The 57,435-nt window shown below is 58.3% G+C and carries 50 protein-coding genes (1 of these 50 cut by a window edge); 22 read left to right on the top strand and 28 right to left on the bottom strand.

What is annotated here, in order from left to right:
- Positions 1 to 175: the final stretch of an extracellular solute-binding protein gene (locus AAHA41_RS14355; protein WP_323070214.1), read on the top strand. 893 nt of this gene lie to the left of the window's left edge; 175 of the gene's 1,068 nt are visible here — the last part of the coding sequence; the start codon falls outside the window, past its left edge; its stop codon occupies positions 173 to 175.
- Between the two features lie 154 nt (positions 176 to 329).
- Here AAHA41_RS14355 and AAHA41_RS14360 read toward each other — a convergent pair whose 3' ends face one another.
- Entirely contained in the window at positions 330 to 1,823 is a 1,494-nt protein-coding gene (locus AAHA41_RS14360; protein WP_323070215.1) for a caspase family protein, read from the bottom strand.
- A 497-nt stretch (positions 1,824 to 2,320) separates the two neighbouring features.
- Here AAHA41_RS14360 and AAHA41_RS14365 point away from each other — a divergent pair, with 497 nt between their 5' ends.
- The 7 genes from AAHA41_RS14365 (at position 2,321) to AAHA41_RS14395 (ending at position 9,049) form a co-directional block, all read left to right on the top strand.
- Positions 2,321 to 2,938, top strand: coding sequence for a glutathione S-transferase family protein (locus tag AAHA41_RS14365; protein WP_323070216.1), 618 nt, complete (start codon positions 2,321 to 2,323; stop codon positions 2,936 to 2,938).
- A gap of 207 nt (positions 2,939 to 3,145) precedes the next feature.
- A complete protein-coding gene (rbsD, locus tag AAHA41_RS14370; protein WP_323070218.1) occupies positions 3,146 to 3,565 on the top strand; it encodes a D-ribose pyranase in 420 nt (139 codons plus the stop codon).
- 21 nt (positions 3,566 to 3,586) lie between these two features.
- Entirely contained in the window at positions 3,587 to 5,116 is a 1,530-nt protein-coding gene (rbsA, locus tag AAHA41_RS14375) for a ribose ABC transporter ATP-binding protein RbsA (RefSeq protein WP_323070219.1), read from the top strand.
- Positions 5,113 to 6,081, top strand: coding sequence for a ribose ABC transporter permease (rbsC, locus tag AAHA41_RS14380; protein WP_041207818.1), 969 nt, complete (start codon positions 5,113 to 5,115; stop codon positions 6,079 to 6,081). The genes rbsA and rbsC overlap by 4 nt, the downstream gene beginning before the upstream one ends.
- A 35-nt stretch (positions 6,082 to 6,116) precedes the next feature.
- On the top strand, positions 6,117 to 6,992 hold the full coding sequence (rbsB, locus tag AAHA41_RS14385) for a ribose ABC transporter substrate-binding protein RbsB (RefSeq protein ID WP_041207819.1): 876 nt from the start codon (positions 6,117 to 6,119) through the stop codon (positions 6,990 to 6,992).
- Between the two features lie 108 nt (positions 6,993 to 7,100).
- Entirely contained in the window at positions 7,101 to 8,033 is a 933-nt protein-coding gene (gene rbsK / locus AAHA41_RS14390) for a ribokinase (protein WP_043820134.1), read from the top strand.
- Positions 8,033 to 9,049: a substrate-binding domain-containing protein gene (locus tag AAHA41_RS14395; RefSeq protein WP_043851105.1), complete on the top strand. Its 1,017-nt coding sequence runs from the start codon at positions 8,033 to 8,035 to the stop codon at positions 9,047 to 9,049. Before rbsK ends, AAHA41_RS14395 begins: the two co-directional genes overlap by 1 nt.
- 50 nt (positions 9,050 to 9,099) lie before the next feature.
- Here the strand turns inward: AAHA41_RS14395 and cobB are convergent, their stop codons facing one another.
- The 13 genes from cobB to AAHA41_RS14460 form a co-directional block, all read right to left on the bottom strand.
- The gene (cobB, locus tag AAHA41_RS14400; RefSeq protein WP_323070220.1) at positions 9,100 to 9,873 is read right to left on the bottom strand and encodes a Sir2 family NAD+-dependent deacetylase; all 774 of its coding nucleotides are present in this window, start codon (positions 9,871 to 9,873) and stop codon (positions 9,100 to 9,102) included.
- 60 nt (positions 9,874 to 9,933) lie between these two features.
- Complete coding sequence (locus AAHA41_RS14405) at positions 9,934 to 10,578, bottom strand: GNAT family N-acetyltransferase (RefSeq protein ID WP_323070221.1); 645 nt, start codon at positions 10,576 to 10,578, stop codon at positions 9,934 to 9,936.
- Between the two features lie 3 nt (positions 10,579 to 10,581).
- Positions 10,582 to 11,826 carry a response regulator gene (locus AAHA41_RS14410; protein WP_201931232.1) on the bottom strand — a complete coding sequence of 415 codons (1,245 nt, stop codon included), beginning with the start codon at positions 11,824 to 11,826 and terminating at the stop codon, positions 10,582 to 10,584.
- Complete coding sequence (locus AAHA41_RS14415) at positions 11,813 to 15,784, bottom strand: transporter substrate-binding domain-containing protein (RefSeq protein WP_323070222.1); 3,972 nt, start codon at positions 15,782 to 15,784, stop codon at positions 11,813 to 11,815. Before AAHA41_RS14415 ends, AAHA41_RS14410 begins: the two co-directional genes overlap by 14 nt.
- 15 nt (positions 15,785 to 15,799) lie before the next feature.
- Positions 15,800 to 16,096 (bottom strand): integration host factor subunit alpha, encoded by a 297-nt coding sequence (gene ihfA / locus AAHA41_RS14420; RefSeq protein ID WP_005300715.1) that lies wholly within the window; start codon positions 16,094 to 16,096, stop codon positions 15,800 to 15,802.
- A gap of 3 nt (positions 16,097 to 16,099) precedes the next feature.
- Entirely contained in the window at positions 16,100 to 18,487 is a 2,388-nt protein-coding gene (pheT, locus tag AAHA41_RS14425) for a phenylalanine--tRNA ligase subunit beta (protein WP_323070223.1), read from the bottom strand.
- A gap of 12 nt (positions 18,488 to 18,499) precedes the next feature.
- Positions 18,500 to 19,483, bottom strand: a complete 984-nt coding sequence (gene pheS / locus AAHA41_RS14430) for a phenylalanine--tRNA ligase subunit alpha (RefSeq protein WP_011706167.1) — start codon at positions 19,481 to 19,483, stop codon at positions 18,500 to 18,502.
- A gap of 689 nt (positions 19,484 to 20,172) precedes the next feature.
- On the bottom strand, positions 20,173 to 20,781 hold the full coding sequence (locus AAHA41_RS14435) for a thiol:disulfide interchange protein DsbA/DsbL (protein WP_323071692.1): 609 nt from the start codon (positions 20,779 to 20,781) through the stop codon (positions 20,173 to 20,175).
- A gap of 528 nt (positions 20,782 to 21,309) precedes the next feature.
- Positions 21,310 to 21,666, bottom strand: a complete 357-nt coding sequence (rplT, locus tag AAHA41_RS14440) for a 50S ribosomal protein L20 (RefSeq protein WP_005300683.1) — start codon at positions 21,664 to 21,666, stop codon at positions 21,310 to 21,312.
- 15 nt (positions 21,667 to 21,681) lie between these two features.
- Complete coding sequence (rpmI, locus tag AAHA41_RS14445) at positions 21,682 to 21,879, bottom strand: 50S ribosomal protein L35 (RefSeq protein WP_005300673.1); 198 nt, start codon at positions 21,877 to 21,879, stop codon at positions 21,682 to 21,684.
- A gap of 86 nt (positions 21,880 to 21,965) precedes the next feature.
- The gene (gene infC / locus AAHA41_RS14450; protein WP_156852818.1) at positions 21,966 to 22,496 is read right to left on the bottom strand and encodes a translation initiation factor IF-3; all 531 of its coding nucleotides are present in this window, start codon (positions 22,494 to 22,496) and stop codon (positions 21,966 to 21,968) included.
- A gap of 21 nt (positions 22,497 to 22,517) precedes the next feature.
- Positions 22,518 to 24,446: a threonine--tRNA ligase gene (gene thrS, locus AAHA41_RS14455; protein ID WP_033112468.1), complete on the bottom strand. Its 1,929-nt coding sequence runs from the start codon at positions 24,444 to 24,446 to the stop codon at positions 22,518 to 22,520.
- A gap of 232 nt (positions 24,447 to 24,678) precedes the next feature.
- Positions 24,679 to 25,266, bottom strand: coding sequence for a tetratricopeptide repeat protein (locus AAHA41_RS14460; protein ID WP_203976158.1), 588 nt, complete (start codon positions 25,264 to 25,266; stop codon positions 24,679 to 24,681).
- 174 nt (positions 25,267 to 25,440) lie between these two features.
- Between AAHA41_RS14460 and AAHA41_RS14465 the strand changes: the two genes are divergently transcribed.
- Positions 25,441 to 26,496 (top strand): PA0069 family radical SAM protein, encoded by a 1,056-nt coding sequence (locus AAHA41_RS14465; protein ID WP_323070677.1) that lies wholly within the window; start codon positions 25,441 to 25,443, stop codon positions 26,494 to 26,496.
- Between the two features lie 33 nt (positions 26,497 to 26,529).
- Here the strand turns inward: AAHA41_RS14465 and AAHA41_RS14470 are convergent, their stop codons facing one another.
- A complete protein-coding gene (locus AAHA41_RS14470) occupies positions 26,530 to 26,685 on the bottom strand; it encodes a hypothetical protein (protein WP_201966499.1) in 156 nt (51 codons plus the stop codon).
- 297 nt (positions 26,686 to 26,982) lie between these two features.
- Here AAHA41_RS14470 and AAHA41_RS14475 point away from each other — a divergent pair, with 297 nt between their 5' ends.
- Positions 26,983 to 28,380 carry an alpha-amylase family protein gene (locus AAHA41_RS14475; protein ID WP_323070676.1) on the top strand — a complete coding sequence of 466 codons (1,398 nt, stop codon included), beginning with the start codon at positions 26,983 to 26,985 and terminating at the stop codon, positions 28,378 to 28,380.
- Positions 28,381 to 28,486: 106 nt separating this feature from the next.
- On the opposite strand, the gene gyrA is transcribed toward AAHA41_RS14475, so the two are convergent.
- Positions 28,487 to 31,234, bottom strand: coding sequence for a DNA topoisomerase (ATP-hydrolyzing) subunit A (gene gyrA / locus AAHA41_RS14480; RefSeq protein WP_323070675.1), 2,748 nt, complete (start codon positions 31,232 to 31,234; stop codon positions 28,487 to 28,489).
- 198 nt (positions 31,235 to 31,432) lie between these two features.
- On the opposite strand from gyrA, the gene ubiG reads away from it, so the two are divergent.
- The 5 genes from ubiG to yfaE all read left to right on the top strand — a co-directional run bounded on the left by ubiG (position 31,433) and on the right by yfaE (position 37,259).
- On the top strand, positions 31,433 to 32,149 hold the full coding sequence (gene ubiG, locus AAHA41_RS14485) for a bifunctional 2-polyprenyl-6-hydroxyphenol methylase/3-demethylubiquinol 3-O-methyltransferase UbiG (protein ID WP_323070674.1): 717 nt from the start codon (positions 31,433 to 31,435) through the stop codon (positions 32,147 to 32,149).
- Entirely contained in the window at positions 32,149 to 32,835 is a 687-nt protein-coding gene (locus AAHA41_RS14490; RefSeq protein WP_323070673.1) for an HAD-IA family hydrolase, read from the top strand. The genes ubiG and AAHA41_RS14490 overlap by 1 nt, the downstream gene beginning before the upstream one ends.
- A gap of 625 nt (positions 32,836 to 33,460) precedes the next feature.
- Complete coding sequence (nrdA, locus tag AAHA41_RS14495; protein ID WP_041207840.1) at positions 33,461 to 35,728, top strand: class 1a ribonucleoside-diphosphate reductase subunit alpha; 2,268 nt, start codon at positions 33,461 to 33,463, stop codon at positions 35,726 to 35,728.
- An 80-nt stretch (positions 35,729 to 35,808) separates the two neighbouring features.
- The gene (nrdB, locus tag AAHA41_RS14500; RefSeq protein WP_019445145.1) at positions 35,809 to 36,942 is read left to right on the top strand and encodes a class Ia ribonucleoside-diphosphate reductase subunit beta; all 1,134 of its coding nucleotides are present in this window, start codon (positions 35,809 to 35,811) and stop codon (positions 36,940 to 36,942) included.
- Positions 36,939 to 37,259, top strand: a complete 321-nt coding sequence (gene yfaE / locus AAHA41_RS14505) for a class I ribonucleotide reductase maintenance protein YfaE (RefSeq protein WP_201909640.1) — start codon at positions 36,939 to 36,941, stop codon at positions 37,257 to 37,259. The genes nrdB and yfaE overlap by 4 nt, the downstream gene beginning before the upstream one ends.
- 144 nt (positions 37,260 to 37,403) lie before the next feature.
- Here yfaE and mltA read toward each other — a convergent pair whose 3' ends face one another.
- Positions 37,404 to 38,555, bottom strand: coding sequence for a murein transglycosylase A (mltA, locus tag AAHA41_RS14510; protein ID WP_033112478.1), 1,152 nt, complete (start codon positions 38,553 to 38,555; stop codon positions 37,404 to 37,406).
- 149 nt (positions 38,556 to 38,704) lie between these two features.
- Between mltA and AAHA41_RS14515 the strand changes: the two genes are divergently transcribed.
- The gene (locus tag AAHA41_RS14515; protein ID WP_323070672.1) at positions 38,705 to 38,956 is read left to right on the top strand and encodes a DUF1289 domain-containing protein; all 252 of its coding nucleotides are present in this window, start codon (positions 38,705 to 38,707) and stop codon (positions 38,954 to 38,956) included.
- Between the two features lie 15 nt (positions 38,957 to 38,971).
- On the opposite strand, the gene AAHA41_RS14520 is transcribed toward AAHA41_RS14515, so the two are convergent.
- From AAHA41_RS14520 to AAHA41_RS14545, 6 genes are all read right to left on the bottom strand, one after another.
- Positions 38,972 to 40,138, bottom strand: coding sequence for an AGE family epimerase/isomerase (locus AAHA41_RS14520; protein WP_323070671.1), 1,167 nt, complete (start codon positions 40,136 to 40,138; stop codon positions 38,972 to 38,974).
- Between the two features lie 94 nt (positions 40,139 to 40,232).
- Positions 40,233 to 41,081, bottom strand: a complete 849-nt coding sequence (locus AAHA41_RS14525; protein WP_323070670.1) for a PTS system mannose/fructose/sorbose family transporter subunit IID — start codon at positions 41,079 to 41,081, stop codon at positions 40,233 to 40,235.
- Positions 41,081 to 41,884, bottom strand: coding sequence for a PTS sugar transporter subunit IIC (locus tag AAHA41_RS14530; RefSeq protein WP_029303083.1), 804 nt, complete (start codon positions 41,882 to 41,884; stop codon positions 41,081 to 41,083). The genes AAHA41_RS14525 and AAHA41_RS14530 overlap by 1 nt, the downstream gene beginning before the upstream one ends.
- A gap of 12 nt (positions 41,885 to 41,896) precedes the next feature.
- Complete coding sequence (locus AAHA41_RS14535; RefSeq protein WP_323070669.1) at positions 41,897 to 42,391, bottom strand: PTS sugar transporter subunit IIB; 495 nt, start codon at positions 42,389 to 42,391, stop codon at positions 41,897 to 41,899.
- A gap of 9 nt (positions 42,392 to 42,400) precedes the next feature.
- Positions 42,401 to 42,829, bottom strand: a complete 429-nt coding sequence (locus AAHA41_RS14540) for a PTS sugar transporter subunit IIA (protein ID WP_156852830.1) — start codon at positions 42,827 to 42,829, stop codon at positions 42,401 to 42,403.
- A gap of 5 nt (positions 42,830 to 42,834) precedes the next feature.
- Complete coding sequence (locus AAHA41_RS14545) at positions 42,835 to 44,601, bottom strand: class I mannose-6-phosphate isomerase (RefSeq protein ID WP_323070668.1); 1,767 nt, start codon at positions 44,599 to 44,601, stop codon at positions 42,835 to 42,837.
- Positions 44,602 to 44,812: 211 nt separating this feature from the next.
- On the opposite strand from AAHA41_RS14545, the gene AAHA41_RS14550 reads away from it, so the two are divergent.
- A complete protein-coding gene (locus AAHA41_RS14550; protein ID WP_041207849.1) occupies positions 44,813 to 45,820 on the top strand; it encodes a LacI family DNA-binding transcriptional regulator in 1,008 nt (335 codons plus the stop codon).
- 21 nt (positions 45,821 to 45,841) lie between these two features.
- Here AAHA41_RS14550 and AAHA41_RS14555 read toward each other — a convergent pair whose 3' ends face one another.
- From AAHA41_RS14555 to fruB, 4 genes are all read right to left on the bottom strand, one after another.
- The gene (locus tag AAHA41_RS14555; RefSeq protein WP_323070667.1) at positions 45,842 to 46,414 is read right to left on the bottom strand and encodes a glucose-6-phosphate isomerase family protein; all 573 of its coding nucleotides are present in this window, start codon (positions 46,412 to 46,414) and stop codon (positions 45,842 to 45,844) included.
- A gap of 173 nt (positions 46,415 to 46,587) precedes the next feature.
- Entirely contained in the window at positions 46,588 to 48,324 is a 1,737-nt protein-coding gene (fruA, locus tag AAHA41_RS14560; RefSeq protein ID WP_323070666.1) for a PTS fructose transporter subunit IIBC, read from the bottom strand.
- Complete coding sequence (pfkB, locus tag AAHA41_RS14565) at positions 48,321 to 49,310, bottom strand: 1-phosphofructokinase (protein ID WP_323070665.1); 990 nt, start codon at positions 49,308 to 49,310, stop codon at positions 48,321 to 48,323. Before pfkB ends, fruA begins: the two co-directional genes overlap by 4 nt.
- A complete protein-coding gene (gene fruB / locus AAHA41_RS14570; RefSeq protein WP_182925438.1) occupies positions 49,310 to 50,425 on the bottom strand; it encodes a fused PTS fructose transporter subunit IIA/HPr protein in 1,116 nt (371 codons plus the stop codon). Before fruB ends, pfkB begins: the two co-directional genes overlap by 1 nt.
- A 307-nt stretch (positions 50,426 to 50,732) precedes the next feature.
- On the opposite strand from fruB, the gene cra reads away from it, so the two are divergent.
- The 5 genes from cra (at position 50,733) to AAHA41_RS14595 (ending at position 55,673) form a co-directional block, all read left to right on the top strand.
- Complete coding sequence (gene cra, locus AAHA41_RS14575; RefSeq protein WP_323070664.1) at positions 50,733 to 51,719, top strand: catabolite repressor/activator; 987 nt, start codon at positions 50,733 to 50,735, stop codon at positions 51,717 to 51,719.
- Positions 51,720 to 52,360: 641 nt separating this feature from the next.
- Positions 52,361 to 53,554, top strand: a complete 1,194-nt coding sequence (locus tag AAHA41_RS14580) for an aromatic amino acid transport family protein (protein ID WP_323070663.1) — start codon at positions 52,361 to 52,363, stop codon at positions 53,552 to 53,554.
- Positions 53,555 to 53,724: 170 nt separating this feature from the next.
- Positions 53,725 to 54,390, top strand: coding sequence for a hypothetical protein (locus tag AAHA41_RS14585; RefSeq protein WP_323070662.1), 666 nt, complete (start codon positions 53,725 to 53,727; stop codon positions 54,388 to 54,390).
- Between the two features lie 144 nt (positions 54,391 to 54,534).
- Positions 54,535 to 55,092: a hypothetical protein gene (locus AAHA41_RS14590; protein WP_255933631.1), complete on the top strand. Its 558-nt coding sequence runs from the start codon at positions 54,535 to 54,537 to the stop codon at positions 55,090 to 55,092.
- A 194-nt stretch (positions 55,093 to 55,286) separates the two neighbouring features.
- A complete protein-coding gene (locus AAHA41_RS14595) occupies positions 55,287 to 55,673 on the top strand; it encodes an MAPEG family protein (protein ID WP_208736430.1) in 387 nt (128 codons plus the stop codon).
- A gap of 113 nt (positions 55,674 to 55,786) precedes the next feature.
- Here the strand turns inward: AAHA41_RS14595 and AAHA41_RS14600 are convergent, their stop codons facing one another.
- Positions 55,787 to 57,190, bottom strand: a complete 1,404-nt coding sequence (locus AAHA41_RS14600; protein ID WP_323070661.1) for a DEAD/DEAH box helicase — start codon at positions 57,188 to 57,190, stop codon at positions 55,787 to 55,789.
- Between the last annotated feature and the right edge of the window lie 245 nt (positions 57,191 to 57,435).

Consider the following 57,435-nt stretch of genomic DNA (forward strand, 5'->3'; position numbering starts at 1 on the left):
TCCGGTCAAGGATGCCATTCCCCTGCTCACCCCGGCATTTCGCAACAACCCCATGGTCTTCCCGAGCGACGAAATCAAACGCAAGGGGGAGTTCCAGTCCGATGTGGGGGATGCCTCCCGCCTCTACGAGCAGTACTTCCTGCAGTTGAAAGCCATGGTGGCTAAGGCGGGTTAAGTCGGCTGTTAATCTGCCCTTATGGGCTTAATGGATAAAGGGGGCAATTGCCCCCTTTTACTTTTCTCGCGTCTTTTACACCTAAATACTATCTCCCTTCGATCACGAAAATACTCTTCAACTTAAAGTACATGCTAGAGATAGGAAATTTTTACTACAAATCCTCTATATGAACCCCCACTCGCTCAATTATCCAAGAGCTGGTTTCATGAATAATATTATTAGCTGCATCCTTGATGCCAGTTGCAGATTTTAGGGGGGTAAGTATGTTCTTCCAATTATTGCATTGGGGAGGTGGAATTACATCCCAATGAGTTGCATGTAAAACTTCATAGGAAAAATGAATCGACAGTTTACTCTTTGAATACATCAGTACTGTAGTGAGATTAAAGTAAGGTATTGATTCAAATTTTGGTTTAAAAGAAATGCTTATTATATTTTTATCATATTCATCGTTATTAGAATATTCAACGCCATCAATTACATCTTTTGTCACCATAACATTTTCAAGTTTGTACTGGTCATCACTCTCAAAGCCAGCCAATAAACTAGTTAAGGCATTTTGATAACGCGATGGTTTCTTTGGTAGTTTTTTGTACTCCTGTATTTCGTATTTAACTTGGGTATATGATGGTTTAGCAAACAACCCTAGCTTACTATTTTTATCTAGCCATTCGCCTAACAACTTTCCATTGGGCAATTCAAACTTTGAGAGATTTTGTGCATTAACTTCAAATATATCGGTAATATCAGATGGCCAGTGCTCTTCTAAGAGACTCTTATTGAAACTATCCAAATTGGCAAGAGCCTCTTCTTTCGTACAACAAAGATCGCTAGATTTGGTTTGGATCAAAGATAGCAATGTCGAAGCTGAATTCGATTTTTCGATTACTGAATCATCAGCATTCTTTTGCAATCCCATATATTGGTTTATCAAATTGTGTGTTGATTCTTTTATTTCACCAAAATCTTCTAGCAATGTTGCCTGAGAAATGAATATAGGTGTTGGCGCCCCTCTTCGTTCAAGATCATCTGCGACATATGCCATTAGCTCATGGTACTTAAGCTCATGTTCGCGTTCTAAAATACAAGTAAAGATACTTTCCGAAAAATAGCTAAGTTCAGGCCCTGCTGTAGACTCCGTATCTCCTCGTGACGAAAAGAAAAAATATATATTATTTAGGTGATTACTTGCTGCAGAATTTTTGAAATCCCGTTCATAGTTCGATTCACTTTTTATATACTGAGTGCCACTGTAGCATGCATCAACAAATTTTACGTATAACTTAGGGGATAGATTCCTAATAATCCCATCAAGATAGGTGTTACTTATTCCTGTTGTACCCTTTTTTGTCTGAATAAAATCAGAGCAAAGATAATAAAACTCGTTATCAATCCTTTCGCCATGACCTGAAAAATAAAAAACCAACTCGTTTACATTCTTGTCCTTATGATCATTAACAAAACTAGTTATGGCCTTATTTATCAGATGGTATTCTTGGTTATCATTGAGATAAAGAATATCATCAAATGCTTTCACATCAGACAATACACTCTTGAATAATTCTGCATCATTTTTACAAGCAGGTAGATCGCTATAGGTATCATATTTATATTTAGATACCCCAATTATTATCGCTAAATTCAAAATGCCTCCCTAATTTTATAATGATTAGCACCACGTTCCATGTATGAGCTAGCATGCCTTGATAGCCCTAACTTTGATAAGATATCAAATGAGAATCATCTTGTTGAGTATAAAGTTATTTATCGTGCTGATTTTTTTTACTTCTTGATGAAGATCTACAAAATAGTGGTGCTTGAGATTAAAAAATGTCTTATTGGCTAGCGTAATTCAAAAAAGATGGGGCGATTCTGCACCAGACCTTTCAGTAACAACTGCTTTCTCTCTGCATAAGCGCCACCAAGATCCACATGCCCCCCAGTTGGCCAATACTCGAAGGGTTATGCTGACAACAAAGTGGCCAAAGCCGATTAATTCTGCGCTTTTTCATTACCCCTTAGGGGTGTAGATTGGTTGGGGGGCAAGCGTTGCCCCCTCTCTTTTTTCATGACTGCCCGTGGTGCTGTGCGAAACAATCTTTCGCCGATATCGCGGGTGGCCTGAGCCAATCAGGAGTATTCATGTCCGATCTGACCCTCTTCTTCGCCCCCGACTCCTGCGCCATGGCGGTCCAAATCGCACTGCTGGAAACCGGCGCCCCGTTTACTGCCCGCCAGCTCAATCTGGCTGCCGGTGAGCAGCGTTCGCCCGAATACCTCGCCATCAACCCCAAAGGGCGAGTACCAGCCCTGCTCACCGAGCAGGGCACCCTGACCGAGACCCCGGCCCTGCTGCTCTATGTGGCGCAGCGCTTCCCCACAGCCAAGCTGGCGCCGCTGGACAACCCGTTCCTGCTGGCCCGCATGCAGGAGGTCAACAGCTTCCTCGCCTCCACCGTGCATGTCTCCCACGCCCACGGTCGCCGTGGCAGCCGCTGGGCCGATGACGAACAGGCCATTTTCGCCATGCAGCAGAAAGTCGCCAGCAATATGCGCGATGGCTTTGCCCAGATTGAGCAGCACTATCTGGCAGGCCCCTGGGTACTCGGCGAGCAGTTCAGCGTGGCGGACATCTATCTGTTCGTGGTCGCTGGCTGGCTGAAAAGCGATGGGGTCGAGATCAGTGAATTTCCCAAAGTGGCTGATCATTATCGGCGTATGCTGACCCGTCCGGCGGTCAACAAAGTCCTCTCCAACTAAGTAAAAAATCAATAGAAAGGGTGCCGAGGCTCTGCTGGCACCCTTCTTTCTCTTTCCTCCCCCGCCTTTGAGATCGTTTTCACATTTCCGTGGTTTTGCCGTGGCCCTTCCATCCTAAAAAGCCTATCTTTGCGCCATAACGCAACCGGTTGCGTAACCGGTTGCCTGATAAGAAACTGCGATGGCGAAAGCCTGATGAGGTGCTGTATGAAACGAGGCGTACTGCTCAATGCTCCCCTGAGTGCTCTGGTGGCACAGATGGGCCACACCGACGAGATCACCGTCTGCGATGCGGGGCTGCCCATTCCGGCAGGGCCGGAGCGGATCGATCTGGCGTTGATGGCGGGCACCCCCAGCCTCGAAACCGTGCTGACCGCTCTGCTCACCGATCTGGTGGTGGAGAAGGTGATCATGGCGACCGAGATCAAGCAGATCAGCCCCGCCGCCCATCAGGCGCTGTTCGATCAGCTTGAGGCCCACGCAGCCGCCCAGGGCAAACCCATCTCCATCGAATACTGCCTGCACGAGGAGTTCAAGACCCGCACTCGCCAGAGCAAGGCAATCGTGCGCAGCGGCGAGGTGACTCCCTACGCCAACCTGATCCTCTGCGCCGGTGTGGCGTTTTAAGCCTCTTCAAGGAAGCTGCAAATGAGCACAACCTCCCCCCTCTCACCCATTCTGGAGCTGACCGGGATCGTCAAGACCTTCCCCGGTGTACGCGCCCTCGATGAAGCGGGTCTGCGGGTCTATCCGGGCCAGGTGATGGCCCTGCTCGGTGAAAATGGCGCCGGCAAATCCACCCTGATGAAAGTGCTGACCGGCATCTATCAGGCCGATGCGGGCAGCGTCAGCTACCGCGATCAGCCGGTCCACTTCAAGGGCCCCCGCGACTCTCAGGATCAGGGGATCAGCATCATCCATCAGGAGCTGAACCTGCTGCCGGAGTTGTCGATCGCCGCCAACATCTTCCTCGGTCGCGAGCCCCGTACCCGTTTTGGCAGCATCGACCACAAACAGCTGCGTGAACGGGCAAGCGGCCTGTTGGCGCGACTTGGCGTCAAGCATGGCCCGGATACCCGACTCGGAGATCTCTCCATCGGCGAACAGCAGATGGTGGAGATCGCCAAGGCGCTGTCGTTCGATGCCAGCGTCATCATCATGGATGAACCGACCGATGCGTTGACCGACACCGAGACCGAGCAGCTGTTCAAGGTTATCCGCGAGCTGCGTGAGCAGGGTTGCGGCATCGTCTATATCTCCCACCGCCTCAAGGAGATCTTCGAGATCTGCGATCGGGTCACCGTGCTGCGCGATGGCAAGTGGATCGGCGAGAAGGCGGTGAGCGATCTGGATGAAGACAGGATCATCGAAATGATGGTGGGCCGTCGGCTGGAAGAGCAGTACCCGCGCCTTGAGCGCGAGCTTGGCCCCGTCAGCCTGCAGGTGAAGGGTCTGGCAGGCCCCGGCGTGCGCGGGGTGAGCTTCTCCCTGCGTCAGGGGGAAATTCTGGGCTTTAGCGGCCTGATGGGCTCCGGCCGCACCGAGCTGATGAAGCTTATCTACGGTGCCAGCCCTGTCAGCAGCGGTGAAATCACTGTCGATGGCCACGCGCTGGTGCCAACCAGTCCGGCCGATGGCCTGGCCGCTGGCATCGCCTATATCTCCGAAGATCGCAAAGGTGATGGCCTGGTGCTGGAGCTGTCGGTGCGCGAAAACATGAGTCTCTGCGCCCTCGACGAGTTCATCAGCAACGGCAAGATCGACGGCAAGGCCGAACGGCAGGCGGTGAGCGACTATGTGCGCCTCTTCAACATCAAGACCCCGAGTCAGGATCAGCTGATCAAGCTGCTCTCCGGCGGCAACCAGCAGAAGGTGGCCATCGCCAAGGGGCTGTTGACCCGGCCCAAGGTGCTGATCCTCGACGAGCCGACCCGCGGCGTCGACGTGGGGGCGAAAAAGGAAATTTATCAGCTGATCAACCAGTTCAAGAAGGAGGGGATGAGCATCATTCTGGTCTCCTCCGAGATGCCGGAAGTGCTCGGCATGAGCGATCGCATCATGGTGATGCACGAAGGGCGCATCAGCGCAGAGTTCAACACCCGCGATGCCAATCAGGAGAAGCTGATGGCGGCGGCAGTCGGTAAACAGTGGCAAGCAGAGCAAGAGGCAGCACAATGACAACCCAAACCCTTCCCCGCCGCGGCATCATGAACAAGGCCTGGTGGATCGAGAACAAATCCCTGGTCGCCCTGCTGGTGCTGATTGGTGTCGTCTCCGCGCTCAATCCCAACTTCTTCAGCGTCGACAACCTGCTCAACATCCTGCGCCAGACCTCGGTCAACGCCATCATGGCGGTCGGCATGACGCTGGTTATCCTCACAGCCGGCATCGATCTGTCGGTTGGCTCTGTGCTGGCCCTGTGCGGTGCGCTGGCGGCGACTATGGTAGCGATGGAGCTGCCCATCTGGCTGGTGGTGCCCCTCACCCTGGGTGCCGGCGCCCTGCTTGGCGGCGTCAGCGGCCTCATCATTGCCAAGGGCAAGGTGCAGGCATTTATCGCCACCCTGGTCACCATGACCGCTCTGCGCGGCATCACCATGGTCTATACCGAGGGTCGCCCCATCTCCACCGGTTTCAGTGACGGCGCCGATCACTTTGCCTGGCTCGGTACCGGCTATCTGCTCGGTCTGCCGGTGCCCATCTGGCTGATGGCCATCGTCTTCCTGCTCGCCTGGTTCATGCTCAACCACACCCGTCTCGGTCGCTACATCTACGCCCTGGGCGGCAACGAATCGGCCACCCGCCTCTCGGGTATCAATGTGGATCGGGTGAAGCTGGCGGTGTATGGTCTGTGCGGCGCGCTCTCGGCACTGGCAGGGCTTATCGTCACCTCCCGTCTCTCCTCTGCCCAACCGACCGCCGGTATGGGTTACGAGCTGGATGCCATCGCCGCCGTAGTGCTGGGTGGTACCAGCCTGATGGGGGGCAAGGGCCGCATCATGGGCACCCTGATCGGTGCGCTGATCATCGGCTTCCTGAACAACGCCCTCAACCTGCTCGATGTCAGCTCCTATTACCAGATGATCGCCAAGGCCAGCGTGATCTTGCTTGCCGTGATGGTCGACAACAAAAGTACCCGATAACAACGTAAAACACGCCACACACAAGGAATGAAATGATGAAAAAGCTCAATACCCTGCTCGCTGCCGCCATCATGTCCGTGCTGGGCACCGCCCAGGCTGCTGACCATACCCTGGCGATGGTGGTCTCCACCCTCAACAACCCTTTCTTCGTCACTATGAAGGAGGGGGCCGAAGCCAAGGCCAAGGAGCTTGGCTACGAGCTGGTGGTGCTGGACTCCCAGAATGACCCGGCCAAAGAGCTCTCCAACATGGAAGATCTTACCGTGCGCAAGGTCAACGCTATCCTGATCAACCCGACCGACTCCGAAGCGGTGGGCAACGCCATCCGTCTGGCCAACCGCGCCAACATCCCGGTACTGACTCTGGACCGCGGTGCTGCGCAGGGTGAGGTCAAGGCTCACATCGCCTCCGACAACGTGGCAGGCGGCAAGCTGGCCGGTGACTTCATCACCGAAAAACTGGGTACCGGCGCCAAGGTCATTCAGCTGGAAGGGATTGCCGGTACCTCCGCCGCCCGAGACCGTGGCGAAGGTTTTGCCCTAGCCGTGGCGGCCAACAAGCTGCAGGTACTGGCTTCCCAGCCGGCCGACTTTGACCGCACCAAGGGTCTGAACGTCATGGAAAACCTGCTGGCGGCCCACCCGACCGTTCAAGCTGTGTTCGCCCAGAACGACGAGATGGCACTGGGCGCCATCCGCGCGGTGCAGGCAGCCGGTAAAGAGGTGATGATCGTCGGTTTCGACGGCACTGACGATGGCAAAGCCGCCGTGGCCAAGGGTAAACTGGCCGCCACCGTGGCCCAGCAGCCCGCGCTGATCGGTGCCATCGGCGTCGAGACTGCCGACAAGGTGCTCAAGGGTCAGCCGGTAGAGAAATCCATTCCGGTACCGCTGCAAGTGGTCAGCAAGTAAGTTCTCGAGGGGAGGTTCGCCTCCCCTTTTCCCTCTCGTTCAGGTGCCTCCCGGCTTGGGCTCACTCAGTCACAGTGTTCAAGCCAAGATGCATCAGGAGTAGTCAACATGAATCGTCTCGTCGTTCTGGGCAGTGTCAATGCAGACCACGTGCTGCGCGTTCCCCACTTTCCTCGCCCGGGTGAAACCCTGACCGGCCACAGCTATCAGGTGGTGCCCGGTGGCAAGGGGGCTAATCAGGCAGTCGCTGCCGCCCGCCTTGGCGCTCCCGTCTCCTTTATCGCCCGCATCGGTGATGACGCCATCGGCCACCAGATGAAGAGTGGATTTGCCAAAGATGGCATCGACGTCAGTGCCGTCGAGCTCGATCCCAAGCTCCCGACCGGTATCGCCATCATCTATGTGAGCGATGAGGGGGAGAACAGCATAGGTATCTCCGCCGAAGCGAACGGTGCCATCACCCCTGCCGTGGTGAAAAACCATGAAGCGATGATCGCCGATGCCCACACCCTGCTGTTGCAGCTGGAAGTGCCGCTGGAGAGCGTCCACGAAGCTGCCCGCCTGGCCCGCGCCCATGGCACCCGGGTGGTGCTCAACCCCGCCCCTGCCCGTCCGCTCTCAAGCGAACTGCTGGCGCTGGTCGACCTTATCACCCCCAACCAGACCGAGGCCGAGCTGTTGACCGGCGTCAAAGTCACCGACGAAGCGAGCGCCCGCGAGGCGGCTGCCCGTTTCCACCAGATGGGCATTGCGGACGTGATGATCACCCTGGGGTCGCAGGGGGTCTATTGCAGCAACGCCCAGCAACAACAGTTGATCCCGGGCTTTCGGGTCAAGGCGGTGGATACCACTGCCGCGGGCGATACCTTCAACGGCGCCCTGCTGGCGGCGGAACTGGCCGGTGCCGATTTCCACAGCGCGGTGCGCTTTGCCCACGGGGCGGCGGCACTCTCCGTCACCCGGTTCGGCGCCCAGAGCTCCATCCCGAGCAAGCAGGAGGTCGACACCTTCCTGCTTGAGCAGACTGCGCAGGGGCACTGATGGCCAATATCAAGGAGGTGGCGGCGCTTGCGGGGGTATCGACCACCACCGTCTCCCACGTCATCAACGAGACCCGCTTCGTCGCCGAGGAGACCCGCGAGCGGGTCTTTGCGGCCATGCGCGAGCTCAACTATGCCCCGAGTCTGGTGGCACGCAGCCTCAAGGTGAAGGAGACCAACAGTATCGGCATGCTGGTCACCACCTCCAGCAACCCCTTCTTTGCCGAAGTGGTGCGCGGGGTGGAGCGTTACTGCTTCGAGCAGGGCTACAACCTGATGCTGGGCAACACCGAAGGGCAGGCCGAGACGGCCCTCTCCTACCTCAAGATGATGCTGCGCAAGCGGGTCGATGGCCTGCTCATCATGTGCAGCGAAGGCCAACAAGAGGTGTTCAATCAGCTCGACTGGCTCAAGAGCCTGCCGGTGGTTGTGATGGATTGGGGGCTGGTCAGCGAGGATGTCGATCTTATCGCCGACAACTCCTTCCACGGCGGTTATCTCGCAACCCGCCATCTGATTGAACTGGGCCACACCGCCATTGGTTGCATCACAGGCCCTCACAGCCGCGCCCCCGCCAACCAGCGCCAAGCTGGCTTTGAGCAAGCGCTGCAGGAGGCTGGGCTCACTGTCAATCCCGACTGGATTCAGGAGGGGGACTTTGACTGCGCCAGCGGCCATCAGGCGATGACCCGCCTGCTGGCGCTGCCCGAACGCCCCACCGCCCTCTTTGTCTGCAACGACATGATGGCGATGGGAGCAATCAGTGCCGCTCATCAGGCGGGTCTGGTGATCCCGCGCGACCTCTCCATTGTCGGATACGACAATGTGGCGCTGGCCGAATTCATGTCGCCGCCACTCACTACCATCAACCAGCCCAAAGAGGAGCTGGGACGCCTCGCCGTCACCCGTCTGTTGGCTCGCATAAACGGCGAAGCGGTGGCTGACCACCTGATCACGGTTGACCCGGATTTAGTGATCAGGCAATCCTGCGCCCCCCGGCCGTCGGCGCAAAAGTAGATAGCAACAAAAAAGGCGACTCACAGTCGCCTTTCTCTTTGCCACCGCCTCTAGCGGTCGCGCATCTCCATCCAGTTGTGCCCCTCGATCTGCTTGGGCTGATGGATGCCGCACACTTCAAGCAACTCATCCACGTAGGCCGGCACCAGCAGAGAGGCAGGCCCGTAGCGTTTTTCATCAAACTGGCTGCCCACCTCGCTCGGCTCGAGATTGAGCTCTATGGTGTGAGCACCATTCAACCCCGCCTCGTGCACAAAACCGGCAGCCGGATAGACAGCGCCCGAAGTGCCGATGGAGATAAAGAGATCACACTGAGCCAGCGCACTATAAATGCGATCAAGCCCGATCGGCATCTCGCCAAACCAGACCACGTGGGGGCGCAGCGGCTGGGGAAACTGACAGCAGGAGCAGAACTCCTCCTGATGAAGATCGCCACGCCACTCGATCACCTGACCGGACTCGGGACAGCGGGCCTTGAGCAGTTCGCCATGCATGTGGATAAGGTTCTTGCTCCCTGCACTCTCGTGCAGATTGTCGATATTCTGGGTCACCAGGGTCACGCTGCCGGGAAAAAGACGCTCGAGGCGAGCCAGCGCATAGTGGGCGGGATTGGGATGTACCTGAGGTTGCTGGAGCTGTTTGCGGCGGGAGTTGTAGAAGCGCTGCACCAGCTCCGGATCTCTGGCATACCCTTCCGGTGTTGCCACATCCTCGACGCGGTGCTCCTCCCACAAACCGTCGCAGGCGCGGAAGGTTTTGATCCCCGACTCGGCAGAGATCCCCGCTCCGGTGAGGATCACGATATTTTTGATTGTCTGCCCCATAACATGCTCCGTCTCTCCCTGCGCATTAGGTGTGACCTTAGCACAGGGTAAAAAGTGGCTCTATTCGCCCTTGGTCTTAGTAATGGCGTGGACAACCTCTGCAGGCAGCCACTCGTCCAGCACGCTCAAATCGAGGCGCGCAAAAACCATCTCGCGACCAGTCACCAGAGTCAGCGGCAGCCCCAACCGCTTGAGCATCAGCAACATGGGGCGGTTCTGGGCCAGCACTTCGGCCGTCCACTCGGCAATCCCCCCGGCTCTGGCCAGCAGCGCCAATGCCAGCAAGATCCGCCGTCCCGCACCACGATGCTGAAAGTGATCCGCCACGATACAGGAAAACTCAGCCCGATCAGGATGAAGGCGGCGACGAATGGATTGGGCCTGTGCCAGCGGACGTCCCGCCATATCCGTCAGCAACAGGGCAATCTGCTGCTCCGGGTTGTAGTCGAGAAAGTGTGATACCAGCTCTGGCGAGGGGGTTCTCTTGGCCCGCATGAAACGCAGATAGATACTCTGGGCGCTGAGATCCTCATAGGCGGCCAGCATCTGGGCCGGCTCGACCCCGAGCTGCTCGCGCAGCAGACAGGCTTCCCCGGAGAGATTCATTGCAATCGGCAGGGCCGAGCGGGCCACCGGATAAGGCCACCCCTCCAGCCCTTTGACCAGACGCTCCCGCTGCATGGGCCAGCAGAGATAGCGGGGCATGGGCTACCAGCGCCCCGCGATACCGCGCTCTTGCCACATCTCGACATCAAGCAGGTTGTAAGGGTCATCCAGATAGATGTCGACTCCGAGTTCCCGCACCCGCGCCATAAAGCGGCCAAGCAGCGAATCGGCGCTCAACGACTCGATATCGGAGAGCATCCCCTGCCCCAGCAGCAAGGATTGCAGCGGCAGCCGCTCCAGCAGATCGAACGGCAGATGCTGGTTGTTGTCGAGCAGGAGCGCCAGCTTGCTCCCAGCCAGACTAGCTTGCAGCACCAGCGCAAAACGATCAGGATTGCTGAGCAGGTGATCACGACGATGGATAAGCAGCGTCAGCTCGGACGGGGTTCGCGACTGCTCCGCCAGCCACTCCTTGAGTCGCTCCCAACGAGGGGGCAAGCCGCTTACGGCCAGCCAGACCGGTGCTGAAGTGATGGGGCTAGAGAGCAGGCCGAGTTGTCCCAGTACCTGACCCTGCCAGGTCGTGATGGTGCGGCGCTGACCGCTCAGTCGGCGCTGGCGCAGCGGGCCAAGATAGAGACCACGCAGCAACCTGAGCAGTTCGTCGCAATCGAGCGGTTTGGCCAGCGCCGCCAGAATATTGAAGCCGGCATCGTGCAGCAGGCGGCGAGCACCGTCGATCAGGGTCTGCTCATGGGCGGAGAGCAAAATGATCGGCAGCCCGTCTGACTGCAACTGTGGCTGGCCCATCAGCAGGCTGATGGCGTCCTGATCCACCAAGCTGAGATCGCAGATGAGCAGACGAGTGCTCCCCTCACCCAGCGCCGCAAGGCAGGCTTGCTCATCCTGCACCCAGTGACAGGTCAGCCCCAGTCCGGCGATGGTTTGCTGCAACTGCATCCCCTGAAACGGGTGATCTTCCAGCAGCAGGATCCGGCTGGCAGCAAGCCAGTTGCTCCACGCCTGATAGCTTGAGAGCAGCCCCCCCTGCCAATCCTCTTCGATGGCGTAGATACCGTTATGGAGCTGAAGCTGGGGAAAATAATCCGCCGTACGGTGCGAGTCTGGATCATAGAGTGCGATAGCCCCCGCCGAGAAGAGCCCCTCCCACTGCCAACAGGCATCAGGCTGGGTACGGTGCAGCGCCACGTAATTTGGCAGTGTCGCCTGCTTGGCCATCTCGTAAGAGGCGCAATCGAGAGCATAGAGCGCAATAGGACGAAAACCGGCCAACCCGGGATCTTCCGAGTTAAGCAGCGCCAGCAGTTCTTCATCAGTGATGATCATCTTCAGCCCTCTTGGTCAAATGCTGGCTGAACCCATCCAGCGCCCGGGTTAACCTGACAGCCAATTCGCTGTGCTTCGATTGCTGCCACTCGTCAATGACAGTGACGATGGCGGTTGCTCCTACCATTCTGGCGGCCCCTTTCAATTTGTGTAAAGCGGCATTCACCCCTTGCTCATCCTTATTTGCCAGACACTGCTCCAGAGCCGCCAGATCGGCTCTGGTTGTATCCAGATAGAGCTGTGCCAGCTCTTTTGATAGCAGCGATGAAGCAGCTGCAGGCTCGGCAACCATCCCCTCTTTCTTGCCAAGCTGGTGCAGCATGGCGGCCAGCTCCCTTAACGCGACAGGCTTGTCGAGATGCCCGTTGCAACCGCACGATTGCAGTTCGATAGCCGCCTGTTCACTGAGATCTGCAGTAATCACATAGGCAGGCAGATTGCGCCAGCGAGGCGAGCCACGCAGCTTGCGGCAGAGATCGGCGCCATTCATAACCGGCATCTGCAGATCGGTCAACACCAGATCTACCTCGTGATCGGCCAGCACATCAAGCGCCAGCTGGCCATTGGCAGCGGTCAGCACCTCGGCCCCCAGCTGTCCCAGCTGTAGCTTGATCAGCTCCCGGTTGACATCGTGATCTTCTACCAGCAGCACCCGCATGCCAAGACCGGGGCGGGTTGCCGAAGAGGGCTCTGTGACATCCAGCCTGGGTTGCAACAGATTGATGACGGTACCGGGCACCCAGGGCTCCCCCTGCCACTCCCAGTAATAGAATCCCTTCTCGTCGACCTGAGCCTGCAACCTGTGGTTTGCCGTGCCAGATACCTCAACCCCGAATCTTGCCAACCAAGGGGCGAGTTGCTTCACCTCATCGGGAGGCAGTGAGAGCGCCAGCTCTCGCACCTTGGGCTGCCAATGATGCGCCTGTTTGAGCAGTTTGAGCGGCAACTCGCAGAAGAAACGGCTGCCGCCTCCCGTTCTGGGTTCGACATCTATGATCCCCCCCATCTGCTCGATAAGCTGCTTGCAGATGGCAAGCCCGAGGCCGGTCCCCGGCGCCCTCAGCTGCCCCGCCACCGCGAACTGTTCAAACGGCATGAAGAGTGTTGGTCGCATCTCGTCGGTAATACCCGGCCCCTGATCATCAACACCAAAACGAAGGTTCGAACCCACGCTCTCAGCCCAGAGCACCACCTCGCCACGGTGACTGAACTTGATGGCATTGGAGAGCAGGTTGTGCAGAACCTGCTGAACGCGATGGGGATCGAGGGTCTGCAAGGCGGGCATCGCCGGATCAAGCTGCAAACGCAATTGCAGCTGCTTGGCTCTGGCCTTGGTCCAGTGCACCGCCGCCACGTGTTCGCACAGCTCGGTAAAATCGGTCGGCTGGGGCGAGAGCGACAAGGTGCTGTTCTCATTGCGGCTGAAATCGAGCACATCGTTGAGCAGGCCGAGCAACTCGTCCCCGGCCTGACGGATCCGTGCCAGCGCCGAGCCCTGCTCCTGGGAAAGCGGGGTGCTGGCGAGCCACTCCAGCAGGCCGAGAATGGCGTTCATCGGAGTGCGGATCTCGTGGCTGATGGCCGCCAGAAAACGTCCCTTGGCCTGCACCGCCTGCTGTGCCTCTTCATGAGAGAGTTGCAGAGCCTGCTCCTGTTCAACCCGCGCGGTCACATCCTGCATGACCGCATAGATGCGCCACCCTTGTGGCTGGCTGCGACCACGCCCAGAGAGCTGCAACCAGCGCAGACCCTGCTCGGGATGGTGATAGCGCAGGGTACAGACGAAGGGCTTGCCCTCATGCAGCATGGCGAACATGTTACTGCGCGCCAGTTGCAAATCTTCGCGCTCCAGCAGGTCAAGCACCCGAGCCGGTTCACGGCGGATCTGCTGGCTGGCCAGCCCCAACAACTCGTAACAGCCACGGCTGATGAACTCGATGGTGCCCACGCTCTCCTGAACCAGGAGGAATTGCAGCACCACCCCGGGCACGGTATTGGTCAAGGCACGCAGCCGTCGCTCAGCCTGACGCAGAATGCGGGCCTGCTGGCGCAGGGCGCTGATATCGGACAAGGCAATAAGATCGGTTGCTGGCGCCTGTTTCTCCAGTCGCAGCGGATGCTGCACATAGGCAAACACCTGCTCGCCAAGACTCAGCTCCCCTTCGCTCTTTTGTGATTGCACCTCGGGCAGCAGCAGTTCCGTGCCGTAACGCAGTGAAAGCCGGTGCCCCTGCTTGTTGGATTTGATCACCCTTCCCTGTTCATTACGCAAATAGACGGGAACAGGAAGGGCCTGAAACATGGTTTCGCGCAGCTCACTTTCGATTGCCAGCGCTTTTTCTGCCGCCTGCCGCTGGGCGACCTCGCGGGCCAGCTGCTGGCGCGAACGCCAGATCACCCCGATCACGATACCACTGATCAGCAGCGCCAGCGCGATGGAGCCAAACCAGGCACCATAACTGATTCCGGATTGCTGCATCACCACCAGACGGCGCCAACGCTGGTTAAGTTCGTCGATCTGGGTATTGGTCAGGGCCATCAGGTTTCTGTCTATCACGCCAGCCAGCTCGGTCTGATCCTTGCGAATGGCAAAGCCGAGTCCGAATCTGTCATCCAGCTCCTTGATCTGAAGCCCTTCCAGCAGATGGGTACGCTGCGGATATTGCAACTGGTACAGCTCGCTCAGCATGGCGTCAGCCTTGCCTTGCTGCAGCAACGTGATCCCCTGGCTCAGGTCATCGGTGCGGACCCATTCCTGATCACCCAGCTGTGCCAGCAGAGAGGGATCGTAGAGCGATTCAGGTACCAGGATTCGCTGTTTGCCCAGCTGGGAGAATTTGTCTGCGCTGATGGCGCGCTTGCTGATCAGAGCAAAACGGTTGATGGAGATCATCCGGCTGAAAGTAAAGTCATCGGCGAGCTCGGGAGACTCCGGCAAACCGGCCATCATGTCGGCCTCACCGCTGCGCAGCTTCTCTATCGCCTCGGCCTTGGTGGCCGCCGGCACCAGCATATATTTGAGGCCACTCTCCTGAGTTACCCAATTCAGAATATCTGCGCTCCACCCTTTTGCTTCGCCCTGATCGTTAATGCCACTGTAGGGCATCAGCTGCGGGTTCATCACCAGACGCACGACCCGCCTTCTGCCAGAAAGCCAGGCCTGTTCGGCGTCATTGAAATGGAGTCGGTTGATATAGAGCGCCCCCTGATCCATATAGCGGCTCAGGTCGGTATAGAGGGTACCGGCGGGCATATAACGAATGAGCGTATCGACAAACTTGGCCAGCTCGGGATCGTTGCGCATCATCAGGCGATAGCTGACCACCCGCTCATCACCCAGCAGACGGCGCAGACGCAGGCCGTCGGCAGGATATTCGCGCATCAGGTAGCGCAGCTGGAGATAGTCCCCCAGGTAGGCGGAGTTCTTCTTCCCCTCAAGAGCTGAATAGATACTCTCCCCTCTCCTCAGGGTTCTGAGCTCAGCCCCCGGATGCAGTTCACGCAAAATTGCGCTGGTATCCGTGGCGGAAGAGACCAGAAACTTGGCCTGACGAAGATCGCCCCGATAGAGAATGGCGGCATCAGTCTCCATCATGGGACGGCTTACCAGCAGGCCGGTCTCCTCTCTACCCAGGGTGCCGATATGGGGGATAATGTCGCATGCACCGCGCAGCAAGGCAGCGCGGGCAGCCTGCCAGTCGGCCATCTCGGAGAGTTTCAGTGGCACAGGCAACATATCTGCAAGACGGAGCAGACGATCTTTTAGCAAGCCACCATCAGGGGTGACATAAGGCGGGGGAAGTGCAGCCGGGTAGCACACCTTCAGCTCTTTCAGCGAGCGAAGGTAAGCCTGGGTTGCCGGATCGAGAGGAAGCATCATGGCCTGCAGTGGCATGGCCAGCATGGCTCCCAGCAATAATAGAGATTTTTTTATCATCGATAAGTAAAAGCCAGGCATTTGCCTGGCTTTTTATCACTCGTTGGGTTCAACATTTTCTACCCTGGCCTTGAGTTTCTGGCCAGGCCGGAAGGTCACCACGCGACGGGCACTGATAGGAATATCTTCGCCAGTCTTGGGGTTACGTCCGGGACGCTGATTCTTCTCACGAAGGTCAAAGTTACCGAAGCCTGAGATTTTGACTTGTTCACCACGCTCAAGCGCTTGTCTGATCTCTTCAAAGAAGGCTTCCACCATATCTTTGGCTTCACGCTTGCTCATCCCGAGCTGGGTGAACAGGTGCTCTGCAATGTCGGCTTTGGTAAGCGCCATAGATCAATCCCTCAAGGATGCATTCAACTCTTCACCAAGGGCCCGCACGACATTGTCTACGGTCTCGGCAATCTCTTTCTCCTCCAGGGTGCGCTGGGTATCTTGCAGAACAAGACTGATGGCCAGGCTCTTCTTGTCCTCAGCCATACCAGCACCCTGGTATACGTCAAACAAGTTTATTCCAACTACCTGATTTCCGCCAACTTTTTTAATTACTGCCAGAACATCCCCTGCCAGAACCTGACGATCAACCACCACGGCGATGTCACGACGGTTGGCCGGGAACTTGGATACTTCGGCAGCAACCGGCACTTTGGCCGGGGTCAGCTTGTCCAGCTCCAGTTCGAACATGACGGCGCGGCTCTTCAGACCCAGCTTCTTCTCGAGGCTCGGGTGGATCACGCCAATGTGACCAATCACCACGCCATTGCGCAGAATGGCGGCGCTCTGACCCGGGTGCAGGGCACTGTGCTCGGCACGCTCGAAGGTGAAGGTGGCCCCTTCGGCGGTCAGATCCAGCACAGCTTCAAGATCCCCTTTCAAATCAAAGAAATCGGCTGCGCGAGTTTTGATGTCCCAGTGCTCGTCGCTCTGGTTGCCGGTGATGATACCGGCCAGCATCGGCTCCTGACGGATGCCGTTCTCGGCATTCTCGTCCTTGATGAAGCGCAGACCCTGCTCGAACAGTCGCACGCGCGGCTGCTGACGGTTCTGGTTGTAAACCACGGCCTGCACCAGACCCGGGAACAGAGAGACGCGCATGGCGGACATCTCGACCGAAATCGGGTTGGGCAGCACGATGGCGTCGCTCTGCGGGAACAGGGTTTGCTGAGCCTTGGGATCGACGAAGCTGTAGGTGATCGCTTCCTGGAAGCCGCGGTCAACCAGCAGGTCGCGCACGCGCTTCAAGGTCACCTGCCCTTCTGCCTGCTCCACCATCGCCAGAGAGGCGGCGGGTTTCAGGTTCGGGATGTTGTTGTAGCCGTAGATACGGGCCACTTCCTCGATGAGGTCTTCCTCGATGGCGATGTCGAAACGCCAGGAGGGGGCCAGCGCGGTCCAGCCGTCAGCGTCAACGGTTACCTGCATGCCCAGACGGGTCAGGATCTCGACCACCTGAGCATCCGCCACGCTGATACCGATCACCTTGTCGAGCTTGGTGCGACGCAGCTTGATGGGTGCCGCTTTCGGCAGGTGGGCATCGGATTTGACCTCGATGACCGGACCCGCTTCGCCGCCGCAGATATCCAGCAGCAGACGGGTGGCACGATCCATTACCTTGGCCTGCAGCTCCGGATCCACCCCGCGCTCGAAGCGGTGGGAAGAGTCGGTGTGCAGACCGTAGGCACGAGCACGACCGGTGATGGAGAGCGGTGCGAAGAAGGCGCACTCCAGCAGAATGTCGGTAGTGGTCTCGGAGACACCGGTGCGATCACCGCCGAAGATACCGGCCATACAGGCAGGACCTTTGGCATCGGCAATCACCAAAGTGCTCTCTTTGAGCTTCACTTCATTGCCATCGAGCAAGGTCATCGGCTCATCCGCGTGAGCGCGGCGCACCACCAGTTCCCCTTCCAGCTTGGCCAGATCGAAGGCGTGCATCGGCTGACCGTATTCCAGCAGCAGATAGTTGGTGATGTCGACGATGGCATCAATAGAGCGGATACCGCCACGGCGCAGCTTCTCCTGCATCCAGAGCGGGCTCTGGGCCTGCAGGTTCAGCCCCTTGATGACACGACCCAGATAGCGGGGGCAATCGGCAGGCGCTTCAACCCGGATCGGGAAAGTTGCATCAATGGTGGCAACGGCTGGTGTCCAGGTCGGCTCGACCACGTCCACGCTGTTGAGCACGCCAATTTCACGAGCCAGACCCGCGATGCCGAGGCAATCGGCACGGTTCGGGGTCAGATCCACATCGATGCTCACGTCATTGAGTGCGAGGTATTCGCGGATATCGGTCCCGATGGGCGCATCCAGCGGCAGCTCGATGATGCCATCGGCTTCAACGTCGATTCCCAGCTCACTGAAAGAGCAGAGCATGCCGTGAGACGGCTGGCCACGCAGCTTGGCTTTCTTGATGGTGAAATCACCCGGCAGTGTCGCCCCTACTTTGGCAACGCACACTTTCAGGCCTTGGCGGCAGTTCGGCGCACCGCAGACGATGTCCAGCAGCTCGGCCTCGCCCACGTTGACCTTGGTCACCCGCAGTTTGTCGGCATCCGGATGCTGGGCGCACTCGACCACTTCACCCACAACCACATTGTTGAACTGGCCAGCCACCGCTTCCACGGCGTCCACTTCCAGACCGGCCATGGTGATCTGCTCAGCCAGTGCGTTGTCACTCAACTCGGTGCGGACCCACTCCATCACCCAGGATTTACTGAATTTCATGTTCTCTCGCCCTTACTTGAACTGCTTGAGGAAGCGCAGGTCGTTTTCGAAGAAGGCACGCAGGTCGTTGACCCCGTAACGCAGCATAGTCAGGCGCTCAACGCCCATGCCGAAGGCAAAGCCGGAGTATTTTTCCGGATCGATGCCAACCGAACGCAGTACGTTCGGGTGCACCATGCCGCAACCCAACACTTCCAGCCACTTGCCGTTCTTGCCCATCACGTCTACTTCGGCGCTCGGCTCGGTGAACGGGAAGTAGGAAGGACGGAAGCGAATGGTCAGGTCTTCCTCGAAGTAGTTGCGCAGAAAATCGTGCAGAATGCCCTTCAGCTCCGTAAAGCTGGCATGCTCGTCGACCAGCAGACCTTCAACCTGATGGAACATCGGGGTGTGGGTCATGTCGTAGTCGTTACGATAAACGCGGCCCGGCGCGATGATGCGGATCGGCGGCTGCTGATGCTCCATGGTGCGGATCTGCACACCGGAGGTGTGGGTACGCAGCATCAGATCAGGATTGAAGTAGAAGGTGTCGTGATCGGTACGCGCCGGATGGTGAGCCGGAATATTCAGCGCATCGAAGTTGTGGAAACCATCTTCAATCTCGGGACCACGGGCAACCTTGAAGCCCATCTCGCCAAACAGGCGCTCGATACGCTCGATGGTGCGGGTCACCGGGTGCAGACCGCCATTCTCGATGCGGCGGCCCGGCAGGCTGACGTCGATGGTCTCGGCAGCCAGCTTCTGATTCAGCACAGCGATTTCGAGGGCTTCACGACGCTCGTTCAGGGCATCCTGAACCTGCTGTTTGGCCTGGTTGATCACGGCGCCCGCGGCGGGACGCTCTTCGGCAGACAAGGCACCCAGGCCCTTCATCTGCTCGGTAAAAAAGCCCTTTTTACCCAGATATTTGACCCGGATTTCGTCGAGGGCGGCGATGTCGCTTACGCCCTCAATTTCGGCTCTGGCTTGGCCGACTACTTCTTCAAGCTGTTGCATGTCTTCCTCGTCACCACTCCCGGTACAGGAGCCTTTAGGCTAAATAAGGTCAAGAGGGGAATAATACAAAAAAAGCCCCTTCGCTGACCATAGTTAAGGTCCCCTTTTCTCCCTAGAAATCATTTTGTTATATCAAGTGAGTCTCGAGTTCCCCCTACCCTTGTTCCAAATCGTGTTATCAATACCAAGTTTGTTGGCATACATAGACCCTATGAAGTCGTGCCGTATAGGCCCATCCGACCTTATGAGCATGAGCGTGGAAGCCAAGGGATCGCCCTCAAACACAAAGAAATACAAAGGTTCCACATATCAGGTAGATTTCCTCTTATCCTCCACGTTAACCACATCTGGTATACGGTCTTGTATCACGGCTCTGACGCTGGCGCGGGTCACTGCTGATGGATCCATAGGACGAACCAAGGTGATAGATACTATACAACCCGACAGTTAACACAATAATCGCTTATAAAGCGCATCAATCCCCCTCCCCTGTTTGGCTACGTCAATACAATCACGGGAAAGAGCTGCTATAAACCACAAAATATCAACGTTGATTATCTGTCGGAGACGCTATGAGATCTACCTCCGAAAAAAGAGATGATGCCGATGACTCAACATCATCTCTTATATTATTTTATTTAAAATAACAAAGTGAATTAATAACTCTCGTTATATCCTAGTAAATTAAATTATGCATCCTTTGCCAAAAGATATTTGATCAATTGGGTGAACTGCTCTTGTGAGTTGATAGACTCAATCTTTATCATATACTTGCCGTTGACAATAAATGTCGGGGTACTACGAATATTATATTTCTCTGTGTTATGATCGAACTGGCTTACCATGGATGAAACTGCAAAGCTATCAACCGTGTTATCAAATGCCTCTACCTGCACGCCATTCTCTACAAAGAGCTTTTTAATATCATCACGATTTTGTGGAGCTTGGCGCTGTACCTGGATTTTATGAAAGAGTGATGGAGTTAACTTGCTTTCAACATTAAGTAGTGTTGCGGTTGCATAAGCCCGTTGCATCTCCTGGGCCATATCGCGCCCAAAAAAAGCGACCGGATTCTTCTTGATAGCTACCTCTTTGGGGAGATCATGTTGTAACTGCTCAACGATGGGTTCAAATTTCGCACATGGCGGGCAGTAGTAAGAGAAAAACTCCAATACCTCTGGTTGAGCAGTAGCTGTTTGCTTGAGGACATCATAGTTGACCCCCTCTTTGAACTCTGGAGCCGCATTAGCGAAGGGAAGCATAAAGATAGCAGCAAGGATCAAAAGAATTTTTTTCATAAAACTTCCAGTTGATAGTCAGACAAAAATTTCATTATAGGAATTTCGACCTTGCTAAAAGCTGAACAAACATCATCTCTTGTACAAGAATACTATTGCATACGAGGATAATAAACATTCAATTTGAAAATAAATCTATCCCTGTTGCAATCTAAATATAAAATCTATTCGTACCTCAATGTTATTTTATTAAAAATTTATAGTCGCAATATAATACCGAGCTCCCGCAGAATTTTGACTTGCACACCTAGCTGTTATTAAATAATGCAAAGAATAGTTTAGATATAAACTATATATAACCAGAATCGGTACCAAGATGAACATTGATGGGAAAACGCAAATGCAGCGTAACTATAGGTTTCGGAAAACTATTACGTTAGAAAGAACAGATGAAACTTGATTTGTAACTCTGAACTAAGAATATCAATCTTGATTTAATTTTTATAAAATATATAAGTACTGAAATTAAATATTACACCAACAAAAAAGGAGGCCTGAGCCTCCTTTATTTTTTATAACAGAACTGGATTAGACCAGAGCTGCTTTAGCTTTTTCAACCAGGGCGGTGAAAGCCAGCTTGTCGTGAACGGCGATATCGGACAGGATCTTGCGATCGATCTCGATAGAAGCCTTCTTCAGACCGTTGATCAGACGGCTGTAGGACAGACCGTTCTGACGGGCAGCAGCGTTGATACGCGCAATCCACAGTTGACGGAACTGACGCTTTTTCTGGCGACGGTCACGGTAGGCATACTGACCAGCTTTGGTTACCGCTTGTACCGCTACGCGGTAAACACGGGAACGGGCGCCGTAGTAACCCTTGGCGGCTTTCATTACTTTCTTGTGACGAGCACGAGCAGTCACACCACGTTTAACTCTTGGCATTTTTCACATCCCCCCTTATGCGTACGGCAGACAAGCGACAACACGTTTGTGGTCGGCAGCGGAAACAAAGAACTTAGGTCCCAGCTGACGCTTACGCTTACTGCTCTTCTTGGTCAGGATGTGACGCAGGTGGTTGTGCTTGCACTTGAAGCGACCTGAGCCAGTCTTCTTGAAGCGCTTTGCGGCGCCCCGGTTGGTTTTCATCTTCGGCATTTCATACTCCGCATTGTGAGTGACAACAAAATCGCAAGGCGAACCGACTCATGGAGCTAGCCCCATGAGTCAATTTCTTGTGGGCCTTAAGATTTCTTCTTAGGTGCGAGAACCATCACAGCTTGACGGCCTTCGACTTTCGGGAACGATTCGACTACGGCCAACTCTTCCAGATCGTTCTTGACGCGCTCCAGAACCTTGATACCAAGCTCCTGGTGTGCCATTTCACGACCACGGAAGCGCAGGGTGACCTTAGCCTTGTCCCCGTCTTCCAGAAAGCGAACCAGGTTGCGTAGTTTTACCTGATAGTCGCCTTCGTCAGTGCCAGGACGGAATTTGATTTCCTTAACCTGGACGACTTTCTGCTTTTTCTTCTGTTCTTTGGTGGTTTTGCTCTTTTCGTAGAGGAATTTGCCGTAATCCATGATCCGGCAAACGGGCGGCTCAGCGTTCGGACTGATCTCGACCAGATCCACTTCGGCCTCAGCGGCCAAGTTCAGTGCTTCCTGGATAGAGACGATGCCAAGTGCTTCGCCATCCAGACCAGCCAAACGAACTTCTTTCAGACGGATCTCTTCATTGATCCGGTGAGCGCGGGCTTGCGGTTGCTTGCCCAGTTTTTTTCCGCCTTTTATAGCTTATTCCTCCACTTTCTTTTGTCCGCGGGTCTGAACTTCCTGGGTCAACAGAGCAATGAACTCTTCAACAGGATAAGTGCCCAGGTCAGCCCCTTTACGAGTACGTACTGCAATCTGGCCGGCTTCAACTTCTTTATCGCCACAGACCAGCATGAAAGGTACTCGCTTCAAAGTATGCTCGCGGATTTTAAAGCCAATCTTCTCATTTCTCAAGTCCGCTTTTGCACGAAGGCCCGCATCATTCAATGCTTTGGCTACTTTCACTGCATATTCGGCCTGATTGTCGGTGATATTCATGACCACTGCCTGGGTCGGAGCCAGCCAGGCCGGGAACAGGCCTGCGTACTCTTCAGTCAGGATACCGATGAAGCGCTCGATGGAGCCCAGAATCGCACGGTGGATCATGACTGGCACATGGCGCTCGTTGTTTTCACCTACATAGGTGGCGCCCAGACGGCCCGGCAGGGCAAAGTCGAGCTGCACGGTACCACACTGCCACGCACGATCAAGACAATCGTGCAGGGTGAATTCGATCTTCGGACCGTAGAAGGCACCTTCACCCGGTTGCAGATCGTATTTCAGACCGTTGAGCTCCAGCGCTTCTGCCAGTGCCTGCTCGGCGCGATCCCACATTTCGTCGGAGCCGATACGCTGTTCCGGACGAGTGGAGAGCTTGACCACGATGTTCTCGAAGCCAAAGGTGCCGTAGACGTCATAGACCATACGAATACAGCCGGAGACCTCTTCCATGATCTGCTCTTCAGTGCAGAAGATGTGCGCGTCATCCTGAGTAAAGCCGCGCACACGCATCAGACCGTGCAGGGATCCTGACGGCTCGTTGCGGTGGCAAGAGCCAAACTCGGCCATACGCAGCGGCAGATCGCGGTAGGATTTCAGACCCTGGTTGAAGATCTGGACGTGACCCGGGCAGTTCATCGGCTTGATGGCGTACTCGCGGTTCTCGGACTGGGTGGTGAACATGGCCTGGGCATATTTCTCCCAGTGACCTGAACGCTCCCACAGGACGCGGTCCATCATGAACGGACCTTTCACTTCCTGATAGTCGTACTCTTTGAGCTTGCCGCGGATGAAGGTTTCCAGCTCACGGAAGATGGTCCAGCCATCGTTGTGCCAGAACACCATGCCCGGTGCCTCTTCCTGCATGTGATACAGGTCGAGCTGCTTGCCGATCTTGCGGTGGTCGCGCTTGGCGGCCTCTTCCAGACGCTGCAGATAAGCCTTGAGCTGCTTCTTGTCAGCCCAGGCAGTACCGTAGATACGCTGCAGCATCTTGTTGTTGGAGTCGCCACGCCAGTAGGCGCCGGACATCTTCAGCAACTTGAAGTGGTGGCAGTGACGCATGTTGGGCACGTGCGGGCCACGACACATGTCGATGTACTCTTCGTGATGATAAAGACCGGGCTTGTCATCACGGGCAATGTTCTGATCCAGGATTTCGACCTTGTAGGTCTCGCCACGGGCAGCGAACACGTCGCGCGCTTCCTGCCAGGAGACCTTTTTCTTGATAACGTCGTAATCCTTGGCTACCAGCGCCAGCATGCGCTCTTCCAGGGCAGCCAGATCTTCATCAGTCAGGGTTCGGTCAAGGTCAACGTCATAGTAGAAGCCGTTGTCGATGACAGGACCGATGGCCATCTTGGTCTGGGGCCAGAGTTGCTTGATGGCATGACCCAGCAAGTGGGCGCAGGAGTGGCGCAGAATGTCCAGACCTTCTTCGTCTTTGGCAGTGATGATGGCCAGCGAGGCATCGGCTTCGATCAGCTCGCACGCATCCACCAGTTCACCGTTTACCCGACCGGCAATGCACGCCTTGGCGAGACCGGGACCGATGTCCGCAGCCACATCCATGACGGAAACAGAGTGGGCAAATTGACGTTGGCTGCCGTCAGGCAGAGTAATGATTGGCATTATATGTTTCCTTATACAGTGGTGACCCCTACCAAAGGTCACATGCGGGATGGAAAAGAGATTCAAAAAGGTGATGTTCTGGTTCTCCACAGCACTTTGCGAAGACGGCCCGCCATCCGAACGAAAGGTTCAAGGTGACAAACCAAGCCAAAACGGCCCCATGCTACCAGAAGTAACCGTGGCTGTATCGGGTTTGATGAGATTTTCTACAGTTAAATGAGATGCTTGCCGACTATTCACCAAGCAGCGGCTGCCAGTTGAAGTCAAAATCGCTGGCACCCTCCTCGGCCAGGGCCAGTTGTTGCAGTACGTGAAGCGCCAGTTTGTTGCCCTTTTGCGCCGCCTGATAGAGCCACTGTTTCCCCTGCGAGAGATCGACACGCCCGCTCGCCCCCATCAAATGGAGCACCCCGACTTTCAGCATCGCCGGCACATCGCCATTGCGGGCGGCAAGATCCATCCAGTGAAAGGCTTGGCGCAGATCCCGCTTCACCCCGGCGCCACGCAAATAGGCATCCGCCAACCGGTATTGGCCGAAGGGATCGCCCGCCTGCGCCGACTGACGATAGAGCGTGATGGCCCGGTTGATATCCTGCTCGCTCCCCTGCCCCACTTCATGGCTCCAGCCCATCAGCGCCTGTGCCCTTGGTTGCCCTTGCTCGGCCAACGGCGACCAGATCCGGGTTGCCTCATCAAAATGACCAGTTCGCCAGGCACGGTTGGCCGACGCCAGCTCCTGCTCTGTGGTGAGCGGAACAAGCCGCCAGATAACCAGAGCGATCAGCGCGATGAAAAGCCAGCGAGTTGTGGTTGGGGTCATCTTGATTTCCGTGATCCAGTTCGCATTTTGTTTATGTAAACGAAATGTAGCCGCAGGATCAAGCCAGAGATGTCCTGTCGATGCAATTTAAAGTCGGGTAGTAAGAAAGAGACTTGTCTTTGGTAAGCGATGATCACAGAATGACTGTATGCGCATACAGTAAAGATGAAATTCATGGCCGGACGAGGCAGCAACCACAATATCGACCACCGTTTCAGCGGCCCGCGGATCGAGACGGTCGACGATGGCTGGCACTCTTCCGATTGGGATGCCGCCTTCACAACCTCTGCCCCCGGCACAGAAGTACGCGAAATAGAGGCCCGCAGCATTATCAGTTACAACAGCTCGCCGGATGTGCCCTTTGGCCGCTCCATCAACCCCTATCAGGGGTGCGAACACGGCTGCATCTATTGCTATGCAAGGCCCAGCCACGCCTATCTGGAGCTATCCCCCGGCCTCGATTTCGAAACCAAACTGTTTGCCAAGCTCAATGCAGCCGAGTTGCTGCGCCGGGAGTTTGCCAAACCGACGTATCAGCCACAGAGCATCGTCATCGGCGCCAATACCGACCCCTACCAGCCTGTTGAGCAGCGCTATCGTCTCACCCGTCAACTGCTGGAAGTGATGCTGGCCCATCGCCATCCAGTGGGGCTTATCACCAAAAGCGCCATGATATTGCGCGATCTCGACCTGCTGAGCGAACTCGCCAGAGAGGGGCTCTGTCAGGTGATGGTGTCGGTGACAACCTTGAACGAAACCCTGCGGCGACAACTGGAGCCCCGAGCAAGCACGGGCGCCGGTCGCTTGAAAGTGGTCGAGAAGCTGGCCAGCGCCGGGGTACGGGTTGGCGTGCTGGCAGCCCCGATGATCCCGCGGCTCAATGAGCCGGAGCTGGAGCAGATCATCAAATCGGCTGCCAACGCGGGCGCCTGTTGCGCCGACTATATCTTGCTGCGCTTGCCTCACGAGCTGGCGCCGCTGTTCAGTGACTGGCTGGATGAGCACTATCCCGGCCAGAAGGAGGCAATTTTGAACCAGCTGCGGGCCAGCCGCGGTGGTGGTCTCAACAGTACCGCCTTCGGCACGCGGATGCGTGGTGAGGGACACTTTGCCGACCTGTTGTCCCAGCGCTTTCGCCTGATCAGCAAGCGGCTGGGTCTTGGCAAGCGCCATGTTCAATTAAGGGAGGATCTCTTTATCCGCCCGGGCGAGCAGCTGACACTCTTCTAAAATGCCAATGGCTGCGATGTAACATGCAAGCCTTCAGGGTGCGCGCTCATCCCTGCCCTGTTCCAACAGTTCTGCCGGGAGTCGTGACGGCTCATGGGCCACTTCCAGCGACTCTTCACCATGGGTTGGCAGCTCTGATTCACCCCATACCCGACTCCACCAGATCTCCCAGGTTATCCAACTGGTCATATGCAGCTCCTGTGCGGTCAATGTGAAACACGCTGAGTGTGATGTCAGGATGCATCACTCGCCGGACAAGATAACGCGCTGTGATGACAAGCCAGTGACAAACAAATTACTAAAAAACGTCACCTCGGCAGCATAGCAACCAGAACCATTGAAATCTGAAACTGCTCACAACTTCAGCGAACTCACCTTGAAATCCATCACAAATCCACCGGAATGCGATTGCGATTGACCCTTGTTGTGCCAAAGCTGCTCTGCCTATTTCAGGCATAGTCACAACAACAAGAAAGGGAAATAACAATGAAACACACAGCGGGAATGCTGGCGATCGCAGGTATGCTGATCGCCCCCTTGGCGCACGCCGATGTCATACTGCACGCCTTCAACTGGAAGTACAGTGAAGTGACTGCCAAAGCTGATCTCATCAAGAGTGCCGGCTATAAACAGGTGCTCATCTCACCGCCACTGAAGTCCTCGGGCAACGAGTGGTGGGCCCGTTACCAACCCCAGGATCTGCGCCTTGTCGACTCCCCCCTTGGCAACAAGCAGGATCTCGAGCAGCTGATCGCCGCCATGAAGGCACGGGGCATCGCCGTCTACGCCGATGTGGTGCTCAACCACATGGCCAACGAAAGCTGGAAACGCAGCGATCTCAACTATCCCGGCAACGAGCTGCTGCAGAGCTACGCCAGCAACCCCAGCTACTTCGAGCGCCAGAAACTGTTTGGCGATCTGGGGCAAAACTTCCTCTCCGGCCAGGATTTTCATCCGGAAGGGTGCATCACCGACTGGAACAATCCGGGCCATGTCCAGTACTGGCGGCTGTGCGGCGGACCCGGTGACAAGGGCTTGCCGGATCTCGACCCCAACAACTGGGTAGTGAGCCAGCAACAGGCCTACCTGCAGGCACTCAAGGGGATGGGGATCAAAGGCTTTCGGGTCGATGCGGTCAAGCACATGAGTGATTACCAGATCAACGCCATCTTCACTCCCGAAATCAAACAGGGGATGCATGTGTTTGGCGAGGTGATCACCACGGGGGGCGCCGGCAACAGCGACTATGAAAACTTCCTCAAGCCCTACCTCGACAGCAGCGGTCAGGGCGCCTACGACTTCCCGCTCTTTGCTTCCCTGCGCGGCGCCTTCAGTTACGGTGGCAGCATGAACCTGCTGGCCGATCCGGGTGCTTATGGTCAGGCACTGCCTGGCAGCCGTGCGGTCACCTTCGCGGTCACCCACGACATCCCCACCAATGACGGCTTCCGCTACCAGATCCTGAACCAGACAGACGAGTCGCTGGCCTATGCCTACCTGCTCGGGCGCGATGGTGGCTCGCCACTGGTCTACTCCGATCATGGCGAAACCCGAGACAAGGATGGCTTGCGCTGGCAGGACTACTACCTGCGCGCCGATCTCAAGGGGATGATCCGCTTCCACAATGCAGTACAAGGGCAACCGATGCAGCTGATCGGCAGCGACAACTGTTTCGTACTATTCAAACGTGGTAAACAGGGGCTGGTTGGCATCAACAAGTGTGGGCAGGAGCAGGAGTACTGGCTCGATACCACCAAATACGAGATGAACTGGTATCGCAACTACCGGGATGTGCTCGATCAGAATGCGGTAGTCAATGTGCAGAGTCAGTGGGTACGGCTGGCGATCCCTGCTCGCAGCGCCAGAATGTGGCTGCAGGAGTAATAATGCCCCGGCATCGCGGGCCCAAGTGAAGAAAACACCCAAACGCAGAAAATAAAAGAGCGACCGCAAGGTCGCTCTTTTTATCTGCTGCAGCAAGGAGGTACGATTACTCGTCACCCGCCTCGCCATCAACGGAACCGGCGGCGTCTGCTGCGGAATCAGTGCCTTCAGACACCTCACCCTCAGCAACCACGGCATCGTTTTCGTCTTCATCGCTTTCGGCGATGCGCTGCAAACCGACTACGGTTTCATCTTCACCGGTACGGATCAGACGTACACCACCGGTGTTGCGACCGATAATGCTCACCTCGGCCACACGGGTACGCACCAGAGTGCCGCCGTTGGTGATCAGCATGATCTGATCGGTCTCTTCAACCTGGATGGCATCGATGACCTTGCCGTTGCGATCGTCCACCTTGATGGAGATAACGCCCTGGGTACCACGGCTCTTGGTCGGGTACTCATCGAGTGCGGTACGCTTGCCGTAACCGTTCTCGGTGGCGGTGAGGATGGCACCTTCGCCGCGCGGAACGATAAGGGAAACCACCTTGTCGCCAGCGGCCAGCTTGATACCACGGACACCGGCGGCGGTACGGCCCATCGGACGCACGCCCTTGAAGGTACCCTTGCTTTCAGTGCCTTCGCCGTTGTCGCTGCCATCATCGTCGTTGCCGGCATCGTCGTCGGTTTCGACCTCATCGCTGGCATCCGCATCGGCGCGACCGCTGCCTTCAGCGAAGCGAACAACCTTGCCCGCATCGGAGAAGAGCATGATCTCGTTGCTGCCGTCGGTGATATCCACCCCGATCAGCTCATCACCCTCTTTGAGGTTGATGGCACGGATACCGGAGGAGAGCGGACGGCTGAAATCAGACAGGCTGGTCTTCTTCACAGTACCGTTGGCGGTCGCGAAGAAGACGTACTTCTCGGCATCATACTCCTTCACCGGCAGAATGGCGGTGATGCGCTCACCCTCTTCCAGCGGCAGCAGGTTGATGATGGGACGACCACGGGCGCCACGGGACGCTTCCGGCAGCTGATAAACCTTGAGCCAGTAGACCTTGCCGCGGGTAGAGAAGCACAGAATGGTGTCGTGGGTGTTGGCCACCAGCAGACGCTCGACGAAGTCCTCTTCCTTGATCCGGGTCGCGGACTTGCCCTTGCCGCCACGGCGCTGGGCTTCGTAATCGGAGAGCGGCTGATACTTCACGTAACCCTGGTGGGACAGAGTCACCACCACGTCTTCCGGGGTGATCAGATCTTCGATGTTGATCTCGGCACTGGACATGCTGATTTCGGTACGACGCTCGTCGCCATACTGGTCGCGCACGGCCAGCAGCTCATCGCGGATCACTTCCATCAGACGAACCGGGCTCGCCAGGATGTGCAGCAGCTCGGCGATGAGATCCAGCAGCTCCTGATACTCTTCCAGGATCTTCTCGTGCTCAAGGCCGGTCAGCTTGTGCAGACGCAGGTCAAGGATGGCCTGTGCCTGCTGCTCGGTCAGGTAGTAGTAACCGTCGCGAATGCCAAACTCGGGCTCCAGCCACTCGGGGCGAGCCGCGTCGTCACCCGCTTTTTCCAGCATGGCAGCCACGTTGCCGAGCTCCCAGCCCTTGGCAACCAGGCCCGCTTTCGCGTCAGCCGGGGTGGCACTGTGACGGATCAGTTCGATAACCGGATCGATGTTGGCCAGCGCAACCGCCAGACCTTCCAGGATGTGCGCCCGATCCCGCGCCTTGCGCAGTTCGAACACGGTCCGGCGAGTCACCACTTCACGGCGGTGCAGCAGGAACGCATCCAGGATCTCTTTAAGGTTCATCACCTTGGGCTGGTTGTTATCGAGCGCCACCATGTTGATGCCGAACGTGGTCTGCATCTGGGTGTGCTTGTAGAGATTGTTCAGCACAATCTCGCCGGACTCGCCGCGCTTGATCTCGATAACGATGCGCATGCCGTCCTTGTCAGACTCATCGCGCAGGGCACTGATGCCCTCGATCTTCTTCTCTTTGACCAGCTCGGCGATCTTCTCGATCAGTCGAGCCTTGTTCACCTGATAGGGGATCTCGTGAACGATGATGGTCTCGCGACTGGTCTTCTCGTCCACTTCCACTTCAGCTTTGGCCCGCACATAGATGGAGCCACGACCGGTACGGTACGCCTGCACGATGCCGGAACGCCCGTTGATAATGCCGCCGGTGGGGAAATCCGGGCCGGTGATGTAGGTCATCAGCTCGTCAATGGTGAGGTCGCCATTTTCGATCAGCGCCAGGCAGCCATTGACAATCTCGGTGAGGTTGTGAGGCGGAATGTTGGTCGCCATGCCCACCGCGATACCGGAGGAGCCGTTGACCAGCAGGTTGGGAACCTTGGTAGGCATGACAGCCGGGATCATCTCGGTGCCGTCATAGTTCGGCACCCAGTCCACGGTCTCTTTGTCCAGATCAGCCAGCAGCTCGTGGGAGATGCGGGCCATCCGCACTTCGGTATAACGCATCGCCGCGGCGCTGTCGCCGTCGACTGAACCGAAGTTGCCCTGACCATCGACCAGCATGTAACGCATGGAGAAATCCTGCGCCATCCGGACAATGGTGTCATACACAGCGATATCGCCGTGCGGGTGATATTTACCGATTACGTCACCGACCACACGGGCCGATTTTTTATAGGGCTTGTTCCAGTCGTTCCCCAACTCGTTCATAGCAAACAGAACGCGGCGGTGAACCGGTTTCAAGCCATCACGCACATCCGGCAGAGCTCGTCCTACGATCACGCTCATGGCGTAATCAAGATAGGAACTCTTGAGCTCTTCTTCGATGTTGACCGGCGTGATCTCTCTGGCCAGATCGCTCATAGAAAGCCTTATCCCTAATTAGTTGTTCTTTGGCTTAAACAGCGCGACATGGTAACACACTGAGCCAAATACCTTAAGCCACAAATCGGGTATCAGATCGGGCTGGTGTGACAAAGTCCGTCCGTTATAATGCCCGCCAGGACAATAGATTGCGCCCATGACTCAGAAGCGGGCGCCCTGCCACAGGATCTTCGAAAAATGAACAGTGATGCCAATGTCGATCTGACAGAAATCGCCAAGTTTGAAGCCATCGCCTCCCGCTGGTGGGACATGGAAGGTGAATTCAAACCCCTGCATCAAATCAATCCGGTACGCCTTGACTGGATCACCGACAAAAGTGGCGGTCTGTTTGGCAAGCGCATTCTCGATATCGGCTGCGGTGGCGGCATCCTCGCCGAGAGCATGGCCCGCCGCGGGGCACAGGTGACCGGTATCGACATGGGCAAGGAGCCCCTTGGCGTCGCCCGCCTGCACGCCCTGGAGCAAGGGGTCGAGCTCGAGTACCGCCAGATCACTGCCGAAGCACACGCTGAAGAAGCACCCGGCCAGTATGACGTGGTCACCTGCATGGAGATGCTCGAGCACGTGCCTGATCCTGCCTCGGTGCTGCGCGCCATCGCCACCCTGGTGCGCCCGGGTGGCCGGGTGTTCGTCTCCACCATCAATCGCAACCCCAAATCCTATCTGATGATGATCCTCGGCGCCGAGTACCTGATGAAGATGGTGCCCAAGGGGACTCACGACCATAAAAAGTTCATCATGCCCGCCGAACTCTGTCGCATGGGTGAAGCCGCGGGCCTGTTGGTGCGCGACATGAGCGGCGTCCACTATGCGCCACTCTCCAACAGCTTCCGGCTCGGTCGCAACGTCGACGTCAACTATATGGTGGAGTTCATCCGCCCGGAGCACGGCTGATGAGCACCTCTCACCCGCAGCCCCTTGGCTGTGTGCTGTTCGATCTGGACGGCACCCTGCTCGACACGGCGCCGGATCTGGGCGCCGCCGTCAATCACGTGCTGATCAGCGAAGGCTTTGCACCGCTTTCTGACGAGATCATTCGCCAGACCACCTCCCACGGCGCTCTCGGGCTGCTCAGAGCGGGGCTCGGCGACGCTCTGCTGGAAGAGCTGGGTGCCACCCGCCTGCGCAATGCCCTGCTCGATTTCTACTCAGCCAATCTCTGCGTCGGTACCCGCCCCTATGACGGTATGGTGGATCTCATCGAGTGGCTCGACGAGAAGCAGCTGCCCTGGGGCATCGTAACCAACAAGCCGGCCTTTCTCACCGAGCCGCTGCTGGCGGCGCTGCCACAGCTTGCCAGCTGCGGCGTCGCCGTCAGCGCCGATACCCTGCCGGTACGCAAGCCCGACCCTGCCCCCATGTATTTTGCCTGCGAGAAGCTTGGGGTCGAAGCGAGCCACTGCCTCTATGTGGGGGATCATGTGCGCGACATCGAAGCGGGCCGCAACGCCGGCATGCGCACTGCGGTTGCTGGCTGGGGCTATCTGAACGATAACGAGAATCCCGCCGAGTGGGGCGCCGATCTGCACTTTGATACCGTGCAGGCGCTGCATCACTGGCTGCGCTACGAGCTGGGCTGAAGCTGCCAGTCGTAACGTTGCAAGATTGGGGCATCAGGGGTTGATGCCCTTTTTTACGACCCTCTCCTGTCCCCCACTGCTAACGAGAAGAGAGCGTAGGTGGATCACCAAGGCAACTTTAACCGTCGCAAAGAGTCCATATGACAACCTTGCTCCCGTTTCACTGAGGCAACTGTCAGCAAGCAGACCGAGAAAGTGCGCTTCACATTTTGCAGTGACAACCGAGCGCTGGACAGCTTTTGTCCCTTGTTGGGCAAGGGATAATCAGCAGCGGTTCGCTAGTAAAAAGGCCCCCTTTTCGCAAGCAAAAAAAGTTATTTAAATTTTCCATCTTCGATCGGGAGGCTTGCATTTGACGAAGCGGACGAATGAAAACCCGCTCACTGTGAGCAACCACTAACAGAGACAACAACACCCACAATTTATCCACAGCAAGCCAGTTATCCACACATTGCAATGCGCAGTCGACCTCACTATCTTGTAGCTCGACATCAAAATAACACTATATCTTGTGATTCATCGCACAATAGTTACCCAACAACTGCACCGGCCCGTTCTCCTGTGACCGCCAGCAGCCGGGTGGCGTGCGATGGTTTTTCGGGAATCAACTAAAGGTCATCAGCCAATGAACTTGTTTGTGACGAAGCGTAACGGACACAAAGAACCCATCGATCTGGATAAAATTCACCGCGTGCTGGACTGGGCCGCCGAGGGTCTCGACAATGTGTCGGTCTCCCAGGTAGAGCTCAAGTCCCACATCCAGTTCTATGACGGTATCCGTACCGCCGACATTCACGAAACCATTATCAAGGCAACGGCTGACCTCATCTCCGAGCAGACTCCGGACTACCAGTACATGGCAGCCCGTCTTGCCATCTTCCACCTGCGCAAGAAGGCCTACGGCCAGTTCGAACCGCCCCACCTCTACCAGCACGTGGCTCGTCTGGTCGACATGGGCAAGTACGACAAACACCTGCTGGAAGACTACACCCAGGCAGAGTTCGAAGAGCTGAACGCGCACATGGATCACTGGCGCGACATGAACTTCTCCTACGCGGCGGTCAAGCAGCTGGAAGGCAAGTATCTGGTACAAAACCGCGTCACCGGCGAGATCTACGAGAGCCCGCAGTTCCTCTACATCCTGGTGGCGGCCTGCCTCTTCTCCAAGTATCCGAAAGATACCCGTCTGGACTACATCAAGCGCTTCTATGATGCGGTCTCGACCTTCAAGATCTCGCTGCCGACCCCGATCATGAGCGGTGTGCGCACCCCGACCCGTCAGTTCAGCTCCTGCGTACTGATCGAGTGCGACGACAGCCTGGACTCCATCAACGCCACCGCCAGCTCTATCGTGCGTTACGTCTCCCAGCGCGCCGGTATCGGCATCAACGCCGGCCGTATCCGCGGTCTGGGCAGCCCGATCCGTGGCGGCGAAGCGTTCCACACCGGTTGCATCCCCTTCTACAAATACTTCCAGACTGCCGTGAAGTGCTGCTCCCAGGGCGGCGTGCGCGGCGGTGCGGCCACCCTGTTCTACCCGCTGTGGCACACCGAAGTGGAAAGCCTGCTGGTGCTGAAGAACAACCGCGGCGTGGAAGAGAACCGTGTCCGTCACATGGACTACGGCGTGCAGATCAACAAGCTGATGTACCAGCGCCTCATCAAGGGTGGTGACATCACCCTGTTCTCCCCGTCCGATGCGCCGGGCCTGTACGATGCCTTCTTTGCCGATCAGGACAAGTTTGAAGAGCTCTACGTCAAGTACGAGCAGGATCCTGCCATTCGCAAGAAGACCCTCAAGGCAGTCGATCTCTTCTCCCTGATGATGCAGGAGCGTGCCGGTACCGGTCGCATCTACATCCAGAACGTCGATCACTGCAACACCCACAGCCCGTTTGATCCGAGCGTGGCGCCGGTACGCCAGTCCAACCTCTGCCTCGAGATTGCGCTGCCGACCAAGCCGCTCAACAACATCGACGACGAGAACGGCGAGATCGCCCTGTGCACCCTCTCCGCCTTCAACCTGGGTGCCATCGACAAGCTGGAAGATCTGGAAGAGATGGCCGATCTGGCCGTGCGAGCTCTCGATGCCCTGCTCGACTATCAGGACTACCCGATTGCCGCCGCCAAGCGTGGCAGCATGGGTCGCCGTACTCTGGGGATCGGCGTCATCAACTACGCCTACTACCTGGCCAAGAACGGTGCCCGCTACTCTGACGGTTCCGGTCTGGCGCTGACTCACCGCACCTTCGAGGCCATTCAGTACTACCTGCTGAAAGCCTCCGTGCAGCTGGCCCGCGAATTCGGCCCCTGCCCGCTGTTTGGCGAGACCACCTATGCCCAGGGCATCCTGCCGATCGACACCTACAAGAAGGATCTGGATGCGCTGTGCAACGAGCCGCTGCATCTGGATTGGGAAAGCCTGCGCGAAGAGATCAAGTCTGTGGGCCTGCGCAACTCCACCCTGACCGCCCTGATGCCGAGCGAGACCTCCAGCCAGATCTCCAACGCCACCAACGGTATCGAGCCGCCGCGCGGTCTGGTGTCGGTCAAGGCGTCCAAAGACGGCATTCTCAAACAGGTGGTGCCCGAGTATGATCGCCTGAAAGATCAATACGAACTGCTCTGGAAGCAACCGAGCGTTGACGGCTACCTGCAGCTGGTCGGTATCATGCAGAAGTTTGTGGATCAGGCGATCTCCGCCAACACCAACTACGACCCGGCCCGTTTCGAAGGCAACAAGGTGCCGATGAAGCAGCTGCTGAAGGATTTGCTGACCGCCTACAAATACGGCCTCAAGACCCTCTACTATCACAACACCCGTGATGGTGCGGACGATGCCCAGACCGATCTGCAAGATGACGGTTGTGCTGGCGGGGCTTGCAAAATCTAAGTCACGGCAAGATCTGATAACCGGGCGGGAGCGACAAGCTCCCGCTCTCCTGTTTTCTCCATACAGACATTCTGGTAACCATGGCCTATTCAACTTTCTGCCAAACCCAAAACGACCAGCTCAAAGAGCCGATGTTTTTTGGCCAATCGGTCAACGTAGCCCGTTATGACCAGCAAAAGCACGAAGTGTTCGAGCGGCTGATCGAAAAACAACTCTCCTTCTTCTGGCGCCCGGAAGAGGTGGATGTATCCCGTGATCGCATCGACTATCAGGCCCTGCCGCCCCACGAGCAGCACATCTTCATCTCCAACCTGAAGTACCAGACCCTGCTGGACTCCATTCAGGGTCGCAGCCCCAACGTGGCGCTGCTGCCGCTGGTCTCCATTCCGGAGCTGGAAACCTGGATCGAGACCTGGGCGTTCTCCGAGACCATCCACTCTCGCTCCTACACCCACATCATCCGCAATATCGTCAACACCCCCGCCCAGGTGTTCGACGACATCGTGACCAACGAGCAGATCCTGAAGCGCGCCGGCTCCATCAGCCACTTCTACGACGACCTGATCGAAGCGACCGCCCTCTACAACCTGCACGGTGAAGGAACCCACACCGTTGCTGGCCGCGAGGTGACCATCACCTTGCGCGAGCTCAAGAAGAAGCTCTATCTCTGCCTGATGAGCGTCAACGCGCTGGAAGCGATCCGCTTCTACGTCAGCTTTGCCTGCTCCTTTGCCTTCGCCGAGCGCGAGCTGATGGAGGGCAACGCCAAGATCATCAAGATGATCGCCCGCGATGAGGCACTGCATCTGACCGGTACCCAGCACATGCTGAACCTGATGCGCAGCGGTCAGGACGACCCCGAGATGGCCGAGATCGCCGCCGAGTGCGAACAGGCCTGCTTCGAGCTGTTCAAAGAGGCTGCCATTCAGGAGAAAGAGTGGGCCGAGTACCTGTTCCAGGGCGGCTCCATGATCGGCCTGAACAAAGACATCCTCTGCCAGTACGTCGAGTACATCACCAACCTGCGGATGGCCGCCGTCGGTCTGCAGCCAGCCTTTGCTGGCACCAAGCAGAACCCGATCCCCTGGATCAACACCTGGCTCTCCTCCGACAACGTGCAGGTCGCCCCGCAAGAGGTGGAGGTAAGCTCCTATCTGGTAGGTCAGATCGACAGCGAAGTGAATGCCGACGATCTGGGTGATTTCGAGCTGTGAGTGACGCAACCAACACGCTGACCCCTGCCCCGCACTCGCCTGCCGAACAGCAGGCGGTGCAGGCACCACGGGTACATACCCGGGATAGCGTGCTGCACGCTCATCCCGGCGAAAGCGTGCTGGAAACCCTGGAACGCCATGGCCATCGGGTCGAGTTCCAGTGCCGCAGCGGCTATTGTGGTGCCTGCCGCACCCCGCTCATCGCGGGCAAGGTACACTACCCCAATGTGCCGCTCGCCTTTGTCTCCCAGGGGGAGTGTCTCCCCTGTTGCTGCAAGCCGGTCGGCGCCATCAAGCTGGATATCCAGAAACGCTGATCCCGTTTGCAGCACCTCGTGCACGCAGCCAAAGAGACCAAAACAAAAAGCCGCCGGATTGCTCCGGCGGCTTTTTTACATCCATCTCGATGCCTACCCGATACCTAAGTGGGCTGCTGGCTGATCAACCCGCCTGCACTAACGTTACAACCAGGGCGCAGCAGTCGGCCCGTGGTGCAGACCCAGCTTCCAGACCCGGCCGAAGTGCTTGTAGTGACCCGCTGCGACACCGGCCTTCTCGCCCATGCCGTGGTAGAGGTCAAGGTGGCCCTTCTTCACCGCGCCGCCCACATCCAGCGCAATCAACAGCCGCAGCTGATGCTTGCCGGTCCAGTTGCCCTCTTTATCGAGCAAGGGCACTTCGGCGAGGATCGGGGTACCCATCGGCAACAGGGTCTTGTCGGCAGCAACGGCCGCCATCGGCAGCAGCGGAATGCCGGCAGCACCGATCACATCGTTGGTCGGGCGGCGCTCAAAGAAGACATAGGAGGGGTTCTGCTCCACCAGCTCCTTGACGCTCTCCTCCGGCTGGCGGCTCGCCCAATCTTTGATGGCTTTCATCGACATCTGCTCTTTGGGCACTTCACCGCGGTCGATCAGCACACGGCCGATACTCACGTAACCGTGACCGTTCTTGCCGCTGTAGCCCAGATATTGCAGCCGATCCTCATCGCCATAGTGCACAAAGCCGGAGCCCTGCACATCCATCAGGAAGTTGTCGATAAGGGATTTGCTGTAACCCAGCTCCAGCCCGCGGTTGGCCAGCGCCCCCTGATGGATCTGGGCCCGGGTCGGACAACGGCTGCCACAGTTGGGCATGGCATAGATAGGATATTTGTACTTGGCATCGGGGCGACGACGCACCTCCAGCACCGGCGAGTAGTAACCGGTAAAGAGCACGTTACCCATCCGATCCGCCCCGCCCAGTTGGGCCAGGCTGATACCGTAACGGGTGATGTCGGCAGGGTTGCCGCCGTTGGCCACCCAGCGGGAGAGCTTGTGGTAGAGCTCGCCATAACGGCGGTTCATCTTGCCGGAGCGCTCCAGTACGAGTCGGCTCTGGGGGCCAAACTTGCTGTAATCGGCTCGCGCACGGCTATTGACCCGCTCAACCCTGACCAGCTCCCCCGGCAAGGTGCCGTCCAGATACTGCTTGCCCAGATTTACCGGCACCTCGCAGTTCAGGAAACATCTGTTGTCGGTCTGTTTTTTGGGCACCTGATTTTGCTCAGAGTTGCCTGCACACCCGGCCAGACCCAGCACCACGGCGGTCAGCCAGTACGCGTGTTTATTCATATGTCCTCATATAACGCCAATAGCCATGCTCGGCGGGGAAGATGCCAAATTTGCAGGGGGAAAGCAAACGACATCAATCACTTGAAGAGGGATTTCGCCAAAGATGACAGCTGGGTTATAACAAGGTGACAGGATGTGCGAGGTGATGGATGGAACAGCTCGAGATCTTCCCGCTGCAGAGCCCCTGCATCGGGGTCTGCGAAGTGAACAACAAGGGCTACTGCAAAGGGTGTTTGCGCAGCCGCGAAGAGCGTTTCAACTGGCTCGCCATGACCCCCTCCCAGCAGCAGGATGTAATGCGTCTGTGCCGCGCCCGCAAGGCGCGGGTCGAAGCCGCCCGCCGCAAAGCACAGGAAGGAGCTCAACCCGAGCAGCAAGAACAACCGGGCTGGGATTTTTGATCTTCTCTTGGTCTGTTACCCGCTTTCACTTCTCCTTTCTGCCACCCTTGCCAGCTCGCTGAACGCCACAAACAGGTGGTAGAAGGTGCTGGCTGGCGCATGGATTGTCAGCGGCTGACCGATGACATCGACCTGATCGATCCATTGGCCGGGCAAGGCTGGCATCAGGTAGTAGTGGAAGATCCGCCTCACCACCTCGCCAATCTGACGGGCTATCTCTACGTCCCCTCGCCGCTCGTAGGCCGCCAGCAGCGCCTTGAGATGTTCGGTCTGGCACCAAAGCCGACTGGTTACCCGATGGGGCTGTCCGTCATCGGTAAGCTCATCCATCACCAGCCCGGTCGGCCCGTGGCCGTGAGCGGTGGCAAAGCGGTTCAGGATGGCGATCCCCTCATCTATCTCGCTCGCACTCGGCCCACACGCCCACCCTTGTGCCAATGCCCGATAGCGGGCCAGCAGCCAGCACCACTCGTAGTGATGACCCGGATCGATCAGGTGCGAATCAGGATGAGTCGGGAGAAGCCGTTCATCGAAGAACTCCCGCAGCAAGGCTGGCTCAAGAAAGCGCTGGCGAAACAGCTGGTAGAGTTGATGGGCTCGTACTTGCCAGCGGGGATCATCAAAACTCTCGGCCGCCACCAGCAGCGCTTCGAAAAGATGCATATGGGGGTTTTGGCTGCGCAGCGAAGCGGCTGGCCAGCTGGAGTGAAACCCGCCATACACAGGATCGGCAAAAAGCAGCTCGATGGTCTGATAGCGCGACTCGGCCTGTTGCTGCCAGCACGGCTCGCCGCTTAAACGGTAGAGCCAGCATTCGGCCAGCAGGGCAAAGGCGTATTCGTAGCAGGACACCGAACTGTCGGCAGGCGACCCATCGGCATTAAGGGAAAACAGCTGGTTGCCGGTACCATCATCAAAGTGCCTCATGCCGAACCTGGCGCAGCGCTCTGCCAACTCGCCTCCCTCATACCAGCCGAGCAGGGCTGCGTGGCTGAACACATAGATCTGGCGACTCTGCACCCGAAATCGGGTGGGTTGCCAGAGGGGCTCGCCAGCACCATCCAGACCTTCGGCAAAGAGCCCCCCCTCCCCATCAAACCCGCTCGTGCCCCAACGGGGCAGCGCCTCCTCCACCAACCAGCTGCGACAACGCCGCGCGGCCTCTCTTATCTCGTCATGCATCTCATCACCTCGCCTCCACCCGACCCAGGACCCAGTCCATGAAAAAGGGAGAGCCTCGCTCTCCCATCAGTTGCTTACACTCTCCCGAATCGGCCTAGAAGAGACCGATGGCGACCCCGACAAAAGCCACGACCAGCAGCCCCAACATGGCCTTGACCGGCGAGACATTGCGTCTGGCCATCAGATACCAGGTACCCAGCACCACCAGCAGCGGCATCAGTTTGGGGAAGATGCCATCCAGCATGGTCTGTACCTGGATATTGACCCCGTCCGAGGTAACAAAATCGAGCCCGGTGGAGAGGTTCACATAACTGGCGGCCACCCCGCCCATCACAAAGACCCCGAGCAGGGAGAGCGCCTCGCGCAGTTTGACCGACTCCGAACTCACCAGCGCCTCCACCGAGCCGGTTCCCATCCGGTAGCCCTTCATGAACAGCATGTAAGAGCCGGTGATGACGATGGCGTTGAAGCTGATGATGTAAAAGAGCGGCCCCAACACGCTGCCGCCGCCGGCCAGTGCCATGCCGATGCTAAGCAGAATGGGCACCAGCATGCCCGGGATCATGGAGTCCCCGATCCCGGCGATGGGGCCCATCAAGCCGACTTTCAGGGTGTTGATGGTCTCGCCATCGATCCGCTCGCCGTTAGCCCGCTTCTCCTCCAACCCCACCGCCAGCCCGTTGATGATGGCGCCAATCTGGGGCTCGGTGTTGTAGAAGGAGGCATGGCGTTTCATCGCCTCCATCCTCTCTGCCTTGCCAGGATAGAGCTTCTTGAGTGCCGGCATCATGCCAAGGCAGAAGCCGAACGATTCGAGACGCTCGAAGCTCATGGAGGAGAGGTTGTACATCATCCACGAACGCCAGCAGGCACGCAGATCCTTGGGAGTGAGAGCCACCGGCACATTGTTCACCGGCTGGCCCGCTTGCAGCTTTGCGTCCATCAGAATTCATCCTCATCATCGGTTTGGGTGGCTGCACGGGCAACCGGTGCAGGGCGTGGTTCCGGCTTGTAGTTGTAGTGGATGAGCGCAAGCAGGGCGCCGATCATCACCAGCCCCACCATGTTGAGCTTGAGAAAAACGATGCCGACAAAGCCCACCAGAAAATAGATCAGCATGCTGCTCTGCTTGATGATCTGCTTGAGCAGGATGGCAATGCCGACCGCCGGCAGAATGCCGCCCACCACCGTCATGGTGCGGATCACAAGCTCAGGCAGGCTGTTCATGAAGCCTTCAATGTACTGGTTGCCAAAATAGACGGCGATAAAGGTGGGCACGAAGCGCAGTACGAAGTTGCTGACCTGCGGGAAGATGGCGCTGTTGAGATACACCCCCTTTTCATCCCCCTGCTCCAGCGCCACGTCGGCCCTGTGGTTCCAGTAGGAGTTGAAGACCATCATGAAGTTGAAGAGGATGGTACCGGCAATGCCGATGGTGGCGGCAATGGCCACGGCAACCGACGGCTCCTTGCCCGACATGACGCCGAGGGCGATGGCCGGAAAGGCGACGAAGTTGAGATCCGCCGGCATGGAACCGCCCGGCGTCACCATGGCGATATAGACCGCCTGCACCGCCACCCCGATGAGGATCCCGGTCTGGATATCACCGAGTATGGCCCCCACCAGCATGCCCGAAACCAGCGGGCGGGTAATGGTGTACCAGCCCCCGGTCAATCCCAGCAGCCAGGGGCTACTGAGGGCACCGAGATAACAGAGTATCCCGATGAGTGTTGCTTCCAGAAACATGATGTCGGCTCCCTATTTCAGCTTTTTCTGGGCATCTGCCCAGTTGTAGTGGCTGGCGTCCGGCACCAGCCGAAAGTCAATCTCGTGGCCAAGGTTGGCCAGATAGTCAAAAGCGGCGATCTCCTGCGCCGTCACAGACTGGTTGGGGCCTATGGTGGTGGTCTGCTCGCGGGCACTCATGGGCCCGACGTTGATCTTGCCATTGTGGTTCTCAAGAGAGATGCCGGCGGCGCAGAGCCGCTGCAGGGTGACCGGCGACTTGCCAATCACGAAGTAGCGTTTGTCACTGGCGATCACCTTGGGCAGCTTGGCAATGGCCGTCGCCACATCGAACAACCACACCTTGGTGTCCGGCACAGCGCCGATCATCACCTGGGAGAGCAGCGGATCGGCCGCCACCTCGTCATCAATCGCGACGATGCCGTCGCAGGGCAGCTCTCTGGCCCAGCGCGTCACCAGCTGGCCATGGATCACCCGATCGTCAATGCGTACAAATGAAATCGCCATCTCGCTCTCCTAGAAGTTGTCATCTTGCTGGTGCGCCGCCGGGGCCGCGATCACCATGGATTCCAGTGCCTGGGCCAGCAACTGGCGGGCCGCCTCGTGCACATCGGTCGCCGCAAGCCAGTCGGCACTCATCAGCAGCATGGGAAAGTTCACCCCGGTCACCACGGCTACCGGCTGCGGCCAGTCGGGGTCAAATGCAAAGCGGCATGCCACGTTGTAGGGGGTGCCGCACTCCATGTCGCACAGCACCAGCACCCCGTCAGCCCCCGCACCATGACGGCGCAGGGTCTGTTCAAACTCGGTGCGAAACGCCTCGATTCCCCCCTCTTCGGTAAGAGAGACGGTGGCTACGGCGGGCAGCTCGCCGTAGACCATGCTGGCGCTGGCCAGTAGGGCCGGCGCCAGTGAACCATGGGTTGCGATAAGGATCCTCAGCATCTTGGTTACCCCCTCACATAGGCTTTGATGGTGGCGATGGTCGCCCCTTCACTCTCGCCACTCGGACGGATGCGATAGCGCCCTACCGACGCCGGTACGATAAAGGTCTCGGCGTAGTGCACCACAAACGGCGCGAACGCATTGTCGGGACTCTCCACCGTCGCCTCTCGTCCCTCAATCAGATTGAGCACCTGCACAGTGCCGCCGGTGTCGTGCTCGACCGGCACACTGAACCAGTGGCGACGGGTCTCGATAAATTCCCGCTCATGCAGTCCGGTACGCTCCTCGCGCCAGCCCGGCCCTTCGGCGATGAGCTCGATGCGATTGACCAGATGCTCGCGGGTCCAGTCGGTATCGCGCTCCCACTGGATCACCTTGCTGCCATGCTCCAGATGGATGGGGCGCGGAATACCGTCGAGCCCGACCCGACCCCAGTCCCACAGCTTGAAGGTGAAGATGTAGGGGGTGGCGCTGATCTCGAGCACCATGGCCCCCTCTCCCGAACAGTGGACGGTTCCGGCCGGGATCAGGAAGTGATCGTGCTTGCGGGCCGGGAAGCGGTTGATGAAACGCTCGTCATCGAAGGGCTTCTCACCGCGCTGGGCGGCAGCCAGATCCGCCAGCATCTCCTGCGGATCGATACCGTTGCGGGTGCCGAGGTAGACGCAGGAGTCCGGCTTGGCATCGAGCAGGTAGTAGCTCTCGTCCTGGGTGTAGTGCATGCCAAACTCCTGCTGGATGTATTCGGTCAGCGGATGCACCTGCAGACTGAGCGGCTGCCCCCCCACCGTATCGAGAAAATCGAACCGGATCGGGAACTCGGCGCCAAAGCGGGCGTGTACCCGCTCCCCAAGCAAGGCGCGGGGCTGGCACAGCACCAGGTTTTGCGACGGGATCTCCACCCTCACCTCGCCAAAGCGCAGATAGAGGCTGTTCTCCTCGGGTACGCAGTCAAAGCACCAGGCGTAGTTGGGTTGGGCCGGATCCAGATCACACACCTGCTTCATCCACTGCCCGCCCCAGACCCCCGGGTCGAAGAAGGGCACCACCCGAAACGGCTGGCGCGCCGCCTGATGCAACCCTTGTTGCAGTGCCGCCCCCGTTACCATGGTCGGCTTGCCCCTGGTGTTGGTGTCGAGCAGGAAATCGATGGTGGGCAGCTGGACCAATTTATGGCGATCAAACACTCGCCACTCGATGAAGAAGGCGCGCTTGTAGCGGCGCAGTATGTCCTCTTCGGTGTTATCTGCACCCCAGTTACCAATCTCTTTACGACGCAGACGCTGCTGGATCTCCCAGCGGGCAAGATCGGCATAGACCCGCACATCCCCTTTCGCCACCAGCGAAGCGCCGCAGCCCATCACCACCACCAGACCTTCGGCCATCTCGGCGACCTGCTGTTGCAGGCGCGCCAAGGCAACCGGGTCAAAAAACTCCACCATCTTGTGGGGTGCCAGCACGCCAAAAACCCTGTCATCGGTGATGAAGCGATCCAGCATCGCCAGCACTTTGGGTTCGGGCAGGCGCGCCTGTTCCACATCGATGAGCGTGTGAGACCCGAATCTGGTCAGCAGTTGGGTGCGCAGCTCGCTCTGATCCACACCGTGATAGCAGTCGATCACCAGCACCACTTTCACTCTCTCCTGCCCGTTCACTTTGGCCAGCAGCTGATGGGCAATCGCGTCCCATCCCGCGCAGGCGGCCTGTTCATATCCGACAACGGTTACTTCTGGATATTTGTCGTAGTTGGAGACGTAACTCGAATGAATCATTGGCTTGCTCTCTCGTTGACACCTACGACAGAGATAAATCGATTAACCCGTTAACCACAACCTGATAAACACGATTAACCTCAAACATTGGGATACATCATCGGTATTGGCGGTGAAATTCGTGATCAACCGCTCACTTGCAACCTTCTCTCATCCGAAACAAAGGTTAATCGATATATCTTGATGACATGAACATGACTGGACCCACACCATGAGCAATGTGACTGTTGCCGATATTGCCCGCCATCTGGGCGTTTCCACCGCCACCGTCTCCATGACCCTGCGCAACAAGGGACGCATCTCCGACCACACCCGCCAGCGGGTACTCAAAGCCATCGACGAGCTCGGCTATGTCTACAACCAGACTGCCGCCAACCTGCGCAACAAAAGCAGCAATCAGGTCGGTTTGCTGCTGCACGACATAACCAACCCCTTCTATGCAGAGATGACGGCGGGCCTGAGCCGGGAGATGGAGCATCACGATCTGATGCTGTTTCTTGCCAACAGCGAGGAGTCGGCGGCAAGGCAGCAACAGTTTATGGACTCGCTGCAACGCAACAGCGCCGCCGGCATGGTGATCTGCGCAGCCCAACCTACGCCCCACAGCTTTTTCGAGAGCCTGCAGCGGCGCCATATGCCTACCATTCTGGTGGTGCGACCGGTGCCGGATGTGGCGATCGACTTTGTTGGCACCGACAACTTTCTCGGTTGCCAGCTGGCGACTGAACACCTGCTGAAACTCGGCCACCGTCATATCGCCTTTGTCGGGGGCTCCCCCACCTCCATCAGCCGCTCCCAGCGCCTCGGTGGCTACATGAGCAAGCTGCTCGAACACGGCATCTCGCCCAAACCGGAGTGGATCATCGGTTGCGGCGCCAGCCGGGTAGAGGGCACTCGCGCCATGACGGCACTGCTGGAGCAGCACCCCGAGGTGACGGCGGCGGTCTGCTATCAGGATGTGGTGGCGCTCGGCGCCATGCTGGCGCTACGCAAACAGGGGCGGCTCATCGGCCAGAACTTTGCACTGGTGGGTTTTGACGATCTGCCGGAAACCGCGCTGGTCGAACCGGCGCTCACCACCGTCTCGGTGGCGGCGCGGGAGATCGGCCGCAAGGCGGGCGAGCTGCTGCTTGAGCGGATGGCCGGCAACGACGAGCCGGCCAAGAGCATCATTCTGCCCCCTACTCTGGTGGTGCGCCAATCTTGCGGCAGCCCCTAGCAGGCCGCCGCCAGCTCCGATTTATATCCCTTGCTGATCGCTGGTCACAAGGCGGGGCGTACCATCTTCTCCGGCCAGCACCCGAACGGCAAAGCCGCGCGCGCCCATTGCTTTGTAGTCGTGACCTGCCACAGCAGGCCAGACCGCCAGCGCCGAGAGCTGCGTCTCGCCGGTGTTGACGAGTCGATGGGCCACATGGCCCGGAATATGGTGAACACTGCCGGCAAAGACCTGCTCCAGCCGACAGACGCCAGCCATATCCTGCAACAGCAATAGTCCCCTTCCGCACAACCCGAAGTAGTACTCGGCCTGCTCGGCCCGGGCATGAATATGACCTCGGGTCATGAAAAACTCCTGCCCGACCCGACCAGCCTCCAGATAGGTCACCCCCATGTTGAGATCCCCCTCGCCACCATTGCCGGGCAGCATGACGACCCGATAGAGCGGGGTATCGGGCGAGAGCGCGGCCTCGGCGTGCGGGTCGGCAAAAAGCCCCTGCAAGTCAGCCAGGGTGGTGCTCTTCTCAACCAGTTCGGCGCCACCGAGCTTGCCGGTCGCAAAATTGAGAATGGGGGGGATCATGGGTGTCATCATCTGCTCCTGGGTATCGGGTTATCGGCGGGCGCAGAGGCGCCCCAAGCACCTCACGCTAGAGGGTTAATCCATTAACCACAAGCAAAACAACGCCTGCATTTTTCCTGTATCCGGCAATAAAAAAGCGGCCCGCAGGCCGCTCTTGGTTATGACGTGTTGCCGGGTGGCAAGGCTTATGCCGTGGCCAGTTTGGCCTGCTCTTCACCGCGTTTGAGCATGGCGTAGGAGACACCGGTCAGCAGCGAGCCTGCGGCAATCGCCACGATATACATCATGACATTGCTGATGGCGTGCGGGATGAACAGCACGAACAGACCGCCGTGGGGGGCCATCAGCTCGCAGCCAAACAGCATGGAGAGCGCACCGGTCAGGGCGCCGCCCACCATGCAGGCCGGGATGACCCGCATCGGATCCTTGGCGGCAAACGGAATGGCCCCCTCGGAGATAAAGCACAGACCCAGCACGAAGGAGGCTTTGCCCGCTTCCTGCTCCGCCTTGATGAACTTGGTGCGGGCCAGGAAGGTGGCGATCCCCATCCCCAGTGCCGGCACCATGCCGGCGGCCATCACGGCTGCCATCGGGGCATAGGTTTTGGAGGCCAGCAGGCCGACACCGAAGGCGTAGGCAGCCTTGTTGACCGGGCCCCCCATGTCGAAGCACATCATGGCACCGATGATGACACCCAGCAGCACGGCGTTAGCAGAGCCCATGTTGTTGAGGAAGGTGGTCATGGCATTCATGATGCCGGCCACCGGGCCACCCACCACGTAGATCATCACCAGACCGGTAAAGAGGCTGGCAAAGAGCGGAATGATCAGGATGGGCTTGAGCGCTTCCAGGGTCACCGGCAGGCGCACCTTGTCACTCAGGTATTTGGCGCTGTAACCGGCCAGGAAACCGGCGACGATGCCGCCGAGGAAACCGGCGCCCAGCGAGCTTGCCAGCATGCCGCCGATCATGCCAGGAGCGAGACCCGGGCGGTCAGCGATGGAGTAGGCAATGTAACCGGCCAGCACCGGGATCATCAGGGCAAAGGCGGAGCCACCACCGATCTTCATCAGAGCGGCGGCCAGAGTGCCTTCCACCTTGAATGCCTCAATCCCGAACACGAACGAGAGCGCGATAATCAGGCCGCCCGCCACCACCATAGGCAGCATGAAGGAGACACCGGTCAACAGATGCTTGTAGGGGCCTGCCTTCTCTTCTTTCTTGGGCTGGCTGGCGCCACTGTGGCGATAGGTTTTCGCCTCGTTCCAAGCCTTGTCGAGTTCAGCACGGGTTTTCTTGAGCGCCGCACCGGTACTGGTGCGATAGACCGGCTTGCCGTCGAAACGGGCCATGTCCACCTCGATGTCGGTGGCGAGGAATACCAGATCGGCAGATGCAATCTCCTCGGCAGTCAGGGCGTTCTGGGCACCGACCGAGCCTTGGGTCTCGACGCGGATCTGATGACCCAGCTGTTTGGCCATGGTCTCCAGCGCTTCTGCCGACATAAAGGTGTGGGCCACCCCGGTCGGACATGCAGTCACCGCGACGATGCGCTTGCCAGCTGTGGCCGGTTTGGCGGCAGCATTGGCAACGGCGGAGGCGGCTTGATGGCGATAGACGCTGGCGCCGCTAGTGGCTGCTTCCAGCAAAGCGGCCGGATCCTGCAGGGCGAGATCCATGCTCCCCTGATAGACCCGCTTGCCATCATAGGCGGCGAGATCCACCGGAGCGCTGGCGACGACCAGTACCAGATCAGCGGCGGCAATCTGCTCTTTTGAGGGGATCTGGCGCGGTTGCACGCTGGAGCCGACGTCAAGGGTGAGTTCCCAGCCAGCCTGTTTGGCCTGCTGTTCTATCCGTTTTGCAGCGAGAAAGCTGGTGGCAATGCCCGCCGGGCAAGCCGTAACCAAGATTGCTTTCATTGGGCATCTCCTGAGTTTTCCATTGAGGGGGTATGGCATTGAACCGGTGCCAGCGCATCCAGACACTCTACGCGCACCTGTTCAAGCAAGGGGTTGAGCACATTAATATCGTCAAAGCCGACCGCGACCTGACTGACCGCCAAGGCCGAGACGGCGGTGGCCAGCCGCAGGGTCTGCTCCGGCGCCCAGCCAAGGCTCAGACCATAGGCGAGACCGGCTACCAGCGAATCGCCGGCACCCACGGTGCTGACCACCTGCATCCGCGGCGGAATGGCTTGCCAGACGGCATCCGGGGCAAACCAGATGAGGCCATCGGCGCCGTTGGAGATCACCACGTTGGGGATCCCGCTGGCTTGAAGCGCGCGGGCACACTCGGCCTGCTCGCTCAGGGTCTTGACGGGGCGGCCCGCCCACTGGCCGAGCTCCTCCAGATTGGGTTTGACCAGGGTCGGTACCGCCTTGATCCCTTCGCTTAAGGCCGCGCCGCTGCAATCGAAGATCACCTGCTTGCCCTTGGCCTTGAGCAGGCGGATCAGATGGGCGCAGTAATCGGGGGCCACCCCTTTGGGCAGGCTGCCCGCCAGCACGAACCACTCAGCATGCGCAGCCAATTGGTCGATGGCCTGCTCCAGCGCACTCACTTCCCCTTGCTGGATGGTGAGCCCCGGCAGGTTGAGATCGGTGACCCGACCGGATTGCTCGGAGATCTTGACGTTGATGCGGGTGCTGCCCGCGACACGGACAAAGTGATCATCCAGCGCTCGCTCTGCAAACAGGGAGACAAAGCTCTGTTCATTGTCAGCGCCCAGCCAGCCGGTCACGCCCACCTCACGGCCCAAGTCTTTGAGCACCATGGCGACGTTGATCCCCTTGCCCGCCGCGCGCAGGTTGGCCTCACTCACCAGATTCACCTCGCCAAGGCTCATCGCCTCGAGACGGGTGGTGAGATCAAGGGCGGGATTGAGGGTAATGGTGACAATCTTCATCAATGCGCCCCCTCGCCCAGACCAGCGGCGATCGCCTCACCGATCCCCTTGAGGGCTGCTTCGGCATCTGCCCCTTCGGCGCGAAATGCCAGCCGGTGCCCGCACTTGACCCCAAGGCCGATCACCTTCATCAGGCTCTTGGCGGAGACCGCCTCGCCGCTGCCATCCAGATTGGCAACCCGGATGTCGGATGCAAACTCTTTGGCCACCTTGACCAGCATGGCACCGGGACGAGCGTGCAGGCCGTGGGGGTTGATGATGGTAAAGGTTTCGGAAAGACCGCTCGCGGGGCCCGCTTGCAACATGGCCAGTCCCTCGCCGCCCGCCAGCGTCGCCAGCTGACCGGCGGCCGCCAGTTTGGCCAGATTCTCCAGTTGCGGCAGATGGCCGCTATCTGCGGCGCACAGCAGCAGCATGGCGCTGACCGGCAGCTCCCCTGCGCGAAGTTCGCTGCTCGGGGTGGCCAGTACCCAGCCGGTCTGGGCCGATGCTGTTTGCTGAACATTGGCGCGGGCCAGCCAGATGCCCTCGCCCAGATAGGCCGGTTCGCTTGCCAGCAGCGCACTTACCATGGCGGCATCGCCCCAACCGGCGGATTTGGCGCGGGCGGCCGCCCCCAGCAACAGCTGGTCGCGATCATCGGCCGGGAAGTCGGCCAGGGTCAGGTATTGCACCTCTTTGGCGGCAGTGGCGCCGGTCAGGATATTGATGATGGTGTCGGCATCGGTGGCCTCTTTGAGCTGGGCTGCCGCCTGCTCATCACCCAGCACATGGGTGAGCTGGCGCAAAATGCCCAGATGCTCGTCTGATTTGGCGGCGATACCGATGGCGACGTAGGCGATCTGCCCCTCGTCCCACTCGATGCCGTTGGGGAACTGAGCCACCATGACGCCGGTGCTCTTCACCAGATGCCGGGTGTCGGTGGTGCCGTGGGGAATGGCGATGCCGCTGCCAAGGTAGGTGGCATGTTGCGCTTCACGGGCCAGCATGCCATCGACATAGCCCGCCTCCACCAGACCGGCCTCGGTCAGTTTGCCTGCCAACAGGGCAATCGCCTCGGCCTTGGTCGCCACCGACTGCCCCAGCAAGATCTGCTCTCGCACCAACTTCAACATAGCCACTCTCCATCAGATCCCGGCATCGCCGGGTCAACACAATTGAACATTCGGTTTGCCTGCCAGCTGACGATAGTCGGGATACCTCGAAATGTGATCCTGACCGGGTTTTACCACCCTGCTCTGCATTTCTGCGAAGCGGTGCTGCTGACAAGCTGAATCGTTTCACTTACACTCAGACTGAATCGTTTCAGCGAATTGATCAAGTACCCACAAAGAGCGGTTTTCAATGATATGATCCCGCGCACACTTTTCGGCGCCCTTACCAGGCAGTGCCCGTGGGCCTAGCAACTCAAACAGAGCCAATATGATGAAACTGGATGAAATCGCCGCCCTCGCCGGTGTCTCGCGCACCACGGCCAGCTATGTGATCAACGGCAAGGCCGACCAATACCGCATCAGTCAGGCCACCCGCGACAAGGTGATGGCCGTCGTCACCGCCCACAACTACCAACCGGACAGCCGCGCCGCCTCCCTGCGCGGCGGCCAGACCAAAACCCTCGGCTTTATCCTGCCCGACCTTGAGAACGCCAGTTACGCCAAGCTGGCCAAACGGCTGGAACAGGGGGCGCGGGCACAGGGCTATCAGCTGCTCATCGTCTGCTCGGAGGATGATCCTGCCACCGAAAAAGAGTTGGCCCAGATGCTGGTGAGCCGCCATGTGGATGCCCTGCTGGTGGCCAGCTGCCTGCCGCCGGATGATCCCTTCTATGGCAACCAGCAGGCACAAGGGGTGCAGATCCTCGCCATCGACCGGAGCATGACGGCCGATCGCTTCGTCACCGTCGCCAGTGAAAATGAGAAGGCGAGCCATGACCTCACCGCCTCCCTGCTCACCCCGGCCATCCGCCATATCGCTTTGATCACCGCACTGCCGGAACTCACGATCAGTCAGGAACGAAAAGCAGGCTTCGAGCAGGCCATCGCCAGCCACAGTGCGACCTGCCACCTCTGTGAAGGGGCCCACTTCTCGCGCACCGAGGGGTATCGCCTGATCAAACTTCTGCACCAGCAGCTGGGCCAGCTGCCCGAAGCGCTGATCACCACCTCCTACATCCTGATGGAGGGGGTACTGGACTATCTGCTGGAACAAGAGACCGATATGAGCCAGCTCGCCATGGCCACCTTCGGCGACGATCGGCTGCTCGACTTCCTCCCCTTTGGCATCAACTCCCTGCCCCAGCAGCACGACGCGCTGGCGAGCCAGGCGCTGGAGCTGGCGCTCAAGGCGGTCAATGGCGATTACCAGAGCGGGCTGCACTATGTAAGCCGCACCCTCAAGCGCCGCCGCTAAGCCGCCTGCGGCAACCGCTCACAACCGCACAGGCTGCCCTGCCGGTACAAACTGCCGGAATGGGCAGCCAGAACTGACAGCCTGTGCGGCTGCTCTTCTCAACGCCCATCTTTGCACGCGTCTGTTTGACCGGCGGAAGATCGGCCAACCGGACGACAAGGCTTCCCCCCTGCTCAGGGCCCGTTTATCGCCCCATCGGCTCGCTATAAATTCAATTTATGGCTTTTGGCCATATGACCCTATTTTTACTTATACCGAACCATTCGGGCCGCTAGCGCCCTGTTTTGCCCTCTGTCGCCCCTTCCAAGCGCCTGTAACAACCCCCTCCGATCCCGAGGGCTGGTTCAAGCGGACTGGCATCGCCCCCTCAAGGCGCACATTTTTTCGGCGCTTAGCATCAAGTGTCATTTTTTATTTCCACTTAAATGCCTTTCACAGCACAAGATCCACTTTTTAGGGGTTGTCTCCGCTATTTCGATCCGTTAACGTGGCAACCATCTTTTACAACCGACAGGTTTCAGGTACAGATGTTTCCACGCCGATATTGCTAGCCTCCGGCTTTTCCCCCGGAGGCACCTCCCGACACAGCCAACTGGCTCTCTCTTGTTTGCAACATCTCCGCTCACTTTCGGATGGATAACATGAACACCAAGACTCTGGGTTGTACCCTGTTGATTGCCGGCACCACCATAGGCGCCGGTATGCTGGCCCTGCCGCTGGCCTCCTCTTCCCTCGGCGGCCCCGCCACCCTGCTGCTGATGATTGGCCTGTGGGCCCTGATGGCCTTTACCGCCATGCTGCAGGTGGAGGCCAGCCTCAATACCGGCAAGTGGTACCTGCACCAGCTGGCGGATCACCTGCTCGGCCCCTGGGGCAAGCGCATCGCCTCCTTCTGTATCCTGATGCTGTTCTACGCCCTCGCCTCCGCCTACATCAGCGGTGGCAGCAGCCTGCTGGCACAGGCGCTGGCCGATGCCGGCCTCACCCTGAGCCAGGAGCAGGCCGCCTGGGCCTTTACCCTGCTGTTTGGCGGCATGGTCTGTGTCGGCACCCGCTCGGTGGATTACCTCAACCGGCTGATGTTCACCGTCAAGCTGGTGATCATGGTGGGCGTGCTGGCGCTGCTGCTGCCGCGCGCCCAGGGCGAACACCTGCTCGCCATGCCGCTCGGGGAAGGGCTGCTGCTGGCGGGCCTGCCGGTGATCTTCACCTCGTTCGGCTTTCACGGTTCGATCCCGAGCGTGATGCTCTACCTCGGCGATTGCCCCAAGCAACTGCGCCGGGTCTTTGTCTGGGGCTCCGCCCTGCCGCTGATCCTCTACGTGCTGTGGCAGGTGGCCATTCTGGGGCTGCTCGGCCAATCCTCCCTGCTGGCCAATGGCGGCGCGCTCGACAGCCTGCTCGCCAGCGTCGGCAAGCTGGTGAGCTGGCCCGCCTTCAATCAGGCCATGCACCTGTTTGCCGATCTGGCGCTCGCCACCTCCTTCCTCGGGGTGACGCTGGGACTGTTCGACTTTATGGCCAAGGTGACCCGCCGCAAGGATAACTGGCAGGGCCGCAGCCAGACCGGCCTCATCACCTTTGTGCCGCCGCTGCTGTTTGCCCTCTACTTCCCGCAGGGCTTTATCATGGCCCTCGGCTACGCCGCCATTGCGCTGGCCATCCTCGCGGTACTGCTGCCGGTAGCGCTGGTATGGCAGAGCCGCAAACAGGCCCCCGCCCACCACTACCGCGCCCCGGGTGGCGTGGTAGCGCTGGGAGTGGCTGGCGCCATGGGTGTGCTGATTGTCGGCGTCCAGATCAGCGTTAGCATGGGACTGCTGCCCGCGCTGTAATCCCCGATACGGAATGCCCCAAATAAAAAAGCCCCGCCAATCTGATTGGCGGGGCTTTGTTTTATCACCACGACACATACCGCTGCTCTGCCCATTCCCGCCTCGCACCTGCGGGATGGAGAACCTTTCAACTACGCTTTTTCCATACGCAATGGAGTGGGGAGCAAGGTATGAAGTGGGCTGGCTGGTTTCTGCTGTGCTGTCTGAACCCGATTGCCCAGGGCGCGCCCCTGTCGCTGGCGGCGCCCGTGGAATATATCCCCCTGCTGCGCCCCTTCTATGAGGAGTGGTTTGGCAAGGCCAAAGTCGATTTCACCTTTATCCCCTGCACCCTCGCCCGCTGCCGCAAACTGGTTGACTCCGATAGCACCATCGATGGCGATATCGCCCGGATCAAGGGCTTTGAGCAGACCCACCCGCAGATGCTCCCGGTCGGTACGGCGATTGGCGAAATCACCATCTATGCCCAGAGCAAGCAGGACGCCAGCTGGCCCCCCGCCAGTCAGGAGCGGGTTGGCTGCCTGCGCGGCATTCAGTGGTGTAGCCGCTATCTCGACAGTCGGCGTATCGTCTGGTTCAACGATGAGAAGCAGGGTCTTGCCCTGCTCCAGCGCGGCAGAACCGACTGGGTGATCCGGCTGCTGCCCACCAATCAATCCCCCCTTGCCGCGCCATGGAAACGGGTCTCCGATATCGAGGTCTATCTCTACCTCAACAAGAGCCGCCAGGCCGATATCGCCGCCCTTGTCCAATCCCAGCAGCAGCTGATAGCGAGCGGCCGCTGGCAGCAAATGCAGGAGCGCTACTTCTCGGCCCTGCTGACCCCCGTCCGCTGATCAGGGCACCACCGAACAAACCGCCAAGAACCGTGTTTTATACAATCTTTTTTGCCACCAAAACCTGAACGAACAGTTCAAAACCCGTTCATGCCCGCTCGCTACACTGCCCCCTCGTTTATCGCTTTCAGGAGTTTGAAAACAATGATGTTGCATCTCACGAAGAGTTCCCTTGCCCTTGTTCTGCTGGCAGCCAGCGGCGCCCTCAGCGCGGCTGAAATCACCAACAACAATATCACCGAGGCCGACATCAAGGCGGCGCAGGATGCCTGGGGCGCGGCGCTCATCAAGATCAGCGATGACTATCGGGCCGGCGGCATTGAGCGCGCCAAAGCCACCGCCGAGGCGGTACTCGACAGCGCTTATGGCTACCAGCAGGGGCCGGTGCTGTTCAAACCCACCCTAGCCGGTGGCGAGCAGACCTTTCGCACCACCCGCGAGGGGGCGCTGGCCTATTTTGTCGGCAACAACAGCGCCTATCCGGCAGACACCGGCTTTGCTCTGAAAAACTGGCAGAGCTACCGCTATGACAATGCCGCCGTCTATATCAACGGCAACATGGCGCTGACCATGGGCAAGGTGCATCTGGTGGATCGCGACAACAAGGAGACCACAGTCGACAAGAGCTGGGGTTTCAAGAAGGGGGATGATGGCAAGGTACGCATCGTGCTGCACCACTCCTCTCTCCCTTACGGCGCCTGACTGGCTAAGTGCAGCTGACAGAGCACGCAACCTAAAACCAGACAACAAGCCCTGCCAGACTGGCGGGGCTTTTCTTTATCTGGCAAGGGCGCTCAGGACGCCATGGCCGAGCTCTCTTTACTGCTACCCTCAAGGGCAAACCATTGAGCGCACAACAGATCCATGCTTATCCATTACCTCGGGAGCCCTACACCATGACCATACTGCCCATCTATGCGGCCCTCCTTGCCCTGCTCTTTGTCCTGCTCAGCGTGCGCACCATTCGCACCCGTCACCGCCAGAAAGTGGCGCTCGGCCATGGCGATGATCCCGCCATGCTGCGGGCCATGCGGGTACACGCCAACTTTGCCGAGTATGTTCCCCTCGCCCTGCTGCTCATCTATTTCGTCGAAACCGGCAGCCATGCCCCCTGGCTGGTTCATCTGCTGGGGAGTGCCTTGCTGCTTGGTCGCCTCTGTCACGCCTTCGGCATGAGCCGCACACCGGAGAATTTTCGCTATCGGGTGGTGGGAATGGGGCTGACCTTCACCGTCATTTTGCTGAGTGCGGCCTGTCTCCTGCTCACCGCCCTGCTCTCCTGACCAGAACAGGTCAATCAAACGCGGATCTGCAGAAGCAGAAATAGAAAAGCCCTGCCGATATGGCAGGGCTTTTCGTTTAACCGTTCAGAGCTGGAGAGTGGCTCTCCTTGCCCTTACTGGTTGTGGCTGGCGCGACGGGGACGACGGGCCTGAGCCGGCTTGGCGGCGCCATCAGCCGGACGCTGACCACCCTGGGGTTTGGGCTTGCCGCCGTTGCCGGAGCGGTTAGCGCCACCGTTGTTGCCGTTGTTGCCGGAGCGAGCGGCACCCTGACGCTGGCCTTGACCTTGCGGACGCGGCGCACGGCGCTGCTCGCTCGGATCACGGGGCTCTTTGCGCAGCGGCGCGCCGATACCACGGGCGATGTTGTCGAGGGTCTCACGGGACGCTTCAAAGCCGGGCACCTGCTCGCAGGGGATGTTCTGCTTGGTCAGACGCTCGATGGCCTTGATCAGTTTCCCTTCATCGGCCGCAACTAGGGAGATGGCGTGACCGGCAGCGCCGGCACGACCGGTACGACCGATACGGTGCACGTAATCTTCCGCCACGTTCGGCAGCTCGAAGTTCACTACCTGCGGCAGCTTGTCGATATCGAGGCCACGAGCCGCGATGTCGGTCGCCACCATCACACGCACGCTGCCATCCTTAAAGCCGGCCAGTGCGCGGGTACGGGCACCCTGGCTCTTGTTGCCGTGAATGGCGGCGGCACTGATGCCATCTTTTTCAAGCTTCTCGGCAACGCGGTTGGCGATGTGTTTGGTACGGGTAAAGACCAGCACCTGCTGCCAGTTGTTGCTGGAGATCAGGTGGCTCAGCAGGGCAATCTTGTTGGCCTTGTCACACGGGTGCACCAGCTGCTCGATACGCTCGGCGGTGCTGTTGCGCGGGGCGACTTCGATCACTGCCGGGTTGTCCAGCAAGCCAGTGGCCAGCTCGCGAATTTCATCGGCGAAGGTGGCGGAGAAGAGCAGGTTCTGGCGCTTCTTCGGCAGCAGGGTCAGGATGCGGCGGATGTCGCGGATAAAGCCCATGTCGAGCATGCGATCCGCTTCGTCCAGTACCAGGATCTCCACCTCGTCAAACTTGACGGCATTCTGGTTGTAGAGATCGATCAGACGGCCCGGACAGGCCACCAGCACGTCCAGACCACGGCGGGTCGCCATCATCTGCGGGTTGATGCTCACGCCGCCAAATACCACGTGGCTGCGCAGGGGCAGATGCTTGCCGTAGTTGCGCACGCTCTCGCCCACCTGGGCGGCCAGCTCGCGCGTCGGGGTCAGTACCAGCGCACGGACGCGGTTCGGAGAGACCTTGCGTTTGCTCTCCATCAGACGTTGCAGCATCGGCAGGGTAAAGCCTGCGGTCTTGCCGGTCCCTGTTTGGGCCGCCGCCATCAGATCGCGGCCAGCCAGAACGGCGGGGATCGCTTGCTGCTGAATGGGAGACGGGGTGTCGTAGCCTTGTTCGGCAACGGCACGCAACAAGGGTTCGGCCAGACCGAGGGAAGTAAAACTCATAGTTACCTGCTAGGGATAGGGGCGCCGACAATCCGGGATGGGGCTCCTCTGCTGAGCCGATGCCATCTCGCCAGACTCGGGCCTGTTGAGAACACAACGATTTCCCCGGGGAGCAGAGCAAAGGGGAAAGAATAGGGGCGCAGTCTAGCGGAGTTATTGAGGAGAAACGAGAAAAATGTGATGTTCCTCCCAGCACGAGGAGAAAATCCCGCCTTCCCTGCCCCAATTGCTCCCGTGTATCCGAT

The organism is Aeromonas sp. SER (assembly GCF_038739615.1).
Lineage (GTDB): Bacteria > Pseudomonadota > Gammaproteobacteria > Enterobacterales > Aeromonadaceae > Aeromonas > Aeromonas jandaei.

Excerpts from the sequence above, each read along its gene's own strand:
- AAHA41_RS14405 (WP_323070221.1), bottom strand. The coding sequence starts at position 10,578 with ATGCCCCGCTATCTCTGCTGGCCCATGCAGCGGGAGCGTCTGGTCAAA.
- gyrA (WP_323070675.1), bottom strand. The coding sequence starts at position 31,234 with ATGAGCGATCTGGCCAGAGAGATCACGCCGGTCAACATCGAAGAAGAG.
- AAHA41_RS14525 (WP_323070670.1), bottom strand. The coding sequence starts at position 41,081 with ATGGACGCAAAGCTGCAAGCGGGCCAGCCGGTGAACAATGTGCCGGTG.
- thrS (WP_033112468.1), bottom strand. The coding sequence starts at position 24,446 with ATGCCAATCATTACTCTGCCTGACGGCAGCCAACGTCAATTTGCCCAC.
- AAHA41_RS14595 (WP_208736430.1), top strand. The coding sequence starts at position 55,287 with ATGACCATACTGCCCATCTATGCGGCCCTCCTTGCCCTGCTCTTTGTC.
- nrdB (WP_019445145.1), top strand. The coding sequence starts at position 35,809 with ATGGCCTATTCAACTTTCTGCCAAACCCAAAACGACCAGCTCAAAGAG.
- rbsC (WP_041207818.1), top strand. The coding sequence starts at position 5,113 with ATGACAACCCAAACCCTTCCCCGCCGCGGCATCATGAACAAGGCCTGG.
- rpmI (WP_005300673.1), bottom strand. The coding sequence starts at position 21,879 with ATGCCGAAGATGAAAACCAACCGGGGCGCCGCAAAGCGCTTCAAGAAG.
- AAHA41_RS14540 (WP_156852830.1), bottom strand. The coding sequence starts at position 42,829 with ATGCTGAGGATCCTTATCGCAACCCATGGTTCACTGGCGCCGGCCCTA.
- mltA (WP_033112478.1), bottom strand. The coding sequence starts at position 38,555 with ATGAATAAACACGCGTACTGGCTGACCGCCGTGGTGCTGGGTCTGGCC.
- pfkB (WP_323070665.1), bottom strand. The coding sequence starts at position 49,310 with ATGAAGATTGTCACCATTACCCTCAATCCCGCCCTTGATCTCACCACC.
- pheS (WP_011706167.1), bottom strand. The coding sequence starts at position 19,483 with ATGCAACAGCTTGAAGAAGTAGTCGGCCAAGCCAGAGCCGAAATTGAG.
- nrdA (WP_041207840.1), top strand. The coding sequence starts at position 33,461 with ATGAACTTGTTTGTGACGAAGCGTAACGGACACAAAGAACCCATCGAT.
- AAHA41_RS14580 (WP_323070663.1), top strand. The coding sequence starts at position 52,361 with ATGAACACCAAGACTCTGGGTTGTACCCTGTTGATTGCCGGCACCACC.
- AAHA41_RS14600 (WP_323070661.1), bottom strand. The coding sequence starts at position 57,190 with ATGAGTTTTACTTCCCTCGGTCTGGCCGAACCCTTGTTGCGTGCCGTT.
- AAHA41_RS14415 (WP_323070222.1), bottom strand. The coding sequence starts at position 15,784 with ATGCCTGGCTTTTACTTATCGATGATAAAAAAATCTCTATTATTGCTG.
- AAHA41_RS14470 (WP_201966499.1), bottom strand. The coding sequence starts at position 26,685 with ATGACCAGTTGGATAACCTGGGAGATCTGGTGGAGTCGGGTATGGGGT.
- AAHA41_RS14365 (WP_323070216.1), top strand. The coding sequence starts at position 2,321 with ATGTCCGATCTGACCCTCTTCTTCGCCCCCGACTCCTGCGCCATGGCG.
- ihfA (WP_005300715.1), bottom strand. The coding sequence starts at position 16,096 with ATGGCGCTTACCAAAGCCGACATTGCAGAGCACCTGTTCACCCAGCTC.
- AAHA41_RS14585 (WP_323070662.1), top strand. The coding sequence starts at position 53,725 with ATGAAGTGGGCTGGCTGGTTTCTGCTGTGCTGTCTGAACCCGATTGCC.
- AAHA41_RS14520 (WP_323070671.1), bottom strand. The coding sequence starts at position 40,138 with ATGCATGACGAGATAAGAGAGGCCGCGCGGCGTTGTCGCAGCTGGTTG.
- AAHA41_RS14460 (WP_203976158.1), bottom strand. The coding sequence starts at position 25,266 with ATGACCCCAACCACAACTCGCTGGCTTTTCATCGCGCTGATCGCTCTG.
- AAHA41_RS14410 (WP_201931232.1), bottom strand. The coding sequence starts at position 11,826 with ATGATCATCACTGATGAAGAACTGCTGGCGCTGCTTAACTCGGAAGAT.
- rbsA (WP_323070219.1), top strand. The coding sequence starts at position 3,587 with ATGAGCACAACCTCCCCCCTCTCACCCATTCTGGAGCTGACCGGGATC.
- AAHA41_RS14555 (WP_323070667.1), bottom strand. The coding sequence starts at position 46,414 with ATGATGACACCCATGATCCCCCCCATTCTCAATTTTGCGACCGGCAAG.
- AAHA41_RS14590 (WP_255933631.1), top strand. The coding sequence starts at position 54,535 with ATGATGTTGCATCTCACGAAGAGTTCCCTTGCCCTTGTTCTGCTGGCA.
- AAHA41_RS14545 (WP_323070668.1), bottom strand. The coding sequence starts at position 44,601 with ATGATTCATTCGAGTTACGTCTCCAACTACGACAAATATCCAGAAGTA.
- ubiG (WP_323070674.1), top strand. The coding sequence starts at position 31,433 with ATGAACAGTGATGCCAATGTCGATCTGACAGAAATCGCCAAGTTTGAA.
- cobB (WP_323070220.1), bottom strand. The coding sequence starts at position 9,873 with ATGGGGCAGACAATCAAAAATATCGTGATCCTCACCGGAGCGGGGATC.
- rbsD (WP_323070218.1), top strand. The coding sequence starts at position 3,146 with ATGAAACGAGGCGTACTGCTCAATGCTCCCCTGAGTGCTCTGGTGGCA.
- rplT (WP_005300683.1), bottom strand. The coding sequence starts at position 21,666 with ATGCCAAGAGTTAAACGTGGTGTGACTGCTCGTGCTCGTCACAAGAAA.
- AAHA41_RS14530 (WP_029303083.1), bottom strand. The coding sequence starts at position 41,884 with ATGTTTCTGGAAGCAACACTCATCGGGATACTCTGTTATCTCGGTGCC.
- AAHA41_RS14515 (WP_323070672.1), top strand. The coding sequence starts at position 38,705 with ATGGAACAGCTCGAGATCTTCCCGCTGCAGAGCCCCTGCATCGGGGTC.
- pheT (WP_323070223.1), bottom strand. The coding sequence starts at position 18,487 with ATGAAATTCAGTAAATCCTGGGTGATGGAGTGGGTCCGCACCGAGTTG.
- AAHA41_RS14550 (WP_041207849.1), top strand. The coding sequence starts at position 44,813 with ATGAGCAATGTGACTGTTGCCGATATTGCCCGCCATCTGGGCGTTTCC.
- AAHA41_RS14465 (WP_323070677.1), top strand. The coding sequence starts at position 25,441 with ATGGCCGGACGAGGCAGCAACCACAATATCGACCACCGTTTCAGCGGC.
- fruA (WP_323070666.1), bottom strand. The coding sequence starts at position 48,324 with ATGAAAGCAATCTTGGTTACGGCTTGCCCGGCGGGCATTGCCACCAGC.
- AAHA41_RS14475 (WP_323070676.1), top strand. The coding sequence starts at position 26,983 with ATGAAACACACAGCGGGAATGCTGGCGATCGCAGGTATGCTGATCGCC.
- rbsK (WP_043820134.1), top strand. The coding sequence starts at position 7,101 with ATGAATCGTCTCGTCGTTCTGGGCAGTGTCAATGCAGACCACGTGCTG.
- AAHA41_RS14535 (WP_323070669.1), bottom strand. The coding sequence starts at position 42,391 with ATGGCGATTTCATTTGTACGCATTGACGATCGGGTGATCCATGGCCAG.
- fruB (WP_182925438.1), bottom strand. The coding sequence starts at position 50,425 with ATGTTGAAGTTGGTGCGAGAGCAGATCTTGCTGGGGCAGTCGGTGGCG.
- AAHA41_RS14490 (WP_323070673.1), top strand. The coding sequence starts at position 32,149 with ATGAGCACCTCTCACCCGCAGCCCCTTGGCTGTGTGCTGTTCGATCTG.
- AAHA41_RS14395 (WP_043851105.1), top strand. The coding sequence starts at position 8,033 with ATGGCCAATATCAAGGAGGTGGCGGCGCTTGCGGGGGTATCGACCACC.
- AAHA41_RS14435 (WP_323071692.1), bottom strand. The coding sequence starts at position 20,781 with ATGAAAAAAATTCTTTTGATCCTTGCTGCTATCTTTATGCTTCCCTTC.
- cra (WP_323070664.1), top strand. The coding sequence starts at position 50,733 with ATGATGAAACTGGATGAAATCGCCGCCCTCGCCGGTGTCTCGCGCACC.
- rbsB (WP_041207819.1), top strand. The coding sequence starts at position 6,117 with ATGAAAAAGCTCAATACCCTGCTCGCTGCCGCCATCATGTCCGTGCTG.